Annotated in this window: 39 protein-coding genes and 2 tRNA genes; 21 read left to right on the forward strand and 20 right to left on the reverse strand. The window is 42.6% G+C overall.

The window, feature by feature from the left end:
- Positions 1–86: 86 nt before the first annotated feature.
- Entirely contained in the window at positions 87–971 is an 885-nt protein-coding gene (locus K2Y18_05550) for a TorF family putative porin (GenBank protein ID MBX9805200.1), read from the reverse strand.
- Positions 972–1288: 317 nt separating this feature from the next.
- On the opposite strand from K2Y18_05550, the gene K2Y18_05555 reads away from it, so the two are divergent.
- Genes K2Y18_05555 through grxD form a run of 3 tightly spaced genes read left to right on the forward strand, consistent with a single transcriptional unit; the run spans position 1289 to position 2756 of the window.
- Positions 1289–2170, forward strand: a complete 882-nt coding sequence (locus K2Y18_05555; protein MBX9805201.1) for a phosphoribosylaminoimidazolesuccinocarboxamide synthase — start codon at positions 1289–1291, stop codon at positions 2168–2170.
- Positions 2151–2420: a BolA family transcriptional regulator gene (locus tag K2Y18_05560; protein ID MBX9805202.1), complete on the forward strand. Its 270-nt coding sequence runs from the start codon at positions 2151–2153 to the stop codon at positions 2418–2420. The genes K2Y18_05555 and K2Y18_05560 overlap by 20 nt, the downstream gene beginning before the upstream one ends.
- A 3-nt stretch (positions 2421–2423) precedes the next feature.
- The gene (gene grxD, locus K2Y18_05565; GenBank protein ID MBX9805203.1) at positions 2424–2756 is read left to right on the forward strand and encodes a Grx4 family monothiol glutaredoxin; all 333 of its coding nucleotides are present in this window, start codon (positions 2424–2426) and stop codon (positions 2754–2756) included.
- Between the two features lie 28 nt (positions 2757–2784).
- Here the strand turns inward: grxD and K2Y18_05570 are convergent, their stop codons facing one another.
- Together K2Y18_05570 and K2Y18_05575 are read right to left on the reverse strand one after the other, a co-directional pair.
- Positions 2785–4110: a TldD/PmbA family protein gene (locus tag K2Y18_05570; GenBank protein ID MBX9805204.1), complete on the reverse strand. Its 1326-nt coding sequence runs from the start codon at positions 4108–4110 to the stop codon at positions 2785–2787.
- Positions 4110–5534 carry a TldD/PmbA family protein gene (locus K2Y18_05575; protein MBX9805205.1) on the reverse strand — a complete coding sequence of 475 codons (1425 nt, stop codon included), beginning with the start codon at positions 5532–5534 and terminating at the stop codon, positions 4110–4112. The genes K2Y18_05570 and K2Y18_05575 overlap by 1 nt, the downstream gene beginning before the upstream one ends.
- A gap of 243 nt (positions 5535–5777) precedes the next feature.
- Here K2Y18_05575 and K2Y18_05580 point away from each other — a divergent pair.
- From K2Y18_05580 to K2Y18_05620, 9 genes are all read left to right on the forward strand, one after another.
- Positions 5778–5853: transfer RNA gene (locus K2Y18_05580), tRNA-Asn, on the forward strand.
- A 1131-nt stretch (positions 5854–6984) separates the two neighbouring features.
- Positions 6985–7137, forward strand: a complete 153-nt coding sequence (locus tag K2Y18_05585; GenBank protein MBX9805206.1) for a DUF3309 domain-containing protein — start codon at positions 6985–6987, stop codon at positions 7135–7137.
- A 61-nt stretch (positions 7138–7198) separates the two neighbouring features.
- Positions 7199–7537 carry a CsbD family protein gene (locus K2Y18_05590; GenBank protein ID MBX9805207.1) on the forward strand — a complete coding sequence of 113 codons (339 nt, stop codon included), beginning with the start codon at positions 7199–7201 and terminating at the stop codon, positions 7535–7537.
- 232 nt (positions 7538–7769) lie between these two features.
- A complete protein-coding gene (locus tag K2Y18_05595; GenBank protein ID MBX9805208.1) occupies positions 7770–8537 on the forward strand; it encodes a response regulator in 768 nt (255 codons plus the stop codon).
- A 58-nt stretch (positions 8538–8595) separates the two neighbouring features.
- Positions 8596–12564 (forward strand): PAS domain-containing protein, encoded by a 3969-nt coding sequence (locus K2Y18_05600; protein ID MBX9805209.1) that lies wholly within the window; start codon positions 8596–8598, stop codon positions 12562–12564.
- Between the two features lie 266 nt (positions 12565–12830).
- A complete protein-coding gene (locus K2Y18_05605) occupies positions 12831–13184 on the forward strand; it encodes a hypothetical protein (GenBank protein MBX9805210.1) in 354 nt (117 codons plus the stop codon).
- Between the two features lie 281 nt (positions 13185–13465).
- A complete protein-coding gene (locus K2Y18_05610) occupies positions 13466–13903 on the forward strand; it encodes a DUF3310 domain-containing protein (GenBank protein MBX9805211.1) in 438 nt (145 codons plus the stop codon).
- 324 nt (positions 13904–14227) lie between these two features.
- A complete protein-coding gene (locus tag K2Y18_05615) occupies positions 14228–14518 on the forward strand; it encodes a hypothetical protein (protein MBX9805212.1) in 291 nt (96 codons plus the stop codon).
- A gap of 71 nt (positions 14519–14589) precedes the next feature.
- Positions 14590–14799 carry a DUF378 domain-containing protein gene (locus tag K2Y18_05620; protein ID MBX9805213.1) on the forward strand — a complete coding sequence of 70 codons (210 nt, stop codon included), beginning with the start codon at positions 14590–14592 and terminating at the stop codon, positions 14797–14799.
- Positions 14800–14946: 147 nt separating this feature from the next.
- Here the strand turns inward: K2Y18_05620 and K2Y18_05625 are convergent, their stop codons facing one another.
- From K2Y18_05625 to K2Y18_05660, 8 genes are all read right to left on the reverse strand, one after another.
- Positions 14947–15213, reverse strand: coding sequence for a hypothetical protein (locus K2Y18_05625; protein MBX9805214.1), 267 nt, complete (start codon positions 15211–15213; stop codon positions 14947–14949).
- A 396-nt stretch (positions 15214–15609) separates the two neighbouring features.
- The gene (locus K2Y18_05630) at positions 15610–16278 is read right to left on the reverse strand and encodes a hypothetical protein (GenBank protein MBX9805215.1); all 669 of its coding nucleotides are present in this window, start codon (positions 16276–16278) and stop codon (positions 15610–15612) included.
- Between the two features lie 103 nt (positions 16279–16381).
- Positions 16382–19471 carry a CusA/CzcA family heavy metal efflux RND transporter gene (locus K2Y18_05635; GenBank protein MBX9805216.1) on the reverse strand — a complete coding sequence of 1030 codons (3090 nt, stop codon included), beginning with the start codon at positions 19469–19471 and terminating at the stop codon, positions 16382–16384.
- The gene (locus tag K2Y18_05640; protein ID MBX9805217.1) at positions 19461–20627 is read right to left on the reverse strand and encodes an efflux RND transporter periplasmic adaptor subunit; all 1167 of its coding nucleotides are present in this window, start codon (positions 20625–20627) and stop codon (positions 19461–19463) included. Before K2Y18_05640 ends, K2Y18_05635 begins: the two co-directional genes overlap by 11 nt.
- A gap of 9 nt (positions 20628–20636) precedes the next feature.
- Entirely contained in the window at positions 20637–21059 is a 423-nt protein-coding gene (locus tag K2Y18_05645) for a hypothetical protein (GenBank protein MBX9805218.1), read from the reverse strand.
- 137 nt (positions 21060–21196) lie between these two features.
- On the reverse strand, positions 21197–22381 hold the full coding sequence (locus K2Y18_05650; GenBank protein MBX9805219.1) for an NAD(P)/FAD-dependent oxidoreductase: 1185 nt from the start codon (positions 22379–22381) through the stop codon (positions 21197–21199).
- A 9-nt stretch (positions 22382–22390) separates the two neighbouring features.
- Positions 22391–22990, reverse strand: coding sequence for a DnaJ domain-containing protein (locus K2Y18_05655; protein ID MBX9805220.1), 600 nt, complete (start codon positions 22988–22990; stop codon positions 22391–22393).
- Between the two features lie 9 nt (positions 22991–22999).
- Positions 23000–23740, reverse strand: a complete 741-nt coding sequence (locus K2Y18_05660; GenBank protein MBX9805221.1) for a methyltransferase — start codon at positions 23738–23740, stop codon at positions 23000–23002.
- Between the two features lie 139 nt (positions 23741–23879).
- Here K2Y18_05660 and K2Y18_05665 point away from each other — a divergent pair, with 139 nt between their 5' ends.
- Positions 23880–24884 (forward strand): polyprenyl synthetase family protein, encoded by a 1005-nt coding sequence (locus tag K2Y18_05665; protein MBX9805222.1) that lies wholly within the window; start codon positions 23880–23882, stop codon positions 24882–24884.
- A gap of 22 nt (positions 24885–24906) precedes the next feature.
- On the opposite strand, the gene K2Y18_05670 is transcribed toward K2Y18_05665, so the two are convergent.
- The 4 genes from K2Y18_05670 to hflK form a co-directional block, all read right to left on the reverse strand.
- Positions 24907–27015 (reverse strand): mechanosensitive ion channel family protein, encoded by a 2109-nt coding sequence (locus K2Y18_05670; protein ID MBX9805223.1) that lies wholly within the window; start codon positions 27013–27015, stop codon positions 24907–24909.
- Between the two features lie 68 nt (positions 27016–27083).
- Positions 27084–28859, reverse strand: a complete 1776-nt coding sequence (locus tag K2Y18_05675) for a Do family serine endopeptidase (protein MBX9805224.1) — start codon at positions 28857–28859, stop codon at positions 27084–27086.
- Between the two features lie 29 nt (positions 28860–28888).
- A complete protein-coding gene (locus K2Y18_05680; protein MBX9805225.1) occupies positions 28889–29770 on the reverse strand; it encodes a protease modulator HflC in 882 nt (293 codons plus the stop codon).
- Positions 29767–31047: an FtsH protease activity modulator HflK gene (hflK, locus tag K2Y18_05685; protein MBX9805226.1), complete on the reverse strand. Its 1281-nt coding sequence runs from the start codon at positions 31045–31047 to the stop codon at positions 29767–29769. Before hflK ends, K2Y18_05680 begins: the two co-directional genes overlap by 4 nt.
- An 80-nt stretch (positions 31048–31127) precedes the next feature.
- Between hflK and K2Y18_05690 the strand changes: the two genes are divergently transcribed.
- From K2Y18_05690 to K2Y18_05705, 4 genes are all read left to right on the forward strand, one after another.
- Positions 31128–32177 carry an Mrp/NBP35 family ATP-binding protein gene (locus K2Y18_05690; GenBank protein MBX9805227.1) on the forward strand — a complete coding sequence of 350 codons (1050 nt, stop codon included), beginning with the start codon at positions 31128–31130 and terminating at the stop codon, positions 32175–32177.
- A gap of 362 nt (positions 32178–32539) precedes the next feature.
- Complete coding sequence (locus K2Y18_05695) at positions 32540–33865, forward strand: MFS transporter (GenBank protein ID MBX9805228.1); 1326 nt, start codon at positions 32540–32542, stop codon at positions 33863–33865.
- Positions 33866–33956: 91 nt separating this feature from the next.
- Entirely contained in the window at positions 33957–34466 is a 510-nt protein-coding gene (locus tag K2Y18_05700; GenBank protein MBX9805229.1) for a DciA family protein, read from the forward strand.
- Complete coding sequence (locus K2Y18_05705; protein MBX9805230.1) at positions 34463–35806, forward strand: glutamate--cysteine ligase; 1344 nt, start codon at positions 34463–34465, stop codon at positions 35804–35806. The genes K2Y18_05700 and K2Y18_05705 overlap by 4 nt, the downstream gene beginning before the upstream one ends.
- A gap of 81 nt (positions 35807–35887) precedes the next feature.
- Here K2Y18_05705 and K2Y18_05710 read toward each other — a convergent pair whose 3' ends face one another.
- Together K2Y18_05710 and K2Y18_05715 are read right to left on the reverse strand one after the other, a co-directional pair.
- Positions 35888–36715, reverse strand: a complete 828-nt coding sequence (locus tag K2Y18_05710; GenBank protein MBX9805231.1) for an Hsp20/alpha crystallin family protein — start codon at positions 36713–36715, stop codon at positions 35888–35890.
- An 836-nt stretch (positions 36716–37551) separates the two neighbouring features.
- Entirely contained in the window at positions 37552–38412 is an 861-nt protein-coding gene (locus K2Y18_05715; GenBank protein ID MBX9805232.1) for a hypothetical protein, read from the reverse strand.
- A 487-nt stretch (positions 38413–38899) separates the two neighbouring features.
- Between K2Y18_05715 and K2Y18_05720 the strand changes: the two genes are divergently transcribed.
- The 3 genes from K2Y18_05720 (at position 38900) to K2Y18_05730 (ending at position 41969) form a co-directional block, all read left to right on the forward strand.
- Positions 38900–40123 (forward strand): hypothetical protein, encoded by a 1224-nt coding sequence (locus tag K2Y18_05720; protein ID MBX9805233.1) that lies wholly within the window; start codon positions 38900–38902, stop codon positions 40121–40123.
- A gap of 253 nt (positions 40124–40376) precedes the next feature.
- Positions 40377–40736 carry a hypothetical protein gene (locus tag K2Y18_05725; GenBank protein MBX9805234.1) on the forward strand — a complete coding sequence of 120 codons (360 nt, stop codon included), beginning with the start codon at positions 40377–40379 and terminating at the stop codon, positions 40734–40736.
- 237 nt (positions 40737–40973) lie between these two features.
- Positions 40974–41969: an aminoglycoside phosphotransferase family protein gene (locus K2Y18_05730; GenBank protein MBX9805235.1), complete on the forward strand. Its 996-nt coding sequence runs from the start codon at positions 40974–40976 to the stop codon at positions 41967–41969.
- Positions 41970–42416: 447 nt separating this feature from the next.
- On the opposite strand, the gene K2Y18_05735 is transcribed toward K2Y18_05730, so the two are convergent.
- Entirely contained in the window at positions 42417–43211 is a 795-nt protein-coding gene (locus K2Y18_05735) for a hypothetical protein (GenBank protein MBX9805236.1), read from the reverse strand.
- Positions 43212–43312: 101 nt separating this feature from the next.
- Complete coding sequence (locus K2Y18_05740; GenBank protein MBX9805237.1) at positions 43313–44086, reverse strand: hypothetical protein; 774 nt, start codon at positions 44084–44086, stop codon at positions 43313–43315.
- Positions 44087–45452: 1366 nt separating this feature from the next.
- On the opposite strand from K2Y18_05740, the gene K2Y18_05745 reads away from it, so the two are divergent.
- The gene (locus tag K2Y18_05745; GenBank protein MBX9805238.1) at positions 45453–45611 is read left to right on the forward strand and encodes a conjugal transfer protein TraD; all 159 of its coding nucleotides are present in this window, start codon (positions 45453–45455) and stop codon (positions 45609–45611) included.
- A 345-nt stretch (positions 45612–45956) separates the two neighbouring features.
- Here the strand turns inward: K2Y18_05745 and K2Y18_05750 are convergent.
- Positions 45957–46033: transfer RNA gene (locus tag K2Y18_05750), tRNA-Met, on the reverse strand.
- Positions 46034–46039: the final 6 nt, after the last annotated feature.

Consider the following 46039-nt stretch of genomic DNA (forward strand, 5'->3'; position numbering starts at 1 on the left):
GTTGAGACGGCAGACCTAGAAGCCGTTTTCCCCTGGATAGAGTGGTCATATGCGGAAAATAAGCATCTTATAACGCCCTAAAGTGGCTAAAATTCTTTTGCAATCCCAACCCAAAACTTGTTCTTACCCAAACGAAACTGTTTTCCAGCTTCGTTCGTGTTTGTCCAAAAGAGGTCCTTTGCTGAGGTTGTTTCAGCATTGGCTGAAAGAAGGAGTTCCCCAAAACTTTTTGGCGTAAGGTAAGTCACACCCGCCATATATCGTGCATAAGAAAGGAAACTATAGTTTCGGATCTTCCAATATCCAGCTGTTAATTTGAATTTTAGTCGCTCCTCCGTACAGGGAACCGGAATGGTCAAACTTGCCTCAGTGTAATATGACCATTTTGTATTCGGGGGGTTTTCTCTTCCCCGAGTGGGATCTCTTTCCGCTATATCATTCGCCAAGAATGGGGTCAAACCGGTAACGTTTGTTGGTTGTACTGCCACAAACATCGAAAACCATTTGTAGGCAAATGCGGGAACAAATTCCAACATATTAAATGTATCTCTGTGCTCATTGCTCGCATAACATCCAGGATAGTAGAGACCTTGAACCCTAAAGTTCACTGATAAATCTTTATTAAATTGATGCGCATACCCAACATATGGGCTTAATTCCAAGCTCGATCCATTGGGTGCGGTCGCTGCATCAATGTTTGACCCCCATAGCCCCGCATAAAAACCTTCATCTCTTTCTTGGCTGATCTTCAATTCGCCTTGAATCACCCCTGTGTTTAAGGACTCTGATATCCCACGATAGGAGTAATTTGTAAAGAATCCGACATTCCCATAAAGATCAAAATATTTGTTGGTAGATTCCTTTTTAACTGAATCCGACTTTCCGATAAAGCTACTCCCAGCTTCAACGGCAGCATTCGTATAAGTCGGAATTAAACATATAGTCAAAAACACAAGGGCCTTTAGACGCATCTGCCAATACTCCACTTTAAATTTTGCCCCCAATCCGCAATCGAAGGCAGACTCCACATATTTTTTATGATTTTAAAAAAATTTTACAAAAAATTAATTTAAATTTGCATCTATATTCCAGCAAATCATATTTTATATGCTTTTACAAGTCGTTTTGAAAGATAATTTGGAGTCTCGGAACCCTAGGAACCCCTTGCTTCTCACCCTTGCTACCTATGAGAAATTGCCCCTTTAATCGGGAAAAGATGAACCATTTATTGTTTTTCTTGACAAAATCTGATATACATAGTCCACACTTAACGTTGTAGGTTGATTTTATGATCACTATTTCCCGTAATCGTTTACTGAATGAGTTCACACAACCCCGCCGCCGTCAATTAATTGATGGTGTGGGGAAGACTATTTATGACGGACCGGAGCCCGAGACACACGTTTTGTACTTTAAAGACGAGGTTGCTATTACAAATCAGGTCGTCACCGTCAATGGCAAAGGCATTCTCAACAATCGTATTTCTGAACTCTTAATGTCACGCTTGAATGAATTGGGTATTGATACGCACTACATTCGCACTCTCAATATGCGTGAACAGTTGGTGCATACGACGGAGTCCATGCCGTTTGTTGTAACCCTTCATAACGTTGCCTCAGGAGCCTTTGCAAGACGCCTTGGTTTAGAAGAAGGGATGCCCTTTTCAAAACCTATCCTCGAGTTTTCCTTGCGTTCTGAAGAGCTGGACAATCCAGTGGTTGCAGCCGAACATTTAACAGCACTGGGCTGGAGTCGCTTTGAAGAAATTGACGATATTATCCTCACTTCACAGAGAATAAATGACTTTATGAGTGGTCAATTTTTAGCCCTCAACATGCGTCTAATCAGCTTCACCCTTGATTTTGGTCGCTTCTATGGCACAGACCAGATGGATTCACAAATTATGATTACGGACGACTTATGTCCTGATACCTGTAACATTCTAGACCTGACCACCGGTATGCGCCTAGATCGTCAAGGTATTGAAGATAACCCTGCTCATGCAGAAGGCATTTACCAAGAAGTTGCCCGTCGTTTCGGTGTCCTCAGCTTAGAAGCCCCAGAAAACAATCAACCTGGCCCATCTCAAGATATTTTTGTTCAAAAGAAGCCCCTTAAGAAAAAGAGTCTTAAGCAGAGAAAAAAACCCCATGGCCATAACAGCCTCTGAAATCAAGAAATTCATACAAGCTGCGATTCCCGATGCCACATTAACGATCGAGGATTTAGCGGGGGATGGGGACCACTATGCCGTCCACGTGATCTCACCAGCATTTGCCTCCAAAAGTCGCATACAACAACACCAAATGGTTTATGAAGCATTGGGAGGGCGCGTTGGAGAACAGCTTCACGCCTTATCTATAAAAACATCTGTACCCCCTGTAACACCGTCCCTAACTATTGTAGAAAGTGAGTCCTAAATCATGGCCGATCAAGCCACCCTCGATCTAATCCAAGCCTATATTACTGAAAACTCTGTTGTTCTCTATATGAAGGGCACCGCAGAAATGCCGCAATGTGGCTTTTCTTCCATTGTCGTACAACTCCTCACAGAGCTTGAGGTACCTTTCAAAATCGTCAATGTGTTGAATGACCCCAATATCCGCAACGGCATTAAAAAATTCAGCAACTGGCCAACCATTCCACAATTGTATATCATGGGTGAGTTTGTTGGTGGTTGTGATATTGTGAAAGAAATGTACCAAAATGGGGAATTACAAGCCCTCTTAAAGAGCAAACAAATCCTCGCCGCTTGAAAGGGACATTGAACAGTATTTAAATCCCCTACAACACAAATGTGAAGTCATTTACCAGCATGCCGGGGGCCTTAAGGATGCCGAGCTCCCGCTCATAATAAGTTCCCGTTTTTGGGGAATTTTCTGCTTTGTTTGTAAATCCGACCAATCCTGGACCCCAAAAGTGATACAAGGATTCGTCAAACCGCAAATCCTTGACCGGTGCCACGATCTTACCACCTTCCACCCAAAAACACCCAAAACGGGTCATTCCGGTCAGACTCCCCTGCTGGATATCACTCCAATTCAAATAATGTAAATCGGAAACATACAGACCCGTATCCAAGGCCTCCAATTCTTTATCAGAAGCAAGATGGCCGGGTAAAATTTCTGGGCTGCGCAAACTTTCGCCGGAAGCAGCAAAGTTGGACTCTAAACCATATTCTGTAGCAGACCGCGACGAACAGAGCAGATTCCGAAATTGGCCTCCCTCCACAATGGACAAGATCTCAGGAGCGATTTCGCCTCGTTGATTGAAAGGCGGAATTTCGCCGCCCGTAAAATTTTCACGAAGGGTAAAATAAGGAGAGAGAGCACTTTGTCCATCCACGAGCTTCTTTAAAGCACATTGACCATTTTGATAGGCGTCACGACTCGCAACCCCCATGCCCGAAATCGCCTCGAGAAGCGTGGCAACCGCCGATGGACTAAAATAGGTGCGATACTTTTTTCGCTCTAAAGTTCTCAATGGATGACTCAATTGCTCTAGTTGATATAGTTTTTTTTGAATCAGCGCATCAAACACGTTATCCTGCCATTGTCGGCCCCCATAGAGACCTTTCACCGCCTGCTGATTTTGCGTATAAAAGGAAAAATCCAAGGAAAACGTTGAGGTCATAAACCATTGATTCAACCCCTTCGAGTTTGAATTTGCCCGAACACTCTCACCGGCAGCCAATATCCCCACAAAGTCCGTCCCTTGAACTTTTTCCAAAGCGGCATTCACCAAAGAATATCGATCCACCTTTTGGCTGGATTCTTGAAAGAATTGACCCTTTTCCGTTGGCAATTGAAGGAAGGGATCTTCCGGAAGATGCTCAACCTCAAGTCGACACCGCTGAAGGGCCTCTCGACAAACCATAAGATCTGTTTCCGGCTGGAAAGTAAAAGGAACGTTCATCTTCACATTTCTTTTATTTTTGAAATAACTAAGCTCCACAAATCCTTGCTGAACTTCCAGGCTCTGACGCACTTTGGCTTGAGTCATGCGCACAAAAAAGGAATCCTCCGCAGACAGGGAAAGCGCCAATGACTCGCCCTCTTTTATTTCTTGCAGGAGCTTAGTGGAAACGGTGTTCCAAGGGTCTTGAATCATCACGCGCCTCCCCCAAATACTTCTACATCTGTGAATAAACAGGGAGGGGTTGCGTGCCCTACGCGCATCAATTGGTTGGGCTCCCCCTTCCCGCAGTACATACTACCATGAATTTCATAATCCGCATGATCGCCCACCATTTTCAACCCTTTCCAAAAGGGGGTTGTAATGCCCCTATAATTCGGATTTCGAACAGTTTTAGTGAGCTTGCCATTCTCGATCACTTGACCATACTCACAACCAAATTGAAATTTGTTTCGATAATCATCAATCGACCAGGATTTATTGGTTTTCATCAACACGCCCCGCTCGGTCGCGGCAATCATCTCGTCAAGACTTGAGGATCCTGGTTCAATGTTGATATTGGCAATGCGATCGATGGGCGTGCGATTCCACGAATACCCCTTGGCTGAAGAAACGCCAGGAAGCTTTGATCTGCGCTGACTTTCTAGCCCCCCAATTCCTCTCAACAACTGCCCTTCCTTAATAAGGTACTGACGTGTCGCTGGAGCCCCATTGTCATCATATTGATAGCTGGCCAATTCGTGAGGCACCCCAGGGTCGAAGGTCACATTGAGAAGATCTGAACCATACTGCAGCGTCCCAAAATCTTGGGGTTTGATAAAACTCCACCCTGCATAATTGCGCTCATCCCCAAGGATACGATCTAATTCCAAAGGGTGGCCGATGGATTCATGAATTTGTAGATACAATTGATCCGGCATCAGAAGCAGGTCATAGACGCCCGTCGGACACACATCACAGTGAGATAATTCAATAGCTTCCGCCGCAATGCGGGTCGCTTGTTCTTTTAATAGAGCTTCCTCAAAAAACTCATCTCCTGCTTGGGCTACCCGAAAGCCATTCGTTCTCGTTTGGATAATGTTTCCCTCTTGAGCTGTGGCAAGCAGTTGAACGCCGCGCTTTTGAAAGGTTTGAGTAAAATTTGCCCCGTTTGAACTGACAAACGACATATCTTCTTCAATCGACATAAACATCGCTTCTGTATTAATGATCTTGTCATTCATCTTTAACAGGCAAGAAATCTCAACAGCCAACTCATTTAGAGGGCTTTTTGAGACCTTTGCAGAAGATTGAGTTGGGCTTTTATAACTACCTGTCGACGGGGGCCGTAGGGAAGGATCAAAGGGAAATAGTTGATACTTGGCAAGCCTTTTAGCTTGTTCAACAGCTCGTCTTGCGGCCTTTTTCACCCCGTCTAGAGAAAGGTCACTAGTCCCCGCATAGGCAAACTGTCCTTGAATCAACACTTCAACCATCATGCCAACATCGTGGCTTATTGATAAGGGATCAAGATTTCCGTTGCGCGCAAACCGGACCGTCATATGTTCTTTAACAAGTCGTAAACCTACCCAATCCGCTTGAATATCAAGAGAGGACAGAAGGTGTTGTAAATCTAGCATTATATTAACCTCTAGAGATTCCGAGTCATTTAACAAGAGTATATCATATTCTTTTTAAAAGAAGCATTAAGATGAAAAAATTATAGTGGAAAACCAGGTAGCGGTTTCTCCAACGTTTTGGCCCTGAGCTTAAGTTTCCTTAGCAATTTAAGCATCTTATTTAAAAAATGTGAGAAATGACAACTGCCATTCTCAAAAAAACCTTTGTCAAGGGGAACAGGGTATGCTACCAAAAGAAGGTGTTCCCCGGTAGCTCAGTTGGTAGAGCAAGTGGCTGTTAACCACTGGGTCGGCGGTTCGAGTCCGTCCCGGGGAGCCATTCTAGCCAACAGAATAAAATAATTTCTGCAATTTAATTATTAGACGGCTCTATACCCTCTGTATTAATACCCCCAGCAACAAAGCATTCAAACTATTTTCAATTATAGGTTAACTTGTAAATGGAACTAACACATCTTAAATAATTTGCCTGTATTTCTTGAGATAAATTATTCCGATGAGAGACTTTGCGGACAGGCCTTTAAGAATAACAAAGGTGTTCTCAAACTTTTAGTAAGAAGTTGATGAGAGCGATGACTTCAAGTTGTTTTTGTGAGCCTGATGCAAGTCTAATAAAACTTGTATTAATTTTGAAATTGCACCAGGCTCATAAACATTATGATGAGCCAGGGCTTTTAAATTTACACTTTGTTATGACGGTTAAGGAAGATAAACGTGCAAACGTCCGATTCCAAAACATTGTTGGAACGGTTTGGGAATGAGTGGGCAGAATCCCCATATTAATCTCAATAAAAACACCTTTGTGAACTGCTTCGTTCATTATCCCAGATGGGTATTCTAAATATTTTTTCGGCTCGCAAAAGCTCTACACAGTTTTATTGAGCTTCAGTATTGTTCATAGGCAGCTGATTTCTAAAACTTGTAAATTTCATGATAATAATAATCCTTTTTTTACAAAAAACAGAGTCTGTTTGGTCTCCCCGTGATCAACTTCCAATCACGGGGAATACATCATAAGGAGCTCTTCCTGCCCCCTAAAGTCAACCTCAAAATATTACATACATCTATGAAAAATAAAAATATTCATAATTATCAAACTATTATATTGGTTATATTGCAAAACTTTAAAATGCAATCATAAATATACTTTTAACATTTTTGTTCAGCTATATGCTGATATATTAGCTTACATTTTAATGATTTACTAAATTAAGAGTGTTTGGAGTAAATATGAACCAAGATCTCGTCAAATGCTATTGGCATGAAATATAAGGGTAAGGTGAAGCATCAATGGGGAAATATTTCATAGGACGATGTGCCCCAAATGAAGGGTTCTGTTGAAAAACTTTCAGGTATAATTCAACAAAGACACGGTTATGAAAAAGATCAAAAATAAAGTTAAATGCTGGAATTTTTAGAGAAAAACAACATGATTTCAAAGGACTAGATAATGAGAGCTGTATTATTAATCGTGCTCATCTTGGTCATAATTGGTGCTTTGCCAACGTGGCCACATGCTCAAACATGGGGATATTATCCCAGTGGTGGGGGCGGAATTCTGCTGATAATAATTATTATTTTGCTTATAACGGGGCGTTTATAAAAAGGGACCAACAACAATGAAAAATATTAAAACAACATCCTGTGCTTTGATGTTAACCTTTATGGCATCCAACGCACTCCTGGGGACAACAACCCCTCAAGCCGCACCTCTACTAAGAACAGAGAATAGGGATAAAAATGACTCAACATTCCCTGTCGTTAATGTGGATATTATCCAAGGTCGCTGGGAAGAAATAAAAGGGAAAATAAAAAAAAGGTGGGGGAAAATAACGGATGATGACCTTCTTCAAATAGAGGGCTCTTTCCAAGAAATTCATGGAGTGCTGCAAACAAAGTACGGTTATGATAAGATCCGCTCTGAAAAAGAGATCAAAAAATTCCTAAAGGAGAACAATATAAATCACAACGAAGGTTGCGAAGTTAAACTTGATACTCCGTAGAATTATGAGGGTTCATATGCAAAAATGAGCTTCGTATGGGCTAAGACTAAACTCATTGGTTATTAACAGCATCTGTGAATCTTGTAACTTCTGAACCCTTATACACACTAGATAAAGTATTGCATTGCTGGGAATTAGGTATATATTGACATCAAGCGCAAAAGGGTAGGAGGTCTGGTGTACATTCTAAAATCCAGAAAATAATCAACATATGTCATGGAAAGGGCGCCATGTGAAGAATTTCAAGCCACTGAATGAACATATTGGCAAACAGATAAAGGATCGTCGGAAAAGAGCGGCTATGACGCTCTCTGACCTGGCACAAAAATTAGAAATTTCTATTCCTCAGGTTGAAAATTATGAACGGGGTATTAATAGGACACCTGTGGAAACTCTCTATAAACTGAGCCAGATATTTAAAGTCTCTCTCGATTTCTTCTTCCAGGATTTTAATTATAATGCACACTTAACCGCAAAATTTTTGGATTCGGGCACCATTTCGTTATCGAACCATAAAGAAATAAATATTCTACTGGTTGAAGATAATCCAGGTGATGAATTCATCATTAGGAAGTTTATACAAGAGTCTTCCAACCCAAGCAATATTTTTGCCGTACATGATGGCCAACAAGCCTTAGAACTCTTGCGCAGTGAACAGCATACCCCCCTTTTCGTAAGAGCTGATATTATCATCCTTGATCTTAATATCCCAAAAATGAACGGCCAAATGTTGCTTAAAGAGATAAAACGAGATTCAAGAATTCAGGACATTCCTGTAATCGTTATCACAAACAGCCTAAAATGCGAGGAAATGATTGAAGTATACCGAAAGCATGCGAGTGGCTACATTTGTAAATCTGGCGACCTTGAGCACTTTAAAAGTCAGATTCAAGCACTCATTCATTATTGGTCGTTTGCAGTAGTTCTTCCAAGACTCAACTCATTGAATCATGACTTGAGTCGTGTTGAAATCGATAGCAATGTCACTGTACATATATAGTTACTTGAAGAAATTAGATGAAGCGATACTCTTAAAAATATAAAGGAAAAGTACGCTAATGAAATTTTCTGAAAATCCACCGATTGTAGTTGGAATTGGAGCCTCTGCAGGTGGGCTCGAAAACATTAAAGATCTTCTCTCATCAATGCCTACTGACACAGGAATGGCATTTGTCGTGCTTCAGCACCTTGCCCCCGACTATGAAAGTTTATCTTCTTTAATCTTGGCTCGCTGTACTCAGATGACTGTAACCGAAATTAAGGAAAGTATGCACATAGAACCAAACCAGGTATACGTCTTACCCCCCAACAAGCTTCTCAAAATCTCAGGTGACGTATTGCACCTTAACCCAGCAAAAAACACAAAAGGTGTTAGAACGACAATTGATGTTTTTTTTAGTTCTTTGGCAAAAACTCAACAACACAGAGCAATTGGCGTTATTCTCTCTGGCACTGGCACAGATGGAGGAATAGGTTGTGAGTCCATAAATGACAATGGAGGCATCGTAATTACGCTAGACCCATCGACCACAGAATTCGGAAGCATGCCTCAAAATGTGATCTCTATGGGGTTGGCAGATTATATTCTACCCATTGAGCAGATGACCGATGTTTTGATCAAACATAGTACTAACTCTTTAGTTAGTACAAACCATCCTATAGATATGGAAAGTCATAATTATGGAGTGAGCGATAAGGATAGTAGCGACCTCGTTCTTATTTTAAATCTCCTCCGAGCCCAAACGAAAGATGATTTTTCATCCTATAAAAAGCCAAGTGTCAAAAGACGTATTCAAAGACGCGTCGAAGCCAATGGCCTTAAATGTTTCTTTGAATACTACCAGTTTTTACAAAATCACCCTACTGAAGCAAAAAAGCTGCGTAAGGACTTAATGATTCGAATGAGCAGTTTCTTTCGTAATCCTAATAGTTTTGAGGCCCTCATAGAGGAGATAAGTCCAAACCTTATTGTCGATTCAGATCTCCCTTTTCGAGTATGGGTCCCTGGATGCTCAACCGGTGAAGAAGCATATTCTCTGGCAATATTATTGATGGAAAGATGCTCCCTTCTAAATATCAATAGAGATATACAAATTTTTGCGACAGATATTGATGAGGAAGCTCTTGAGATGGCCCGCAAAGGAACCTATTCCAGCAATATCCAGCGCGCTATGTCTGAGACACGTCTGTCGCATTATTTTGATAAGGAAGGAAAGTCTTATGTTGTTAAAAACAACATTCGGTCAAAAGTATTGTTCATTCAACATAATGTTTTGAGTGATATTCCTTTTTCTAAGCTTGATCTTGTTTCGTGCCGTAATCTTTTTATCTATCTTGAACTAGATATGCAGAAGGAAATCATAAAACTCTTTCATTTTGCATTAGAAAAAAATGGATATTTATTCTTAGGAGGCTCAGAAAGTCTGAGTAGAGAAAATACCCAATTTGATTTGATATCAAAAAAACATCATATCTATAAACGTATTACATCATCTTTGGGAGAAAGGATTACTACTACCATCCGCAATTCCCATAGATTAAGCACATCTCAAAGTTCGCCCCGGCCATTTCTTTTGCCGCAAGCCCATCGTACCTTCTTTGAACGGGCAAAACAGCAGCTTCTTGATGAGTATGTACCCGCTTCAGTTCTTATTAATATTAAATATGAAGTCTTGTATTTCTTTGGACCAACTAACCAATATCTCAAGATTCCTGAGGGTTCTCCCAGTCAAAATCTGCTGATGATGGCACGCAGTGGTCTAGCAGGAAAAATAAAGAAAGCTGTTCAAACTCTTCTTCAAAGTAAGAAAACTTCCGTGATAGACAGCACATACGTAGAAGACACAGATGAGCCATGTTGGGTCGAGTTTAAAGCATCAATCCTTAAGAAAACCCCAAGTGAAAATCTCTTTATCATTACTTTCAAGGAGAAGGAAATATCTCTGGCGCCCGCAACTTATGAAAAGGGATTAAAGAGTAAGTTCTTGATCAAAACTCTTGAATGTGAGTTGAAGGATGCGAGGGCATACCTACAAAATACGATTGAAGATCTGAAGGAATCCAACGAAGAGCTTAAGATCTACAACGAGGAAATTATATCTATAAATGAGGAGTTTCAATCTACAAACGAAGAAATGGAAACCTCAAAGGAAGAACTGCAGTCTCTCAACGAAGAGTTGACCGTGGTAAATTCTCAGCTTCAAGAAAAGATAGAAGAGCAAGAAAAAACCAACAATGATTTAATCAACTTACTCAGAAGCACAGATATAGCAACAATATTTTTAGATCATAAACTATGTCTCAAACGCTATACACCCGCAGCTGTCAAAATGTTTAACTTAAGAGACTCTGATTTGGGTCGTCCTCTCAAAGATCTTACCATGCGCTTTGTCGACCCTAATTTGATGAATGATGCTAAGAAAATATTGTTGGAAAGTGAATCAATTGAGCTGGAAGTTGAGACAGAGGAAAAGGATTGGTACTTGAGAAAATGTAGTGCTTATATAACAGCTGATGGTAACATTTCTGGCGTTATTATTACCTTTGCCAATGTGACACGCATTAAGATACTCCAACTTGAGGCACAGATTCATGAACAAAAATTTCAAGAAATATTTGACACCTTGCCGATCTGCATTGCCTATGTTGATTGCAATTTGAAATATCATTTTAGCAATAAATCCTATGAGAAACGGATAGGTCTTACTTCTGATAAACTTCTGCATCAAACTATAAAATCGCATGCATCTGGCGAAGTCTATGGCGTTATTAAACCCCATATCAATAAAGTCCTCTCAGGTCATATCGCAAAATTTAATAACAAGACCATATCCCCCTCAAAAGATATACATTGTGAAGAAATTGTCCTTCTACCTGACATTAAGGAAAATTTGAAGTCCAAAGGCTTTTTCATCCTCATCTTCGACGTTACTGACCGTCAACGTGCAGCCATCTCATTTTTAAAAGCTGTTATTGACATATCCCCTCATCCGATATGTGTAGTAGATGACCATGATCGTTATGTGATTGTGAACAAAGCATTTTGTGAAAAGTCTGGAAAATCAGAAGCGGAATTACTTGGTCGTACCCCCCATGAAATTTACCCGAATCGCGTAGCCAATATCATTATTAAAGAAAATGATAAAGCAATACTAAATGGCTCTTTTTCTTGTAAAACAACTCTCTTTACCACGAATCCGACAGAGATATACATGGTTCACAAGAAGCCTTTTGAAGGTGAGGATTCTGAAAAATATATAGTATGTAGCTTCCAAGATGTAACAGAAATTATTAATTCAAAGACTAAATTACAAAAAATGGTCCATAAATTAAAAAATGCTAATGAAGAACTCAAAGATTTTGCACATATATGTTCTCACGATTTACAAGAACCAGCGCGTATTGTTTATAGTTTTGCAAAATTGTTTTCTGAAAGGTTTAAAGATACCATCGATGAAGAAGGTAAAAAATATCTCCATTATATTCTGGATGGCTCTCAACGCATGCAAAAGATGATCGAGACGACGCTTGCCTATGCTAAAATATCAAATGAAGATCCAATTCTGGCTCCCGTTAACTGTGCGATACTCGTCGCAAGAATAATTGAGGAATTGAAGCCATCTATTGATGAATATAATGTAAACATCACTTATGATAAACTTCCAATTATTATCGGTGACCATTTCAAATTTTATCATCTATACCTGAACTTAATTTCTAACTCCGTCAAATTTAGACGGACAAAACAATCTAAAATTCATATTGGGGTCAAACCCTATAGATCAGGATATACCTTCTTTGTTCAGGACAATGGGATAGGCTTTGATATGGAATTTAAAGGGAGACTCTTTAAACTGTTTGGGAAACTAAACAAATCAGAAGATTATCCAGGTGTGGGGATTGGGTTGGCAATTTGCAAAAGAATCGTCGAAGATAGCGGTGGTAAAATTTGGGTAGAGTCAGAACTTGGAACAGGCACAACCTTCTACTTTAATATACCCCAGAAAAAAGGACTTACAATTAAATAGCGCTTTAAACGACCATCAAACCTTTTCTCCAGGAAACTATGACATAGTTTATCAGACGCTGGTTTTGGGGGAAAATAATGTTAAGACTTCGCCTGAATAGGTATCTTTCAGCAAAATCAAAATATTCCAACTCCTTCTCTTCAAATAAACATTTGATAACTTAAATTTGCATAAAATTTAAAGTATTTTTCAAATAATTAATTTTATAAAGTCACATTGTTAGAGGGGTAGTCATTACTGTCTCATGCGGAGCGGAGTAGCAAATTATGAAACATATTATATATAGTACGAAATTATTTGAAAAAAAGTATATTGTTGGCGCCAATCAAGGTCGGCATGAGCTCTTTTTTGTGTTTGACAAACTCTCTTTAAAAACTGCTGAGAAAGCAAGAGGGTATGACGTAGTGAGTTGTTTGGTAGAAGATTACTTTGACGAGGAATTAATGGAACAGCTGTGTATGAACGGAGTTAAGTTCATAACTTTACGTTCAACGGGGTATGACCATTCAGATGGGCCGGCGTCTAAAGAGTATAACACTTTTTTACTCACACATTTATATTCGCGTCACAAGCAATTCCTAAACTTGCAACATGTAAATTGCTCTAAAAGTTTAAATTGACCTCTAAATTAAAGTATTTATTTGAGGGGGTTATTTTTAAGGTTACAATCGTAAAAAGAAAGCGCTTCAAAGTGAGGCTGAATTTAAGAATCATCAAAAGTGATCAAGGTATCAGCATCCTTCACAGGCAATTCATAAATACAAAGAAGGAAATCAAGAAATGGATAATTATCTAAGCTATCAAACCATAAAAGCTCTACAATTTAAGGAAAAGCTGAGGTAATAGTTCTAATTTTTTTGAAAGATTTACGTTACCATCAAATATATTTTGGAGAGCAAAAATGCTTAACATCTCTTACATTGGTTCCCCTTCAAATAATGTTTCAGATCAAACAATCGAATCAATTGATGTCATCGAAGCCTGGAACTTAGAGCACAATTTATCTAATGTAATTAAATGCATAGAAAGAGTAAGTCATAATAGCCAAAATCTTAAATATTTGAAAAAGGCAGAATGGCATTTAGATCGCGCTTGCTCAAAGGCAAAGAACGGTCACTTAGAAATGTTAAATAATCAACAGGTACAGATTGAGTCAGATAAATACCCACCTCAAGCTATTTGTGAGGACTGGAAACTAACAGATCTAATGTGCAGCACACTCATTAATATTTACTTTTCTCGACAACATCAATCTCATGTATTGAAGCAAAAAGCCTTACTCGCTGCTCTTGAGTGTTTGAGAGAAGAAATTCGTTTTCTTGATAAAGACAATCCTTAAAATAATTATTTTCCGTCTTTGAAGTTCGAAAATAGCTGTGTTTGATTATGCATCTCATCAAACGTGATTTGTAATATCTAAAATTTCCCTATACTAGAGCCAAACCTGTTAGGGTTTTACCACTCCCCCAAGAGCATTCAAGATATTTCCGCTTAAAGTTATTAAATGCGCCTCAAAAAAACTGTACAAGTGAAAGCGAACGATAGTTTCACCTATATTTCTATCTATTCCCTAGCTATTGTTTGATAGCATATATGTTTAGGCGCTTTTACGAAGTTCGGGTCAAAACATATGAATTATATAATAACTAAAGGAGAAAAATTCATGAATAAGAAACTATTTACAGCATTTGGCATTGTGCTAGGTATTGCAATTTTATTATGTTCTTGCTCAACCGAAAATCAAGTGGTTGATGAGCAGATTGTCTACTTTTCACCCCCTCCCCCCTTATCCCAACCTCAACTTTCGAAGGGTACAGTTCTGAAAAAGCGGATTCTTCCTAATAACGAGGAAGAGTATCGCGTTCGTTTAGACAGTGGGTTGGAAACGAGCTTCACTGTTGGCACACCTGCATACTATCAGATTGGAGATAAAGTGATCGTTCCCGGTGCATAAATCAACATCCATTGTTGATATTGTGTAAACTGTATTATTTAATCGTTAGGAGCATCATCATGAAATTAAAAATTATTGGACTCTCTCTTATTTTAGTCATCATTTCAGCCCTCAATTCAGGATCCATTGGATTATTTGGACTTGACATAATAGCCACCATATTTGGATTTTCACCATTCCTGGTTCGATTATTGTATGTCTTTATTGGAGCTTCTGGGGGTTACTTAGCATACCTAGCAAAGGATATTTTAGTTTTTTTCGGAAATCGGTTGTTAAAATAGAAGGGATTTCAGTATCCGAGAAACAAGTTGATATAATAGCTTGTTGTTAAAAACTACTGTTAGGTAGTTTCACTCTTTTAAAAAACCCCCTTTCATGATGAAAGGGGGAAATTTGTTAAGCAGGCTCGTCGTTTAATTCATCTATCTTTACTTTTTTTCATCCTTCCCAAACAGGGCTTCGCTTACTTTATTGAAGCCCTTCTCCACTTCATTTCCCACCGTATCAGCTAAATCTGCCGGACGGTCGACAATGGGACCGCCTTCTAATCCAAGTCCTTCACGATGGGTTTGTTGTTGAGAAGTTTGAGGAGCCTCTTTCTCTGGTTTCTCTGATCCCAAGCTGGAGCCTACCAAACCTAATGGAACGAATAGAGCACTCATAATAACTAAAGATAGTTTTTTTAAATTTAACATTTTTTTCTCCTATAACATGGTTGAAACAAGAATAACCAATGTATCCTTGATACGAATATAGCCATCTTGAAATCATTTAATTATTACTACTTTTTATGATCATTACGAATTAAGGAAATCAGCAATGTCATAATCAGAATAGCAGAAACGAAATAATTCATAACGTTAATTTGAGGTAAAATTTAACCCAACTTTTTCTCATAATTTATGATATTTAAAGAGCATAAATGAGTGCATGTTCACTTATGTGATTCTGCTAAAGCAAAGCCTGAAGTCTCAATTAAAAGATTCTAAAAAAACGAGCAGCCATATGAGAGTGCTGCTAATTTTCTATCAGTGTATGTTCCTACCAATAAAAACGACTACACATATAAGAAATGTTGGGAGAGACCCTTGTTAAGAAGACCTTCTCACAACATAATAGGATCCCAGGCTGATCATAGCGGCAAAGTAGCACCAGACTGAGTTAAAAGCGTACGCATAAAAGACTTGGGCCAGGATAAAGGCAAGGCCCGCCAACAGGCCCAAAACCCACAGGCAAGGGAGCGTGGACAAGAAACACGATCCAACGATGACGAGGAAATAGGCCCCAATGAGGACGAAATAGCCCACCTCTCCATAAGAAGAAAGGAAATGATCAAAGGTGCCCGAAAGGAGAGCATAACCCATGTGATGGGTAATGATTTCCGCTTTATTGCCCATGCTTATCATCATCACGCCAGAAAACAAAGCGATCAAAAGCCCGAGCCCTCCAAGCCCCACAAGCCATTTTCTCCGAAAAGCATTTTGCTCAAGTCGAGACAAGATGGCGGGAACCCAAACGGGCCAAAAGATCACACCGAAAAACAAAAATCCATAGACGCCCAGTTTGTGAATCAAGGTGTGCGTTTGGCCAGTATTAATGGTTACCCACACGATACCTTCCAGGAGCTGTTGTAGGGCAAAAATGAGGGGAATCATGGCGATGAGGCGCAAATTACGCGAAGGGGCAACACGAAGGTTGAGAAAAGCCATGGTGGCTAATACGCCGGATGCGGTAAAGCTCGCGCTGGCTGAAAAACACATCCTGCTTTCCTTTGAGGGTTCGGGGCCACTGAGGTCTCCTTAAAAGTAGACCATCAATTTGAAATAGGGAATGCTTATTAAATAATTCACCCCCTACAAGATCTTACGCGTTTTCTCTTGCAATCGACGCCTGCCCCACCATCCAAAAGATCACGGGCGTGATCAATGTATCCAGAAGGGTGGATGAAATCAGTCCTCCAAAAATCACAACCGCAACCGGATGCAAAATTTCTTTACCCGGTTGATCACCGCCCATCATGAGAGGAATAAGAGCAAAAGCTGCAACGAGGGCGGTCATGAGAACGGGCGTCAATCGCTCTAGGGATCCTCGAATGATCATGGGCAATCCAAAAGACTCTCCCTCGTGGAGCATGAGATGACGATAGTGGGAAATTTTTAAAATGCCGTTGCGCGTTGCGATACCTGTCAATGTAATGAACCCGACGAGACTTGCAATAGATAACGTTTGATTAGTGAGCCAAACGGCCGCCACACTTCCAATCAAGGCCATGGGAACATTGGCCATAATGATGAGCGTTAAGGTGGCCGATTTGAAATGGCTGTAGAGCAACACAAAGATGCCCACTAAGGCAAAAATGGAAAGCAGCGCGATCAGCCTTGTTGCTGCTTGCTGACTTTCGAACTGTCCTTCAAATTTCAGGAAATATCCCTCAGGGAGCTTCAGTTGAGACACCTTTGTTTGAACGTCATGAGCAACCGACCCCAAAGCGCGGCCTTTCGTGTTTGCCATGACAACGATACGCCGTTGTGTGTTGTCCCGATTGATCTGGTTTGGTCCGGTCCCTTCCTTAATGTCCGTTACAAATTTCAAGGGTATTTTACCTGACGGACTATCGATGAGAATACGACCAATCTTCTCAGCATCCTTTCGATCTTCCTCGTTTAAGCGCACCACCAGATCATGGCGCCTTGACCCTTCTAGGATTTGATTAATGACTTTACCGGACAACAAGGTTTCAATCGTTTCTCCCAGCTGATTCATGTTGATGCCATATTTGAGGGCCTCAATGCGCTTAGGGTGGATTTGAAGTTGAGGGATCAGCGTTTGTTGCTCAATCTGCAAGTCGGTAATACCGGGTATCGTCCTCATTGCATCTCTAATGACGTCAGCTTGCTCCCTTAGCGTCTGGAGATTGTCACCAAACACTTTGACCGCAATTTCCGCCCGTATACCTGAGAGCAAATGATCGAGGCGGTGAGAGATCGGTTGGCCAATATTCACAGCAACATCTGAAAGGGTGGCCAGCCGCGTGCGTATATCATTCAAAATGACATCACGGTTTCTCTTAGACGAACTTAAATCAACATCAATTTCAGAAGAATAGACACCTTCCGCATGCTCATCCAACTCCGCACGCCCACTGCGCCTCCCAACTGATTTTACCTCTGGCACCTCCAAAATCAGCCGTTCCGCAATGGTGCCCACACGATTAGATTCACTCAAAGACATCCCCGGGGGCAATCTCAGGTTTATGGTAACCGACCCTTCATTAAAGGACGGCAAGAAAGATTTTCCAAGATAAGGAACAGAAGAAACCGCGACGAGAGTCAGAAACACCAACGCCAAAATAAGGGATTTGCCATGGCGGAAGGACCAGGTGAGAAACATTGTATCAAGGCGTTTCAAGTGCCGCACCAACCAACCATCTCCGTGGGTCATCACCTTGAGGTTCGGAAGGAGGTAGTAAGAAAGAACAGGGGTTAAAGTGACCGAAACCACGAGCGAGGCCAGTATCGAAATGACGTAAGCCACACCCAAAGGTGAAAAGAGACGACCCTCAATTCCACTCAAGGCAAAAAGCGGGAGAAAGACCAATATGACGGTGCCCGTTGCATAAACAATCGAACCCCTCACTTCCAATGACGCATCTCGAACCACTTTGATAATCCCCCTCGGGACATTACTCAAGCGGTTTTCCCGCAAGCGCCTGAAAATATTTTCCACATCCACCACTGCATCATCAACCAACTCTCCTATGGCAATCGCAAGCCCCCCTAAAGTCATGGTGTTAATGGAAAGCCCAAACCATTTAAAGATGATGACGGTCATAAGGATGGATATGGGGATGGCCGTCAAACTAATGAAGGTGGTGCGAAGATTCATCAAGAATAGAAACAGAACAAGGACGACGAGCAAGGCCCCATATCGCAACGCCTCTTCCACATTATAAATGGAGTTTTCAATAAACGTGGATTGTTTAAAAAGCATCCTATCCGCCTGAATGCCTGGGGGAAGTTGTTTCTGAATTTCTTTAATATTCTTTTCGATTTCATGAGTCACCGTTACTGTATTGGCGCCAGGTTGTTTTTGAATCGACAAAATAACAGCGGGTTTGCCATCAACACTTGCATCCCCTCTTTTAAGAGCAGCCCCAAACTTTATGGTGCTCACCTCATGAAGGGTCAATGATTTGTCCTGAAGGTAATGTACAATTGTTTTTTGCAAATCCTCCAATTGAACGGAATTACCTAAGTACCGTACAAGCGCTTCTTTGCGAAAGCCTTCCAAATATCCACCTGTTGTGTTTTGTCCAAACCCATGGGCACTTTTTACAATGTCTTCTAAGGTCACATTGTAAAACCAGAGGCGGTTGATGTTGGGCAAAATTTGATACTGCTTCACTTCTCCTCCGATGGGGATCACTTGCGAGACACCTGAGATGCTTAAAAGCTGGGGGCGTATGACCCAATCCGAGATGTCTCGAAGCTCCATGGGGGAGACTTCTCCTTTAAGAGAGCTTATGCCGATCAGCATAATTTCCCCCATAATAGAAGTGACGGGCCCAAGAATCGGCTTAATGCCGGCGGGCAATTGGGACGTGGCCGTATCGAGACGTTCACTAACCACTTGGCGATTGCGATAGATTTCGGTTTCCCAGTCAAATTCCACGAAGACAATTGATAAACCAATGCCTGAGGTTGAACGCACGCGGATGACGCCTGGCAAGCCATTCATCGCCGTTTCGATCGGGAAACTAACCAGTTGTTCGACTTCTTCGGGTGCGAGACCTGAGGCCTCCGTCATGATCGTCACGGTCGGGCGATTCAGATCCGGGAACACATCCACAGGTAGTTTGGGCACAAGAATGCTGCCATATATGATGATGGCGAGATACGAAAATAGAATAAACCAACGGTATTTAAGGGAAAACTCAATGATCTTAGTGAACATGGTGTTCCTCTTCCCCCGATTTTACTAATTTAGACAGAGAAGAAATATCAGAGATCACGCGATCTCCTTCTTTCAGACCGGAAATAATTTCAACAGACTGATCAAAAAAGAGCCCGACCTCAACCTGTTGAGACTTGACAAGCTCAGGGCCTGAAAGAACAAAAACCGTATAGGACTTGCCCACTTTGTAGAGTGATTTTTGAGGAACAACGATGCGGTGATGCGTATCTTTGGTTGTTAAAAAGACATCAACCAGCATGCCGATAATAAGCTCGGACGATGCTTCTGCTATGGAGAATAGGATATGTTGCGCATAATCCCTTTCTCCTAGACGCGGGCTCGTTCCGATAAGCTTCAAGTCGTAAAACTTCTCACTGTTTTCGGAAGACCGTAAACGGGCGGATAGAATTTGCGCTGTTTTAAAATACTCAAAAGTATACGCCTCGATCCTGAAATATTCTGGGTTGATCACTTCCATGACAGTCTCGTTGGGCTGGAGAATTTGCCCGGGGAGCACATGATTATCGCCGATGATTCCATCAATCGGGGAGCGAAGGAGTTCTCGTCCACGACCTGTGGAGAGAAGTTGCTCTTTTTGTTTTTCCGAACGATCTAACTCTGTTTTTTTGTTCTCAAGTTCTTTGCGCGGTGAAAACTCCCCCAATTTGGTCAAACGTTCAATGTCACGGTGCAGAATAGATATCTCTCCCTCAACACGAAAGAGTTCCGATCTTTTGTCCGTGATATCAATGACGGACAAGAGCGGCTCAACAACTGCCAGAACTTGATTTGCCTCCACTTTTTCTCCTGTGGTGGGAATGGGGAAGCGTTCATCAACAAGAACACGCGCCAACTGGGGCACATGGATTTGCGCATACCCCCGCGGGCTTGCCACAATCTTTGCTGGAATAATCACCGTTTTTGGGCGCTCAACGGTTTTGGCAACAATCGTCAGCAAGCCGTTCTTAAATTGATTGCCCTTTGGAACATAGAGCCGTTGAAGTAAGGATATATCAGAAGATGATTTTTGAACGGTCTCTTTCGATGACGCAAGGGGCTGATCTCCATGAGGTTCATCGCCATGACAATGAGCGGGCATGCCACAGATGACGCTAAAGAGAAAACCAAATAAATAATGTCTATATTCCTTAAACATCCGCACTCCTTAAGATGCACAGTTCCCAATAGCTTTGGGCCATTGTGGTATGATGAGACTCAAGGTTTCGCTCATTTTAGGTGCAGCAATTTTCAGCTCTAAGGTCACTTTCTTGCCCTCACTTACCTTAAGGGACAGAACATAGACTCCCGGAGACTTTGACGCTTCAGCCTTACTTTTCAGGGTAATATCTCCTGTCACAGCAACATCAACATCAGCGCCCTCGAGGGGTTGGTTGGTTTGGCTGTCAGAGATGTAGAGATTAATTTTATCTGCCTCACACCGTTCCATAACGACCTCAAATAGACGGCCCAATGTCGATGGATGCTCTGATGAGGGAGAGGGTTTTGACATAAGCGCAGGCTCACTGCCATGATCATGTCCCGCATGGGCAACTACAGATGGCGCTAATGCACCCAAGATTAAGGTCATGCATAAGATTCTCACTGTCAAACACTCCGAAATGGATTCTGCCTACAATACCATCTTCTATTTATTCCCTTAACAATTGATTAATTATCTGTGAGGTTAGGAGAGGTTTTTGTGCCGTTTTGGGTGGGAGTTAATAATCAGCAATTCATCCCGGCCGCAAAGCCGGAGGACCAGGCCCATTGAAAGTTGTAGCCGCCGAGCCAGCCGGTGACATCAACCACTTCACCAATGAAATAGAGGCCGGGAACCTTTCGACATTCCATTGTTTTTGAGGACAGCTCATTGGTATCCACGCCGCCGGCGGTTACTTCCGCTTTTTGATACCCCTCACTGCCGGCAACCCTCACCTTAAACTGATGGATCTGATCCGCAATTCCCATCAGGCTTTCCTTTTTGAGATCGGTAATGCTTCTTTGATACTCTGGCATTGCAAGGCTTTCAACCAGACGTTTCGTCAGGTGGGACTTTAGAAAGTTTGCTGGCGTTTGTTTGTTGTTTTTATGAACTGTAAATTCTCGGGCCAAATCATAGTCAGGCAGCAAATTTATTATGATTTCTTCGCCCAGAAATGTTTCGAGATAAGAGGAGATCTGCAAGATCGCCGGACCGCTCACGCCTTTATGGGTAAATAAAATGTTTTCTCGGAACGTCGTATTTTTATAACGAACTAAGGAGTCATTCGACACCCCACTGAGGGCCGTGAAGAAGGGCTTGTCTCGATCAGATACGATCAAAGGAACCAGAGCCGGACGCATGGGGATAATGTTCAGCCCAAATTTTGTTGCCACGCGATAGCCAAAATCACTGGCCCCGATTTTGGGAATGGACAAACCACCGCTTGCGATGATCAACGTCTCACTTTGGAACAGCTCTGTATCAGTCCCCACCTCAAAACGATCTTTCTTCGACACTTTGCGTACATGGCAATTCGTCTTAATTTGAACATGGCTTTTGTGACACAGATCCAGAAGCATCTTAATGATTTGCGTAGCGGAGCCGTCACAAAACAGTTGACCCAGCGTCTTTTCATGGTAGCTAATGCCATAGGATTCAATGAGTTTGATAAAATCGTGTTGCGTAAAACCTGCCAACGCAGACTTCATGAAGTGAAGATTTTGGGAGATAAAGTTTTGAGGAGAGGTGTGCAGGTTTGTAAAATTACAACGACCCCCGCCCGAAATTCTTATCTTTTCTCCAATCTTATCCGTGTGCTCGATCAGAAGAACCTTCCGCCCCCGAATCCCTGCCTGAACAGCCGCCATCAGGCCCGCCGCCCCTGCCCCGATAATCACCACATCATATTTTGAGGTCGTCTTTGTCATGAATTCTGCCTAGGTGACATTTTTCAAAATCCCATAGGCTTCGTTGATCTTCTTCACGGTCTCCTCTGCTTCCAAACTACCTGCATTAGCGTCCGGGTGATGCTGCTTAACCAGCTCACGGTATTTTTTCTTCAGCTCCGTCTTTGAAAAAGGGAAAGACATCTCAAAAAGAGTTAGGGCCTTCCCTTCCGGCGAATGCGCCGGGAACCTGTCTTGTGAACTCAAATGGGAAGATGAAAAACCATCACTAAACAAATCAAAAGGGTCCTGCAAGGAGGGGCGGAATGCAGGTCGAGCTTTATCTCCCTTTTCTCCGAGAGGCCAGGAGGGCCGTTGCCAGGTTGTATCTGCGCGACGCTCCTGTTCAATTTCTGTCTCTGACATGTTGCTGTAATAATTCCATTTTGCGTTATAATCGCGAATGTGAATCAAACAAAACCAATACCAATCATCAACCCCCGCTTCAATATGATAGCGCGACTTTGGCGCGCGATAGAGTCCCTCATCCGTGCAGCCCTCCTGAGCACAAGGTTGGCCTCCCAAACTCTTTTCATAGGTCGTCTTGTTGTTGGGAGCTGGGTCAAACCATTGTGAGAATTTTCGAAACATGACGGCTCTTTATAAAATGAGAGGGGCCGCATCGCGCAAGATCGCTTCTGCTTGGGGGGTGAATTTACCATCTGGGCCATGAAGAAGGAGCCCCGCCGCAAGACGCGTGGGGCCATTGGAATTCTTACATCCTCGGATCAACACCCGCTTGGCCGGCTTATCTTTTCCAGGCCATAGAGGAAAAATGACAATATCCCCCATCTTTCCAGCAAAATAGCTCAAGATCATATCCAGGCGATCCGCCCGATGGATAAATGTAACCGTTCCCTTAGGGCGAACCATCAACAACGCGAAGCGGATCCAATGTTCGAGAGATGCTTCCCCTTCCCCATGGGATTGAGCCTTGTTGAACGTTGGGGACGGCGTGTGGTCAGAGGCCTCAAGATACGGAGGGTTTGCCATAACATGAGCAAACGTGCCAGCTGCAAGACGGGGAGGCGGGCGCAAAAGGTCGCCGGCCAAAATTTCGACACGATCCCGCATCGCGTTTAAAGCGATATTATCGAAGGCTAAACGAACGGCCTCCCGTTGTGTCTCCAATCCCGTAATGCGACAGGAAGGCACTCGAGCTGCCAGACACAAGGCTGCCGCTCCAACACCTGACCCAATATCTAAAACGGTCGTGTCGGGCTCCGGTTGCAAAGAGGCCGCTAAAAAGATGGGATCAATCGCCACGCGATATCCATCCACAGGCTGGCGAATTTGAACCCGGCCTCCTAATAAGTAATCTTGTGTTACAGCATTTTGCACCGTTTTGTTGTGCCTCCTTGGATTTTTTTGAACAATACTTTCAATAGTTGAGAATATAGCGTCATTTTTCACTATATCCTAACCCTTTTACAGGCTAGATTGAAGGAAAGATTACCAAATGGATGGATTTTAGAACCAAATGACCTCTGTTGCTTGTGAAAGAAGGGAAAATGACCCCCTATCAGACCTGAAAGTCCTTCTGCAAAAGGACTTAAATGAGGTTGATCAAATAATTGACCGTAACTTGGAGAGTTCTGTTTCCCTCATTCCAACCATTGGCCGCCACCTCATCTATGCGGGCGGCAAGCGCTTGCGCCCCCTTCTGACGGTCGCCTGTTATCGCTTATTTGAAACCGTCGGTGATGGGGCGATTGGTTTAGCTGCAGCTGTTGAGTTCATTCACACGGCAACACTCCTTCATGATGATGTCATTGATGAGTCTAAATTGCGCCGGGGTCTTCCAACTGCCAACGATGTCTGGGGAAATCAGGCAAGCGTCCTTGTGGGAGACTTCTTGTTTGCGCGCGCCTTTCAGCTCATGATTCTATCCAACAACCCGGAAGTTTTGAAAATACTCGCATCAGCTGCGGCGACCATTTCAGAAGGTGAAATCCTTCAGCTTTCCCTCTGCCACACCTTAGACGTCAAAGTTGAGGATTCTTTGAGAATTATCGAGGCCAAAACCGCTACATTATTTGCCGCTGCCTGCCAGGTTGGCACACTCATGGCTGGCCATTTTTCCCATGCTCCGGCTTTGCATGCCTATGGACTTAACCTTGGTATGGCCTTTCAAATTGTAGATGATATTCTTGACTACTGTGCGTGCGGTCCCCAACTGGGCAAAGACGTTGGGGATGATTTTCGCGAAGGGAAAATTACCCTCCCTCTCATTCTGGCTTATCCCGACTGTGATCATGAGGAGAAAGAGTTTTTAAGAAGAACGCTGATCGATCATGATCAAACGCCCGATGACCTATCCGTAGCCCTCGAAATTCTTGAGAAGCGCAATGGCCTTACAAAAGCTTATAATCTTGCCGCTACCTATGGGGAGCGCGCCCTCAACGTTCTGGAAAGCATTCCTTCCCATCCCATCAAGGATCTACTAGTCGACCTCGTGGATCACTGCTTACAACGGAAGTCTTGAATGAATAAGGAAGTTAATTCCCCTACACCTTGCTCCACTTTTCTTGGAAGGCAATGGGGGGGGCGATACCAAGAGCATCGAGGTGGGTTTTAAGAAGGCGATTGAATTCACGAGCAAAGTAATTGTTAGGGTCAGGGGTTATTTTGATGCTTGCACTCACATGCACCGCACTTTCAGCAAACCGATCTACACCAGTCACCTTCAAAGCCTCCAGAATCATTTTGCCAAAGATAGGGTCTTTTGACATGTCTTTCTCTGCTTTCGACAAGGCCTCGTGAACAGTACCGATTTTGGTTTTGTAGGATGTAGCAACATCAATCTGCACAACATTGTAGTTCCTTGACCGATTGATGATATTCCCCACTTCTGAAAAAGGAATGGTTTGCAAATATCCTGTATTATGACGAAGAGTAATCGACCTTAAAGACAGAGATTCAACAGCTCCTGTATGAGCGCCAATCGTGACAACATCACCGACTGCAAAGCTCCCGTCCACAAGGGCGAAGAAACCATTGATGATGTCTTTCACCAAGCTTTGGGAACCCAAGCTGACCGCAAGAGCAAAAGCACTCATAAGATAAACAAAGATTTTTAAGTCAAACCCAAAAGATTCAAGAGTCACAAAAATGGTAACCAACACCATTAGCCATTTGGCCACGCTGTGTAGCATGGGCCCAAAGGTTTTAGCAAACACGGTGGGTTCTCTTTTCTTGCCCTTAATTTGCTGGGGTTTCGTATGGTATTGCACAAAGAAATCAAGCCCCAACCATACAACATAGATGATTCCCCAGATCGTTCCGATGGTTGTTGCCGTCTTCGTCATGGGATGAGAAACGATACTGACAACGATGTCCGAAAAGAAATCATTCCAGATAGCCATGAGAAAAGCAAAAAAGGATAGGTACAAGCCCCATTGTAGGGTTCTTGAAATTGGGGCCATAAAGGGAGAAAGATAAGAAGTAAAGGCCTGAACCTTAGCCGCTTGAAACTTTGGCAACTTATAGCTCGCTAAAGCATCAACACGCCGGCGTCCTTCCAAGAAAACTGCTAAGATTATTAAGCTCTCAGCACATTCAAGTCCATAAGTTTGCCATAAAGTCCCCTCAAAGAAAATCTTATCTATTACGATGGGAATGCTGATCACGAGAAAGAGAACGGGTAGGTACCGAATAAACACATTCATCACTGGAGCCATTTTTTTAGGGACTGTCCCAAGGGATTTGGAATCATCTAGATAACGAATCATTTCCCTTCTTCTCCAGGAACGGTAATACAATATCAACAACGGAAACGAGATAAACAAGATAAGATTAGAAACAAAATCTTCCCCATAACTTTTGATATCGAAGGCAAAATTTAACCCGCTCATCAAAAGCGCCCAAATCGCAACTCCTATCCAAATTCTCAAAAATGGCCAGCCATTCAAAGACTCGTCTTGGGGATGTTCTTCATCAACGGTTCCAACAAGTCGAGAGACTTTTCTCTCCAGAAGAATAACGCGAAACCCAAATAAAAGGAGCCAAAAGCCAACAATCCACTTCCCTATAGAAGGATCAGAAACAAAATAAGGCAGAAACAGAAGCGAATATAAAAAGGGATAAAAAAGAGTCATGTAGGCATACGTTCTTTGCCTCCTTGCATAGGCACTTCCAGTCACACTTGTGTTAATACGTTCCAAGCGATTCTTGAAAACCAACATAAGAACCCCTTCTAAAAAGGCGCCGAAAACAATCAATGCCGGGAACCAGGCAAGAGCGGTCCAAAAGTCCTCACGATTCTTTTCAATTCTCAAATAATCAACGAACTCATTTACAAGAACTGGAATATTCTTCACACTTTTGAAAATATGGGTTGCCGTATCTGTGCCTAACTGAATAATGGGTGTGATATAAGCAACAAGGGACCCACCTTTTCGCTTCTCCTCAGACTCTTGAGCGCTTGCAAGAACTTTCAAGGCCTTTACGAGCTTTTCACGCTCGAGCGGATTCTCCAATTGCTTGGCAATTTTTCTAATTTCTTTAGATTGAGGAGATGACTCCATGGAAAGATGCTCGGGTAGAGAAAGAGATCCCGTAGCAAAACTTGGGTTTACTAGAAATATAACGAAGAGCAATAAGAAAATATGTTTCATGATGTTTTCCAAAAGCAAAAAGGCAACCCCGGTTTTGTTTCTCCCGAGGTTGCTTTGCTTAATTCAGTCTAACTTACAGGAGGCTTCCCCTTTGAGTCAGTTTGTCCCTTATCTTTGTCTTTATCTTTATCTTTATCTTTATCTTTATCTTTATCTTTATCTTTATCTTTGTCTTTGTCTTTGTCTTTGTCTTTGTCCTTATCCTTTAAGTCGTCATTTTCAAGCTTTAACGGAACAAAACGTGGCTCTCCCTCACGAGTTACCAACAACAATATATTTTTGCGCTTTTCTTTCTTTGCATCTTCAACGGCTTTAGCAAAGTCTTCAGGCTTCGACAATTCTTTTTGGTTTACCTTTTCAATAATATCCCCTGGCCTATTATCTGAAGCACCCCTCAAACCAATTTCAACAGCTGTGCTATTAGGATCAACCTTCATAACCATAATCCCTTTGGATTCTTTAGACAGCTTGAAACGTTCCTTGATTTCTGGCGTCAATGCTGAGAGTTTTATCCCTAATACCTCAACACTATCCTGCCCAACTGCTGATTTTGCTTTATCTGGATGAGTTGCCACGACACGATCTGGTGCTGTTTCGAATTCGCCTAAGATCACATCAAAATTCATTTCTTTACCATCACGCCAAACCTTGACTTTAACGGTCTTGCTTACGGGCGTTTCCCCAACAAGGCGTGACAAGCGGGCCTTTTCTGTCACTTCCTTACCATCAAATTCAAGAATAATATCCTCTGGCAGCATCCCTGATTTAGCGGCAGGACCACCAGGTGTCACACTACCAACAATAGCTCCTCTGGCTTTCCCGAGCCCTAAGCTTTCAGCAATATCGTCGGTGACAACTTGGATACGAACCCCTAACCAGCCACGCTTTGTTCGACCAAATTTTAGCAACTGGTTAACTGTGTCTTGGGCAACTGCTGCTGGAATGGCAAATCCAATTCCAATATTTCCCCCGCTGGGTGAAAAAATAGCCGTGTTAATACCAATCACCTTCCCATCAAGGTTCAACAAAGGACCCCCGGAGTTGCCCATATTAATGGCTGCATCATGTTGCATAAAATCATCAACATAGTCATTCACACGGTTTTTCCCCCCACCACGCAGCATAATATCCCGCGCGCGATTGGATATGATGCCACTGGTCACGGTACTGCCCAAACCAAAGGGATTCCCAATCGCAAGAATCCAGTCTCCAACCTTAACGTGTGAGGAATCACCCCACTCAAGGATTGGGAGTTTGCGGTGTTCCTTTGGCAAATTATCTGTTTTGACCTTCAAAAGGGCAAGATCCGTGCGTTCATCAAAAGATACGACCGTTGCATCTAATTCCGTATTGTCGTTTAAAAAGACGGAGATTTTTTTAGCATCGGCAATAACATGATAGTTCGTCACAATGATCGCTGATGTGTCATCTGATTGAATGATAAACCCTGAACCCAAGGATTGAACTTTCCGAGGACGTTGGGCTTGTTCAAAGAACTCTTTAAAGAAATCTTCAAATGGGGAGCCAGGCGCAAACTGCGGAAATCCCTCTTTACCAGGGCCACCCCCCTCGACAATCTGTGTTGTTGAAACGTTAACAACTGCCGTAATCACTTTTTCGGCAATTGAGGAAAATCCCTTACTAATGTCAAATTTAGACATGGGTTCCGATTTAGGCTCTGCTTTAGCATCTTTTGCAGAAGAGTTAGTTGTCACATCCTTAGGTGTTGTAGATGCTGGCACAGACGGACTTCCCGCATGAGCTGCCCAAGCATCTAACCCCAAAAAGCTGATGCTTAAAGTCAAAACCATAACATGACGCTTCAATTTACTTACCTTTTTCATATTAAACCTCTATTTATGTGTTAATTACTCTAGTTTTTCAGTTCTCGTTCTGGGGCATTGAAATACCGAAATAAATCATTGTCCGTTGTCAAAACCAAGGTTGTTCCCTCTCCTAAAGTCTCCCGATAGGTTTGCATTGTTCGGTAAAATCCGTAAAATGAAGGATTTTTTCCCAAAGCAGAACCCAATATCTGAATAGATTTGGCTTCCCCTTGACCCCGAATGTCTTGGGCCTTCTGTTGAGCTGTTGCCAAAATGATGCTTTGATCACGATCTGCCGCAGAGCGAATTTCTTGGCCGATTTTTTCACCTGTTGCTCGGTTTCCTTTGGCAATTTGATTCAATGCTGAAATCATACGATTGAAGACAGCATCTCTATTTTCCATGGGCAACTCAGTTCTAATAATCCGCACATCAACAATTTGAATACCCAGAGGCCGTGCTAAAGCGTCGACTTCCTTTTCTATTGACTTCATAATCTTTGGACGCTCCTCAGACAACAAATTGCGCAAGGGCACCTTTCCCAAAACATTACGAACTGTACTGGTCACGAAGAACTCCAAGCGCATAGAAGCGCCTTGCTCCGTTGCGGGCTTCACTGTTTGAAAGAACAAGACAGGATTAATGATTCGGTAGCGGGTATAGGTGTCCACCAACAATCTCTTTTGATCTCCTGTTGTTATGCGCACTTCAGGAAAATCAGCATTGATGATGAGTTTTTCATAAAACAAGACTTCTTGAATGAAAGGAAGTTTAAATTTCAAGCCAGGCTTTTCGTGAACTTTACTCAACTCTCCAAACTGCAGCACAATAGCTTGCTTCGTCTGATCAACTGTAAAGATCATCCCTCCCCCTACAATGACCACTAAGACAACAAGAGCGCCGATGATAAAACGTGTTGATTGACTCATTTGGTGCGTCCCTTCTTATCCATTTCCACAGCTGGATGACCTTTCAATTCATTTAAGGGAAGATAGGGAAGTATTCCTTTTCCAACTTTCTCATCCAAAATAATTTTTGTTGTCTTTGATAAAACATCCCGCATGGACTCAAGATAGTATCTCTTCAATGTAATATGAGGATGTGCCTCGTAAGCCAGCAGAACTTGAGTGAAGCGCGTCGCTTCACCTTCTGCCTCTGCAACTTTACGTTGACTATAGGCCATTGCTTCGTTGGCAATTTGAGCTGCTTGACCTTCAGCACGCGGGATAATCTCATTTCGATAAGCTTCTGCTTCATTACGTGACTGATCCGCATTGACTAAAGATGCTTGTAAATCATTGAAAGCATCAACAACTTGATGCGGTGGTGCCACATTTTGAAGCTGAATACCCACAATTTGAATACCCATTTTGTATTGATCCATTAGTTTTTGAAGGATTTCTTGCGCACGCGTTTCAATTTGGCCACGCCCTTCCGTTAAAGCCAAACGTGCTGTTGTTTGACCGATCACTTCCCGTACAACACTTTCAGCAGCAACTCGAATCGTTTCATCCGGATTGCGGGCCGTGAAAAGATATTCTTTGATATCCTTAATCTTCCACGAGACTGTATAGTTCGTATGAACCATATTCTCGTCTCCAGTTAATATCAGAGTTGCATCTGCAGAATCCCCATTCTTTTCGGACTTCATACCACCATCGATGATATTCAAACTCGAAACTTTTTTCACAATGACAGCCTCAAATGGGGCTGGAAGATGATATTGCAATCCTGGATTCGCATATCGAACCATCTCCCCAAAACGTTTGACAACTCCAATTTCGCCTTCTTGAACACGATAGAGGCCAGTGCTTAACCAAATAAGAATAGCGCCCGTCGCCAGAAGAACGGCAAATCCCCAACTCCCTTTCGGTGCGCCCCCTTTGAAGCCGCCCCCTTTTGGACCGCCCCCTTTTTGACCCCCATTAGAACCACCACCCGATATTATTTTGCGGACACGGTCCTGTATCAGATCAATGAAATCATCGATGTTATTGCCCCCACTTGAAGAGGGACCCTCCCGGCGTCCCCAAGGATTTTGGGGTACATTATCCTTAGGTCCTCTAGAATCTTTTGACGGATCTTCAACAGGACGGGGGCCTTTCTTTATGCCATTGCCCTTCGTTCCACTACCCCATGGCCCTTTCGAACCTTTAGATGAACCATTTTTACCATCATTGTTCTCGCCGTCATTGTCCCAAGACATATAGGTTTCTTTCAGTTGATTAAGGACCCTTAAACACACTATATATCAAAGAAAAGAAACCGACAATCAGGAGAACGACAATGTCTTCAACAAATTTACTGAATGAGCAAATCCGCCTCCTTTTACAACATCTGACCACAAAATCCGGGCAGCCTCTTATTAATTGGCTCATATCCTTAAAGATCGAAGATGGAAAAGTCATGATGATTTTTGAGTCCTCCCCAGAACATGCAAAGGAAGTAGAGGCTTTGCGCTATGAAGCCGAAACTCTTGTAAAGGAAATGCAAGGCGTCAAAAAAATCAACAGCGTTTTATCCACCGAACGTCCCTCTCAAAAGGCCACCCCCAAGCAGCGAGAGCCTGAGCATCTCCCAAATGTAAAACAGATCATTGCCGTTGCATCTGGCAAAGGAGGCGTCGGAAAATCGACGACTGCAGCAAATCTCGCCATTGCGCTCTCACAGTTGGGACAAAAGGTGGGATTACTAGATGCAGATGTATATGGGCCTTCCCTGCCTCGTCTCTTTTCTATTACGGACAAACCTGAGGCAACCCCAGATAAAAAGCTAATCCCAATTTTTCGTAATGGCATATATTGTATGTCAATTGGCTTTATGGTTGCGGAAGAAACAGCGATGATTTGGCGCGGTCCCATGGTTCATAGTGCCTTACAACAGATGTTGAAAGAGGTGGTATGGCCCGACCTTGATATTCTGATCGTCGACATGCCGCCCGGCACAGGGGATGCTCATTTAACATTATGTCAACAGGTGAAGCTCAACGGCGCAATCATCGTCTCAACCCCTCAAGATATTGCACTCATTGATGCACGTCGGGGGTTCAATATGTTTCAACGTGTTGATGTCCCGATCCTGGGAATCATTGAAAATATGAGTCAATTTCATTGTCCGAAATGCGGACATATCAGTGAAATCTTTAGCCATGGTGGTGCTAAGAAAGAAGCGGAAAAGCTAACTGTGCCATTTTTAGGGGAACTTCCCCTGGATCTTTCCATCCGCCTTCAAAGCGATCTAGGCATCCCTATCACTATCGCCCAACCAGAATCAGTCATTGCCGCTATCTACCGAGATATTGGGCAAAAAGTCATTGACAATCTAAAAGTTATTTGAACTTTTATTCACAACTTACACAAATATTAACTCTTGACACCAATACGATTTCCCAAACCCCTTGATTTTGGCCTGTTTTTAATTTAATCGTTTAAATACAATGCACTATGGACAAGCCTATTTTCTGGGCAATGGTCCGACAAACCAATGGTCTCATGGGATTTCACATCCCCACAACCCTTTTTCCCCAAAGTTATCCACAGATTTCGTGGAAAACTATTAACCTTTTGTTAAGGATTGATTCTAAAGGGTATTTGAAATTATTTTCCGAGCTTTTTCCTCGCCAGATGCTTATTTGTAAGGTACAGACACCCATTCCCTGTTATAATTAAAAATAGAAAGACCAAAAGACGGTTACCCAGATGACATCATGGTTTGAACAAATTCGCATCTATACGCAACCCCAGTTGTTGATTATCCTGCTTCTTGGCATGATCAGCGGCTTACCCTTTTTATTGACTTTGTCGACTTTAAGCTTTTGGCTCGCAGAATCTGGCGTTAACAAAACCACGATTGGTCTGTTTATGCTGGTCAGTCTTCCCTATAGCTTAAAGTTTCTCTGGGCACCTTTTACAGATCAGTTTTCAATCCCTTATTTAACCACCCGTTTCGGCCAGCGCCGCAGTTGGGCTCTCCTCAGTCAGCTAGGGCTGTTTGTGTCCCTGATCTTTCTTGCCCATTGCGAACCCGCCAATGCCATTGCTCTTACAGCCATCTCTTCTTTTTTCGTATCTTTTTTTTCCGCCTCTCAAGACATTATTATAGATGCCTATCGTATTGAAATCTTAAAGGCAGAAAATACCGGCGCCGGCGCTGCGTTAGAAGCGATCGGATTCCGGTTTGGGATGTTGGCATCAGGCGCAGGTGCTCTATACCTTGCTCATGCTTATACCTGGCGTACGGCCTATCTTGTCATGGCTCTTGGAATTGTTTTTGGTATGATTATTTTCTGTTGTATTGCTGAACCTCAGCACAAGAAAATTACACCTCTCACAAATAAGCAAAAGAAACCCTTGTCAATACGTCAATGGATCCATGCCCTCTTTGTTGTGCCTTGGATACAGCTTCCCAAGAAGCGGGAATTGATTTACCTTCTCGCTTTCATCTTTTGTTTCAAAATGGGCGATACAGTCCTCAATGCCATGTGCGCTCCTTTTTTATGTGACCTGGGATTTAGTAAACTGGAATTCGCTAATGTCACTAAAGTGTTCGGTATCACGCTTATGGTCTTTGGAGGCCTCTTAGGGGGCGTCATGATTCAACAATTGGGAATCCTTCAATCAACCATTATGTGCGTTGTCTTGCAAGGGATCTCATCCCTTATGTTCGTCATCCAATCCTTGGTTGGTTATCATTTAAGTGTCCTCATGATTACCGTGGGTGTTGAGAGTTTTTGCTCCGGCATGGTCTCGGCCATCTTTATTGCCTATATATCCCATTTTTGTCGCCAACCCTATACTGCAAGCCACTTCACCCTCCTTTATTCTTTCGGCTCGTTCTGTCGGGTGTTCATTTCAGCCCTTGCTGGCTGGTCAGCTGATCATCTGGGTTGGACAACCTTATTTCTCTTCACGGGGGCATTTATTCTACCCGCAATTTATGTCTTGATTAAACTGGTCCAACAGGGGGAAGAGAATGCTCAGGTTTTCCGGTTAAAATTGCAAGCTAATAGCACTAAAGATGCATGATGAGGATTGACAACCTCGTCATTTGTCGAAAGGATAGATCCAATCGAGTGATAATCTCAGGATTGTGTTTTTTAAGGGAAATGCTTAGGACGTGACTTATCGGAAATACAACCGAGGATCTGTGAAGCGCCAAGCGAGAACATGTCGCGTCGGTCCCTTAATCATGGATGCGATCACCCCAATCTGTCAGCAGAATGGCTTCGTTCAAGCACGCATTCTCCTTGAGTGGGACTATATCGTCACCCCCCAATTCTCGCAGTTTTGTACCCCTCTCAAAGTTACGTTCCCTTTGAAACAACGCCATAATGGCCGCTTGCTTTTGAGAGCAACCAGCAGCATGGCAACAGAGATTTCGTATTTAGAACCGCTTATATTAAGCCGCATTAACCAATATTTTGGTTATCAAGCCATCAGTAAAATCGCACTCCTTCAAGGGCCTATTACAAAGCGTGCCCTTCATAAAAGGGCAATCCCAAAACCCCTTCCTGAAGCGGAGCAAATACGCCTTCATAACGACGTCCAACCTATCAAAGATGAACGATTACGCGCAGCCCTTTTATCCTTGGGCACCGGGATCTCTCAAGAAATGACCACACCATGACACAATCTATTTTACAAAAATCTCACCTCGTTGACTACTTAAGTGCAGGGTGCAAACAGCCTTCCCATTGGCTTATAGGGACAGAACATGAACAGTTTCTTCTGGATAAGAAAACACATGAGCGGTTCCCTTATGAAGGGAAGATCGGCATCCATGCGGTCTTAGAAGCCATGCAACCATTTGGATGGGAACCAATCTTAGAACACAATAAAATTATTGCCTTAAAGATGCCCCATCGACAAGCGACCATCACCCTTGAACCTGGGGGACAATTTGAGCTCTCTGGAGCACCCCTTGCCACCCTTCACGACACCAAAGCAGAGCTTGATACCCACCAAGAAAAACTTGAAAGTATCCTCAATGCGATGGGTGGCATCAGACTCCCCATGGGAGCTGACCCTCTTTCCCTTCGAGAAGCTATCGATTGGATGCCTAAAGGTCGTTACAACCTCATGCATCAATACATGCCAACCAAAGGCAAACTTGGCCTCGACATGATGCTGCGGACCTGCACCGTTCAGGTAAATCTTGATTTTGAAAGTGAAACCGATATGGTGGCAAAGATGCGGATTGCGATGGCGCTCCAACCTCTGGCAACCGCCCTTTTTGCCTCATCCCCCTTCCTTGAAGGAAAGGTGACGGGGTATCAAAGTTACCGAGCCCATATTTGGCAAGACACAGACCCTGACCGCTGTGGCATCCTCCCTTTTGTATTTCAAGACGATATGGGCTTTGAAGCCTATGTCGACTATCTCCTTGATGTACCGATGTATTTTGTTTATCGCCGGGCAGAGTATATCGACGCAAGAGGCCAATCTTTTCGAAATTTTATGAAGGGTGAACTACCTGCTTTGCCTGGTGAGTTTCCAACGATAAAGGATTGGACAGATCAAACAACCATTGCTTTCCCAGAGGTCCGTTTGAAACGATTTCTTGAAATGCGTGGTGCCGACTGCGGACCCGAGGATATGCTCATCGCCTTACCAGCGTTTTGGGTTGGCTTACTGTATGATTCAGTCGCCCAAGATGAAGCCCTTCAGCTGATTCGCCAGTGGCCCGTTGACCAAATTCTAAAAGCACATCAGGCTGCCCCTCGTGAAGGTTTGAAGACCCTTATCAATAACCGAACCCTTCAACAAGTTGCCATAGATGTTCTTGCCATTAGTACGAGAGGCCTTCAACGACGGGCCAGGCTAGAAAACGGCGTAGATGAGTCCATCTATCTTACCCCTTTACACGACATCGCACAGTCGGGGAGAAGCCTTTCCACAAAAATGCTAGAGATGTATGAAAAGTCACACTCCGTAGAGTCGGTGATCCAGGATCTGCTTAAGATATAAACCGCCCTATAAAATTATCAACAGGATAAAAAAATGCCCCCCAATTTTTCAATCAGGGGGCATAAGGCTCATTCAATAGACTTAACCAATTTTAATTTTGCGAGCACCTGTTCTTGTGCCACATTGGTTTTCTTTAGCAATGCGAATTTTTAGAACGCCATTCTCCAAAGATGTATTGATTGTCTTTTGCGCAGAAACTTCGAACGGAAGTGCAATCGCGCGTGATACAGGACCACGAGCAATTTCTGTATAGGCAAGAGCTTTAGGCTCATGGCACTCATTACGTGTCCCATTGAGGTAAATTGTGTTGTTTGAAAAAGAAACATCAAGATCTTGCGCTTCCATGCCCGGCACATCAAAAGACAAGATGTAGTCTTGAGCTGTTTCACAAAGTTCAGTTGCAAGATTCGGTGTTAATGCGCAGTTTCCTTGGTTCAAACCATTCAAACCTTGAAGATCACCACAAATGCCACTTTGAACGCTACCATGCAGACCACCTGGAATGCCCAGGGGAAGTGATCCAAAAGATCCACCACCAATGTTGTGGCCAAGCGGGCTGAAAGGGGCAAAACCTAATGTTGTGCCTGCTCCAAGATGTCCACCTTGGCTACCAAGACTTCCACCAACCTGTGGATTCCCGATTGGTAAACCAACTGAAGGTGTAAAATATCCAAGACCTGCACATGGGTTATAATAAGATGGTGTTCCAACGTTACCCAAACCAAGACCACCAAGATGACCACCAAAAAGACCTGGCTGACCCAAAGAGCCAACGCCACCCAATGTTGGTACGCCGAAAGATGTTGGAAGAACACTTTGTCCGCCGAATTGACCTAAACCATGATGACCAAATGCTGAGATATGTGCTTGATGAGGAACAAGAGTTCCAAGACCGATGTACTGTATCATTTTTATTTCCTTCTCTTAATTAAAATAGTTTTAGAACTCGCAAGACATTTACAAGATCTCTTCACACATCAATCTTAAGTGAAAAGGTTTAATAATGATTTAAAGGCCGAGAAGAAAGGTTCTCTTGAAGCCTTATAGAAATGACGTGTTTTTCATACGTGCTAGGAGAATTTACTTGTGAGTGATGGCCAACCCTCCCCCAACAGATGGGATGTGATTTCCCTTCTCAAAATTATTTGCGGAAAACAGGCAAATATATCATTGACAAGCTAAAAGTTATTTGAATTTTTATTCACAATTTACAAGATTCTTAACTTTTCATTCAAAGACACGTTTGCAAAGCCTTTGTTTTTGGCTCATTTTTATAATTATCATTTAAATTCAACACGTTAAAAACAAGCCTAATTTCTAAGCAAAGATGGGGCGGACCAACCCCCTCATGGGATTTCACCTTCCCCAAAGGCCTTTTCCCCAAAGTTATCCACAGATATCGTGGAAAACTATTAACCTTTTGTTAAAGATTGATTTTATCTAGGAAAAACCTTGTTAAAGGGCAAATGAGACACCCTTACATACTCAAACAAGATACTCCTGAAGTAAAGCCGGAGCCTGCACCAATCATCAGGAACTTGGTTGCAACATTAGGAACCCCGAGACCAGATTTAAAAATTATGGAATGAAGTCATATAGCCATGCCGCTGGAACAAACCTGCATCAGGCCGAGAGTGGAGTGGCCATCATCGTCAATGCCGATGATGGCCTCACTTGAACACCCAATGGAGAAGGAATGACAATGGAAAGAAAGTTTCATGTCATTGCTTTTTCTGAGCGGCCTCTTATTTTAACCTTTGTTCTTGTAACTTTCTTGCATTTTCTCTTAAAGATTGAGCACCTTGCTCTAGCCTGCCCGTTCTTTCTGCTAGAGCATCTACATTTTCGCCTCTATGAGCGAGACCTTGCCTTGTCTGCTGTGCAGGTTGAGTGCCGTGCTCTTTACCAGGCAAGATTTCCCGCTTTTCTTGAGGACTCTCCTCGTGGTGGGCGGCCATGCCCGCACCAGCCTTAATGGGGTTTAGCGAATGAGCATGAGCCCTGGCGTCTTCCATATTTTCAAACACTCGGACTGTAAATTGGCCCGGGGTTTGGTCACTAAGCAATAGGCTTTTAATCATACGTCCTTGAGTGTTAAACTGGTAGGCACATGTGTGCTCCATAGACGAAACCCTCTGTGCCTTCCATCCTTTCGATATCGTTACAAAATTCGCAATCCGTCTCCAGTCTTGGTAAGGAGTTACTGATTGAAGTGCGTGTAGATCTTTTAATGTATCAACAAAAAGTATCACTCCTGGTTCAATTTCAACGGGTTCATTTGCTACCATGGATTGCATCTTAGAAACTTCGAGTTCTGTAGGACATGATTTCCGTTGTCGGGTCATTGGTTCAACCGCACTAGGTTCCCTCTCTCCTTGTACAAGCATTTGCTCCAGATCTTTATTGATCACTTTCAATTCTTCTAACTGCCCTTGTAAAAGTGCTACCTGAGGGCTCTGCCTATCGGGAAGTTCATTGAGTTGTTCCTGTAGTTTGTCCAGGTCAGCCTTAGCAGAAGACTCCTTTGGTGCCTTTGGTGCTTTCGAGCCTTCCTGCATAGCAATCGTCGACAAGGAAAAAACGGTCAGTAGAATTAAGGTACGCATGGCAATCCTCCTAAGTTTCAATCAAATTATACACCAAATATAATAATAGTATGGCACATTCAAAACTGAAGTAAACCCCCCTATGATTATAAAGCGAAATATTAGAGGTTTTCTTATGGCTTGGCGTTCCTTTCTTCCCTCATCTTCTATCTATTTCTTTATGTCGCTTTCTTATCAAATCTCTGGGAATAGAATAAGGGGTCCATTTACCCCTCTTCCACACGTCCCTAAATCACCTGTTTTTGGGATGGTTTCAAAAAACACGTCAAAATGCATTGACCGAGGTACCTGTGCCTAGCCCTGTTCGTTTGTATTGGTCTTCCCTCATTGGTGTTTTAGATTGTACGCTAAAACATTTAATCATTTTTATAATTTCCATCTTAACTTAGAAACAAACTATCTACTTGACACCTAAGTCAATCAAACCTATATACATGTGGAAAAGCGGTTATAACCCCGCCCCAACTTATTTACAATTGGAAAATTTATGAACAAATATATTAAAATAGCAGTATTGTCACTTGGTATATTAGCATCACATGTCACTATCGCTATGGGCGCAGAAAGAGCCGAGAGAGAAGCTAAATGGACACCCATTGTTTTCGACCATGCGCCCCATCCTCTGGTTGTGACGAATCTTAAAGACTTTCAAAAAGAAAAGCTTCAATGGGTGGCCAGAGCACCTTTGTATCAGTACTTAAGGTCAGGTAACTTAAAAACTGTAGCACTTCCGTGTCTCGAACAAATGAGCGCCCAACTTACAGAGCCTTTCTTAACAAGGGTTAAAGAAGCTCTAGAATCTGTAAATCATGGCCGTTTGCCCAATGCTGCCAAGTATATGCTACAATTCCATCTATTCGTTCCGGGTCTTGATGAATATATCATAGACCTATCCTCAAGTTCTTGCTTTATTTCCGGCGGTCGCTATTTTTCTGAAGAAGCCTCAAAATTTGTTAATTCAAACAAATTGAGGATGGCAATTCATAATTTTTTGACCCCTGAGCAGGTCCAAGAACTTGAGAGGCAGGATTCCGACAAACGAGGAATTTACCTTGGTAAAATTATGGAAGAGGCCTTAAGAAGTGAAGTTATTGGGGGCGCTTGGAAAGATAATGCCCTAGATTCAGAAGCCTTGATCCTCCTCTATATTGTTCGAAGTTTGGATAAAGCACTTCAATACATTTATAAAGACGCCATGGCGCGGCTCACTAATAAATTTCAGGATCAATACGAAGGCTACAAACCTAATGTTAAAAGTATTGTGATCAATAGAATGGTTTTAGCCATAGGATCTTATTATAAACCTTGTCATTTATGCCGAGATTTGATCCAAGGGTTTCAATTCCGATTCCGGGAATTAGTACAGATTCAAGCCTCTCGTCTTAATCTACCTTTCAGAATAGAAGAGAAATTTGGCAGTTTGGCTCTAACCTTTGGACAAGTCCTTACAAGAAATGCCAGTTGCAGTGACGTTGAGGACAAATCCCCTTTTCTTGAGAATTCATTGCCCCAAATTCATATGGGTTTCCATCAATATGTTGAGTGTAAATCAGATAAAATAAAAGATGGATGCGAAGAGAAAGCTTCATCAGCTGTACCGATACAACCCAAACAACCAGATGAAACCGTTGTGGAGCAAGAACCCAAATCCAGACAACCAAAAAAGACCGATAGCTGGGCTGTCGTTAAATCTAAAAAAACAAGAAAGTAGGCATGCTCTGGAAAGCTATGGCAGGCCGTTTCAATGCCTGAAAGCCATACGACTACCTTGTTGAGAAGTGATATTCAAATCTGCTTTTGGTCGTCCGATCGTAAACTGTTTCATTGGCGGAGTAATATTAGCCTCATTTTAGAACACGACTCCATTTTTTCACACTTTCTTAACCTAATTGAGAGATTCTTAAGGTAGGACAGCTTAGTATTGTGGCTGGAAAAGGTTGAATTTAAAGGAGAAGGAATTCAAAATGCTAAATAGTAAAATAAACATGCTCGCGCTCGTCAGTATATTAGGGATTTTTATCCAAGATGCTCAAAGTATGGATGTCCCTCCGGCCTGTAATCTTAAGTTATGTCTAAGAGTAGTCAAACAAAGGTATGAAGATCATCAGAGGCTATTGGCAGAGATATCTTCTGCTCCCGGCGATACAAATGATGAAAAAGAGGAGAACCGGAAATATTGGGAAGAAGATTTTGAGGCACGAATTTTGGGGACGGCACAACAATGTCACTGCACTGTTGACCAATGCAATGTCCGTAAAGCCCTCGAATATGCTCGCGCAAGGAAAAAGGAAATCGCCGAGAGAAAAGCACAAGCAGCTAAATAACCTCATAAAATAGGCTATTGAGAAGGTCTCTGAGCCCATTGCTGTCGGATATAATCCCGAATTTTCTTCAGCATGTCTTGTTTTTGAGTATCTGGATTAGATTACTTAATGATGTCTAGGGGGTTAGAGCTGGAATTCAAATCCAATATCTATTTTTCTTTTCGAGTCTATCTTTATCCACATGTCAAAATTGTGCTACCTTCTACGAAATAATTGTAAAATCTCTAGGCATAGAAAGTGAAGAATACCCTTTCAGATAAACGAATAATTGATGCCTTACGCACTCATTATGGTATTGAAGGTGCTACGCTGACATTCCTGCCATTGGGTGCGGATTTGAACGCGTCCGTCTACAAAGCAGAGACTCATGATCAGCGGGCTTATTTCGTAAAGATAAAAAGGGGCCACCACCATAGCAGCATTGCCATAATGGACCTGTTACTTAAAGCTGGGATTGAACAAATTATCCCTCTTATAAATACCCTTCATGGCCAACCTACCATCCAAATTGACGATTATACAGTTATCGTTTATCCATTCATTGATGGCCAAGATGGCTTCAGCAGACTTTTGCGTGACCATCAATGGCGCGCTTTGGGTAAAACGTTGAGACAAATTCACGATATTGATGTGCCTCAGTCGCAACAACTTCACATCCGCCGTGAAACCTACTCCCCCAAATGGCGAAATGCCGTTCGATTGATGTTATCCCACGAGAAAGCTGCTCAGATTGGTGACGAAATCGCCGTGAAATTATGGGCATTTATAGGGGAGAATTTCGCAGAGATTAAACGATTGGTAGACCGGGCTGGTCAGTTGGCCAATAAGCTTTCTCACGAACCGCTCAAGTTCGTGCTCTGTCATTCCGATATTCATGGCGGCAACATATTAATTGATGAAGAAGACAACACCTTCATCGTTGATTGGGATGAGCCCATCATGGCGCCAAAGGAACGCGATCTTATGTTTATTGGCGGAGGCGTTGGGAATATTTGGAACAAGCCTCATGAAGAAGAGATCTTTTATGAAGCCTATGGAAAGACTGAGATTAACAGGACATCTCATGCCTATTACAGGCATGAACGGATCGTGGAAGACATTGCGATCTACAGTCAAGAAGTGCTTTTTACAAGAGCAAAGAGCGCGGACAAGTTGGTCATGTACGAGCACTTCATAGCCATGTTTGACCCAAGAGGCGTGGTAGAAATAGCGTTCGAAACGGATAAGGCATAAGGCCAAAAGCCCGATCAGCGTTTTCTTCTCACTGCGCCATCCCCAAACCCTGTTTTTTTTAAACGTAGTTAAGTGATCTATTAAACATTCTTTAAGTAGTTATGGAGACAATTAATCAATAGATGTAAATACATGGAGCTAATATGTTGAAACCCTATATATGCCCGATTTTTTTGTAGGAATAGTGAGCTCTTTACCTTCTTTGCATCCGTCTGAGGGGTATACAAGGGCTAGTATTGCAAATTTTTTCATTTTGACATTTCTGCTTAACGTTTAAAAACTTTATGGTTTAGTTCAGCAATGTGATAGATATAGGATTTTTTTTATCATTATGCAACCTTCGAGAGAAAATTTTGCTGTAAAAATAGGGCAATCCGAATCGGGTTAGTTCTTCTCTCCTGTGCCATCTGGCACCACTCCACAGGCAGCATGTTTATAAACCAGACCCTAAATTGGGGGCTCAACAAAATGAAATGAAAAACATTCAACCCCCCGCCGGCCGCCATCAAGTAACTGACTCACCTTCACGTTCGCTGCGGCCGCCGATTTTTGTAACCACTTGCCATCATTATGATAAATATGGCCCAACGATGTCGTTCCCAATAGCCCGAATGACGATATGTGATACTCAAACGCATTAAGCGGCCAATGGGCCATCCTAAATAAAAGAACAACATCGGCTTGGTCTCCCTGCAAAAGATCATGTAACTCGGCAAGATGCGGAACCTTAAGCGCGGTGTATTTATCAAGGAGATAGATATTTGTTCTTTGATCGCCTTCTGACTGGTTACCCCTGGTGGGATACCGCACATCTAATGTAAAGTAGTTATAAAGCCCTGCGCGTTCAGTGCCCGCCACAGCTTCTGGTAGAAGAAAATCGCATTTAAAATTCATTAGGTCACTTATTTTGAGCTCTCGAATCACATTGTTGTAACAATCTATCCTTAGGACCCCTGTTAAGAACTTTGCTTTCAGTTTCAGTGCGTCCCTAGCTGCTTGGCCAATATAAAAGGAACCGATGAGCTTAGCAATGTTTTTATCGTGCCCCCTTAAGAGGGAGTTGGGCCTGAACTTGCTAATGGCAGTTAGAATAGTTGCGACTTCCTCTGGTGCCGCAGGCTTTTCCGCTTCCTTTGGTGCCGCAGGCTTTTCCGTGGCCAGTTCCTCCATCGAGTAACTTTGAGTTGCCATGATAGTCCCTATGATCGCGCTTAACAGTGTTTTCTTAATGTTCATAGTCATTTCTATTTCCTTCATTCTCTTTTTACTGTACCAAGCATTGCCTCGGGCACGGAAGTACGGTGCCATGCCTTTAGGCCTTGGCCCAACTCGTTAATCGTATTTTAGTTTATAAATGAAATGCTAAAACACTCGCTCACCGCTCCCGGCCAGCCCCGATTCTTGCGTCCCGGCTCCGGCAGTGATGTTGCCTCCGAATATTGTAAACGCTTACCACCATTTTCGTAAATATCGCCCAATTTTTTCGTTCCCATTAGCGTGAATGACGATATATGATACTCAAACTCATTGAGCCGCCATCTGCCCATCCTAAAAATAAAGACAACATGGGCTTGGTCTTCATGCAAAAGATCACGCAACTCGGCCAAATGCGGAACCTTAAGCGCGGTGTATTTATCAACGACATGGATATGTATTTTTTGGTCTCTGTTTGTCTGGTTACCCTCTCCCTCTGTCTGATCACCCAAGGGATACCCCACATGAAATGAATAGTCGTCAGCAAGCCTATCGTTATCCGTCTCGGCCACAGCTTTTTCTAGATCAAACTTGCCATTATGATTCGGTAGGTCACTTATTTTGAGCTCTCGAATCACATTGTTGTAACAATCTACCCTTAGGACCCCTGTTAAAAACTTTGCTTTCAGTGCGTCCCTATCTGCTTGGCTAACATAAAGGGAACCGATGACCTTAACAATGTTTGTATCGTGCCTCCTTAAGAGGGAGTTGGGCCTGAACTTTTTAATGGCCATTAAAGTAGTTGCAACTTCCTTTGGTGACGCAGGCTTTTCCGTGGCCAGTTCCTCCATCGAGTAACTTTGAGTTGCCAAGACAGTCGCCATGATCGCGCTTAAGAGTGTTTTCTTAATGTTCATAGTCATTTCTATTTCCTTCATTCTCATGTTATTGTACATGGACGTTTGGTGACCGCATTATTACTTCCTTTATATTAGTGATATAAGCACGATCGGGTTGAGATGCAAGTTTTTTTGAAAAAAAGGTCATGAATTTAGCCTGTCTTTCAGTCAATGTGCGGCGAAACAAGTTTATGCTGTTATGGGAAAGTTATCTCAGGATCCCCAGAGATTGTAGTAAATTAGCATACAGATTTCTTGGGGATTCTAATTTTACAATGATTGTTTCATTTAGCGTTGTGAGGATTTGTGCAAATTGACTCAATATTGCGGGGTCTTTTTCAGCCAGGATTCCCGGGAGGCTGAATGTTCGTGATAAAAGCTGGCGAACTTGTTAAATTAAGAGAGGATTGTTGTCCAATAAAGGGGTCAGCTCGCTATTTAAAGAAGCAAAATAAGCCGTAGCATGAGCTTCTGTCATGACATAACTAATAGATTTTAAACGGATTATGTCAGCTAATGCGGCCTACATGGCCACCAAAGATAAGTCTGAGCTATCTTTGCCTATGGCTTCATCGAATTCTAATGTCGTTAATAGTTTGCTTTGAAAAACCGGTAGCGCAGGTGAAACACATGGCAATGGGGCTTTTCTTCACCTAATTTCTTATCGGTTTCAAAGTGATAGTTCATAATGGCAATCATGCCTTTTGCAACGCAGTTGCCTGGAATAAATTCTTTTGCTCAAGCTATGTTCTGTTCTTTCATGAGCTCTCTCGGTAAAGAGAACTCTATCTCTCGATAGACACGTGCATCTTTTCGTTTCTTAGCTGCCTCAAAAATATCTGATAATTTTTGCAAAACTGTATAAGGTGATATTTTGCATTCTTTGCAAATATCTTTTATCCACAAATGTGAATTTTAATAAGCAACGATTTCTACATATTCTACGTTCTCTCTGTTTCTAGAATCATATGTTTCACCTGTGCGCTGACCTAGCAACATCGATGCCGATCTATACGCGAGCGCAGAGACGCATGAATGCCCACTTTTCCTAGAGATTCTCTTAACTATGAGATGGTAATTTGCCATGATTTTATCTTACATTAATTTACCTAAAATTGTAAGACATGTCGCTTGCGACAAAGCGACTTTGCAAAGTAATGTGTAAGCGCGCATTTCAAAAATTTGAAAATAATCATTTATCATTATCATGAAATATTTTATTATTAACTTTAGGGATTTGTGTGTGAGGGGATTGTAGGGGGATCATCATCTCCCTACAAAAAGCAGAATGAACACTAAGATCGAAAAGCGACTCCATAAGGTTAAGCAGCGTCTAAACCGATACCAGTGTCAACGCACACGATATCTTCGTCGACGAGGAGAAACAGCTATGCAATTCCGCAAAGCAAGAACAAGGACACTTATCCAGCTCGGTGGCCTCGTCGATAAATCCGGTCTTCTGGAGCCTCTCAACATCACACTTGGTGATGATCTTCAAAAAGACTACGGCCATCTGGAAAGCACAGCCATTCTGACGGGAGCGTGTTAGAACTGCGCGGTCAGTTTTATGGTGGGGAAGCGGCAGCTCAAAAGAGGATTTGGTTTGAAAGAGGGAAAAAAGCTTTGGGGAGATAATGGTTTAAGTCCTTAACTTTCAAATCAATCATATTCCTCAAGATTCGAGCAATGGAAAAGAAAGTGCTTTCAGAATGCCTTATAGGAGTGATTCTTTAATGTTCTATCATTGAAATTCTGACATTGAATTTAAATCACCCTAATTTTTGTTAATGCTCATTGGGACGACTCAGGGGTGTATTCAATCTTGCACAGGTACAAATACGGTACAATTTATTAATCTTAAGAAAGTGGATTTCCAGGAAATCCTTGATTTGCTTGGTAGCGAGGGAGGGACTCGAACCCCCGACACGCGGATTATGATTCCGCTGCTCTAACCAACTGAGCTACCCCGCCAAAGTA

This window comes from Alphaproteobacteria bacterium, assembly GCA_019746225.1.
Lineage (GTDB): Bacteria > Pseudomonadota > Alphaproteobacteria > Paracaedibacterales > VGCI01 > VGCI01.

What these genes read in the sequence shown, in the direction of transcription:
- K2Y18_05655 (MBX9805220.1), bottom strand. Translation starts at nt 22,990, where the DNA reads ATGTTTCGAAAATTCTCACAATGGTTTGACCCAGCTCCCAACAACAAG.
- K2Y18_05605 (MBX9805210.1), top strand. Translation starts at nt 12,831, where the DNA reads ATGAAACATATTATATATAGTACGAAATTATTTGAAAAAAAGTATATT.
- grxD (MBX9805203.1), top strand. Translation starts at nt 2,424, where the DNA reads ATGGCCGATCAAGCCACCCTCGATCTAATCCAAGCCTATATTACTGAA.
- K2Y18_05560 (MBX9805202.1), top strand. Translation starts at nt 2,151, where the DNA reads ATGGCCATAACAGCCTCTGAAATCAAGAAATTCATACAAGCTGCGATT.
- K2Y18_05675 (MBX9805224.1), bottom strand. Translation starts at nt 28,859, where the DNA reads ATGAAAAAGGTAAGTAAATTGAAGCGTCATGTTATGGTTTTGACTTTA.
- K2Y18_05670 (MBX9805223.1), bottom strand. Translation starts at nt 27,015, where the DNA reads ATGAAACATATTTTCTTATTGCTCTTCGTTATATTTCTAGTAAACCCA.
- K2Y18_05590 (MBX9805207.1), top strand. Translation starts at nt 7,199, where the DNA reads ATGGCATCCAACGCACTCCTGGGGACAACAACCCCTCAAGCCGCACCT.
- K2Y18_05615 (MBX9805212.1), top strand. Translation starts at nt 14,228, where the DNA reads ATGAATAAGAAACTATTTACAGCATTTGGCATTGTGCTAGGTATTGCA.
- K2Y18_05680 (MBX9805225.1), bottom strand. Translation starts at nt 29,770, where the DNA reads ATGAGTCAATCAACACGTTTTATCATCGGCGCTCTTGTTGTCTTAGTG.
- K2Y18_05645 (MBX9805218.1), bottom strand. Translation starts at nt 21,059, where the DNA reads ATGACCTTAATCTTGGGTGCATTAGCGCCATCTGTAGTTGCCCATGCG.
- K2Y18_05640 (MBX9805217.1), bottom strand. Translation starts at nt 20,627, where the DNA reads ATGTTTAAGGAATATAGACATTATTTATTTGGTTTTCTCTTTAGCGTC.
- K2Y18_05690 (MBX9805227.1), top strand. Translation starts at nt 31,128, where the DNA reads ATGTCTTCAACAAATTTACTGAATGAGCAAATCCGCCTCCTTTTACAA.
- K2Y18_05650 (MBX9805219.1), bottom strand. Translation starts at nt 22,381, where the DNA reads ATGACAAAGACGACCTCAAAATATGATGTGGTGATTATCGGGGCAGGG.
- hflK (MBX9805226.1), bottom strand. Translation starts at nt 31,047, where the DNA reads ATGTCTTGGGACAATGACGGCGAGAACAATGATGGTAAAAATGGTTCA.
- K2Y18_05550 (MBX9805200.1), bottom strand. Translation starts at nt 971, where the DNA reads ATGCGTCTAAAGGCCCTTGTGTTTTTGACTATATGTTTAATTCCGACT.
- K2Y18_05720 (MBX9805233.1), top strand. Translation starts at nt 38,900, where the DNA reads ATGAACAAATATATTAAAATAGCAGTATTGTCACTTGGTATATTAGCA.
- K2Y18_05585 (MBX9805206.1), top strand. Translation starts at nt 6,985, where the DNA reads ATGAGAGCTGTATTATTAATCGTGCTCATCTTGGTCATAATTGGTGCT.
- K2Y18_05570 (MBX9805204.1), bottom strand. Translation starts at nt 4,110, where the DNA reads ATGATTCAAGACCCTTGGAACACCGTTTCCACTAAGCTCCTGCAAGAA.
- K2Y18_05695 (MBX9805228.1), top strand. Translation starts at nt 32,540, where the DNA reads ATGACATCATGGTTTGAACAAATTCGCATCTATACGCAACCCCAGTTG.
- K2Y18_05705 (MBX9805230.1), top strand. Translation starts at nt 34,463, where the DNA reads ATGACACAATCTATTTTACAAAAATCTCACCTCGTTGACTACTTAAGT.
- K2Y18_05555 (MBX9805201.1), top strand. Translation starts at nt 1,289, where the DNA reads ATGATCACTATTTCCCGTAATCGTTTACTGAATGAGTTCACACAACCC.
- K2Y18_05740 (MBX9805237.1), bottom strand. Translation starts at nt 44,086, where the DNA reads ATGACTATGAACATTAAGAAAACACTCTTAAGCGCGATCATGGCGACT.
- K2Y18_05745 (MBX9805238.1), top strand. Translation starts at nt 45,453, where the DNA reads ATGCAATTCCGCAAAGCAAGAACAAGGACACTTATCCAGCTCGGTGGC.
- K2Y18_05575 (MBX9805205.1), bottom strand. Translation starts at nt 5,534, where the DNA reads ATGCTAGATTTACAACACCTTCTGTCCTCTCTTGATATTCAAGCGGAT.
- K2Y18_05710 (MBX9805231.1), bottom strand. Translation starts at nt 36,715, where the DNA reads ATGATACAGTACATCGGTCTTGGAACTCTTGTTCCTCATCAAGCACAT.
- K2Y18_05600 (MBX9805209.1), top strand. Translation starts at nt 8,596, where the DNA reads ATGAAATTTTCTGAAAATCCACCGATTGTAGTTGGAATTGGAGCCTCT.
- K2Y18_05625 (MBX9805214.1), bottom strand. Translation starts at nt 15,213, where the DNA reads ATGTTAAATTTAAAAAAACTATCTTTAGTTATTATGAGTGCTCTATTC.
- K2Y18_05635 (MBX9805216.1), bottom strand. Translation starts at nt 19,471, where the DNA reads ATGTTCACTAAGATCATTGAGTTTTCCCTTAAATACCGTTGGTTTATT.
- K2Y18_05725 (MBX9805234.1), top strand. Translation starts at nt 40,377, where the DNA reads ATGCTAAATAGTAAAATAAACATGCTCGCGCTCGTCAGTATATTAGGG.
- K2Y18_05610 (MBX9805211.1), top strand. Translation starts at nt 13,466, where the DNA reads ATGCTTAACATCTCTTACATTGGTTCCCCTTCAAATAATGTTTCAGAT.
- K2Y18_05665 (MBX9805222.1), top strand. Translation starts at nt 23,880, where the DNA reads ATGACCTCTGTTGCTTGTGAAAGAAGGGAAAATGACCCCCTATCAGAC.
- K2Y18_05630 (MBX9805215.1), bottom strand. Translation starts at nt 16,278, where the DNA reads ATGTGTTTTTCAGCCAGCGCGAGCTTTACCGCATCCGGCGTATTAGCC.
- K2Y18_05715 (MBX9805232.1), bottom strand. Translation starts at nt 38,412, where the DNA reads ATGCGTACCTTAATTCTACTGACCGTTTTTTCCTTGTCGACGATTGCT.
- K2Y18_05735 (MBX9805236.1), bottom strand. Translation starts at nt 43,211, where the DNA reads ATGACTATGAACATTAAGAAAACACTGTTAAGCGCGATCATAGGGACT.